The organism is Naasia sp. SYSU D00057 (assembly GCF_017916505.1).
Classification (GTDB): Bacteria; Actinomycetota; Actinomycetes; order Actinomycetales; family Microbacteriaceae; genus Naasia.
Genome location: NZ_JAFMSZ010000002.1, coordinates 499,898 through 557,568 on the forward strand (window position 1 = coordinate 499,898; position 57,671 = coordinate 557,568).

43 protein-coding genes (2 of these 43 running past the window's edge) are annotated in these 57,671 nt (G+C 71.8%); 12 read left to right on the forward strand and 31 right to left on the reverse strand.

The window, feature by feature from the left end:
- The 14 genes from pilM to J3P36_RS09830 all read right to left on the reverse strand — a co-directional run.
- Positions 1-931, reverse strand: the 5' portion of a protein-coding gene (gene pilM / locus J3P36_RS09765) for a type IV pilus assembly protein PilM (RefSeq protein WP_210507546.1). 134 nt of this gene lie to the left of the window's left edge; only the first 931 of its 1,065 coding nucleotides appear in the window; it begins with the start codon at positions 929-931; the stop codon falls past the left edge of the window.
- Position 932: 1 nt separating this feature from the next.
- The gene (locus tag J3P36_RS09770) at positions 933-1,739 is read right to left on the reverse strand and encodes an A24 family peptidase (RefSeq protein WP_210507548.1); all 807 of its coding nucleotides are present in this window, start codon (positions 1,737-1,739) and stop codon (positions 933-935) included.
- Complete coding sequence (locus J3P36_RS09775) at positions 1,739-3,601, reverse strand: hypothetical protein (protein ID WP_210507550.1); 1,863 nt, start codon at positions 3,599-3,601, stop codon at positions 1,739-1,741. Before J3P36_RS09775 ends, J3P36_RS09770 begins: the two co-directional genes overlap by 1 nt.
- Entirely contained in the window at positions 3,595-4,173 is a 579-nt protein-coding gene (locus J3P36_RS09780; RefSeq protein WP_210507552.1) for a prepilin-type N-terminal cleavage/methylation domain-containing protein, read from the reverse strand. Before J3P36_RS09780 ends, J3P36_RS09775 begins: the two co-directional genes overlap by 7 nt.
- A complete protein-coding gene (locus tag J3P36_RS09785; protein ID WP_210507554.1) occupies positions 4,170-4,580 on the reverse strand; it encodes a hypothetical protein in 411 nt (136 codons plus the stop codon). The genes J3P36_RS09780 and J3P36_RS09785 overlap by 4 nt, the downstream gene beginning before the upstream one ends.
- A gap of 92 nt (positions 4,581-4,672) precedes the next feature.
- Positions 4,673-5,116 carry a type II secretion system protein gene (locus tag J3P36_RS16595; protein WP_210507556.1) on the reverse strand — a complete coding sequence of 148 codons (444 nt, stop codon included), beginning with the start codon at positions 5,114-5,116 and terminating at the stop codon, positions 4,673-4,675.
- A 180-nt stretch (positions 5,117-5,296) separates the two neighbouring features.
- Positions 5,297-6,529 carry a type II secretion system F family protein gene (locus tag J3P36_RS09795; RefSeq protein ID WP_210507558.1) on the reverse strand — a complete coding sequence of 411 codons (1,233 nt, stop codon included), beginning with the start codon at positions 6,527-6,529 and terminating at the stop codon, positions 5,297-5,299.
- Entirely contained in the window at positions 6,526-7,836 is a 1,311-nt protein-coding gene (locus tag J3P36_RS09800; RefSeq protein ID WP_282595140.1) for a type IV pilus twitching motility protein PilT, read from the reverse strand. The genes J3P36_RS09795 and J3P36_RS09800 overlap by 4 nt, the downstream gene beginning before the upstream one ends.
- Before the next feature lie 34 nt (positions 7,837-7,870).
- Positions 7,871-9,529: an ATPase, T2SS/T4P/T4SS family gene (locus J3P36_RS09805; protein WP_307807031.1), complete on the reverse strand. Its 1,659-nt coding sequence runs from the start codon at positions 9,527-9,529 to the stop codon at positions 7,871-7,873.
- 425 nt (positions 9,530-9,954) lie between these two features.
- A complete protein-coding gene (locus tag J3P36_RS09810) occupies positions 9,955-10,524 on the reverse strand; it encodes a hypothetical protein (protein WP_210507562.1) in 570 nt (189 codons plus the stop codon).
- A 1,002-nt stretch (positions 10,525-11,526) separates the two neighbouring features.
- Positions 11,527-15,393 (reverse strand): DNA-directed RNA polymerase subunit beta', encoded by a 3,867-nt coding sequence (locus tag J3P36_RS09815; protein WP_210507564.1) that lies wholly within the window; start codon positions 15,391-15,393, stop codon positions 11,527-11,529.
- Between the two features lie 49 nt (positions 15,394-15,442).
- Positions 15,443-18,931 carry a DNA-directed RNA polymerase subunit beta gene (rpoB, locus tag J3P36_RS09820; RefSeq protein ID WP_210507566.1) on the reverse strand — a complete coding sequence of 1,163 codons (3,489 nt, stop codon included), beginning with the start codon at positions 18,929-18,931 and terminating at the stop codon, positions 15,443-15,445.
- A 393-nt stretch (positions 18,932-19,324) separates the two neighbouring features.
- Positions 19,325-20,632 (reverse strand): cellulase-like family protein, encoded by a 1,308-nt coding sequence (locus tag J3P36_RS09825; RefSeq protein ID WP_210507568.1) that lies wholly within the window; start codon positions 20,630-20,632, stop codon positions 19,325-19,327.
- Entirely contained in the window at positions 20,629-23,898 is a 3,270-nt protein-coding gene (locus J3P36_RS09830; RefSeq protein WP_210507570.1) for a DUF5107 domain-containing protein, read from the reverse strand. Before J3P36_RS09830 ends, J3P36_RS09825 begins: the two co-directional genes overlap by 4 nt.
- Positions 23,899-23,988: 90 nt before the next feature.
- On the opposite strand from J3P36_RS09830, the gene J3P36_RS09835 reads away from it, so the two are divergent.
- On the forward strand, positions 23,989-24,852 hold the full coding sequence (locus tag J3P36_RS09835; RefSeq protein WP_210507572.1) for an AraC family transcriptional regulator: 864 nt from the start codon (positions 23,989-23,991) through the stop codon (positions 24,850-24,852).
- Position 24,853: 1 nt separating this feature from the next.
- Here the strand turns inward: J3P36_RS09835 and J3P36_RS09840 are convergent, their stop codons facing one another.
- The 5 genes from J3P36_RS09840 to J3P36_RS09860 form a co-directional block, all read right to left on the reverse strand.
- Positions 24,854-25,711 (reverse strand): carbohydrate ABC transporter permease, encoded by an 858-nt coding sequence (locus J3P36_RS09840; RefSeq protein ID WP_210507574.1) that lies wholly within the window; start codon positions 25,709-25,711, stop codon positions 24,854-24,856.
- Positions 25,705-26,697, reverse strand: a complete 993-nt coding sequence (locus tag J3P36_RS09845; protein WP_210507576.1) for a carbohydrate ABC transporter permease — start codon at positions 26,695-26,697, stop codon at positions 25,705-25,707. The genes J3P36_RS09840 and J3P36_RS09845 overlap by 7 nt, the downstream gene beginning before the upstream one ends.
- 5 nt (positions 26,698-26,702) lie before the next feature.
- Positions 26,703-28,040: an ABC transporter substrate-binding protein gene (locus J3P36_RS09850; RefSeq protein ID WP_210507578.1), complete on the reverse strand. Its 1,338-nt coding sequence runs from the start codon at positions 28,038-28,040 to the stop codon at positions 26,703-26,705.
- Between the two features lie 303 nt (positions 28,041-28,343).
- Positions 28,344-30,086 carry an AarF/UbiB family protein gene (locus tag J3P36_RS09855; protein WP_307807032.1) on the reverse strand — a complete coding sequence of 581 codons (1,743 nt, stop codon included), beginning with the start codon at positions 30,084-30,086 and terminating at the stop codon, positions 28,344-28,346.
- Between the two features lie 5 nt (positions 30,087-30,091).
- The gene (locus J3P36_RS09860; protein WP_210507580.1) at positions 30,092-30,646 is read right to left on the reverse strand and encodes a PadR family transcriptional regulator; all 555 of its coding nucleotides are present in this window, start codon (positions 30,644-30,646) and stop codon (positions 30,092-30,094) included.
- 169 nt (positions 30,647-30,815) lie between these two features.
- Between J3P36_RS09860 and J3P36_RS09865 the strand changes: the two genes are divergently transcribed.
- From J3P36_RS09865 to J3P36_RS09875, 3 genes are all read left to right on the forward strand, one after another.
- Positions 30,816-31,637: a spermidine synthase gene (locus tag J3P36_RS09865; RefSeq protein WP_210507887.1), complete on the forward strand. Its 822-nt coding sequence runs from the start codon at positions 30,816-30,818 to the stop codon at positions 31,635-31,637.
- Positions 31,638-31,773: 136 nt separating this feature from the next.
- The gene (locus J3P36_RS09870) at positions 31,774-32,940 is read left to right on the forward strand and encodes a sorbosone dehydrogenase family protein (protein ID WP_210507582.1); all 1,167 of its coding nucleotides are present in this window, start codon (positions 31,774-31,776) and stop codon (positions 32,938-32,940) included.
- Positions 32,941-33,013: 73 nt separating this feature from the next.
- A complete protein-coding gene (locus tag J3P36_RS09875) occupies positions 33,014-33,523 on the forward strand; it encodes a SprT-like domain-containing protein (protein ID WP_210507589.1) in 510 nt (169 codons plus the stop codon).
- A 123-nt stretch (positions 33,524-33,646) separates the two neighbouring features.
- On the opposite strand, the gene J3P36_RS09880 is transcribed toward J3P36_RS09875, so the two are convergent.
- Positions 33,647-33,949 carry a DUF427 domain-containing protein gene (locus J3P36_RS09880; RefSeq protein ID WP_210507591.1) on the reverse strand — a complete coding sequence of 101 codons (303 nt, stop codon included), beginning with the start codon at positions 33,947-33,949 and terminating at the stop codon, positions 33,647-33,649.
- Positions 33,950-34,038: 89 nt separating this feature from the next.
- Between J3P36_RS09880 and J3P36_RS09885 the strand changes: the two genes are divergently transcribed.
- Together J3P36_RS09885 and J3P36_RS09890 are read left to right on the forward strand one after the other, a co-directional pair.
- Complete coding sequence (locus J3P36_RS09885) at positions 34,039-34,548, forward strand: hypothetical protein (protein WP_210507593.1); 510 nt, start codon at positions 34,039-34,041, stop codon at positions 34,546-34,548.
- A gap of 176 nt (positions 34,549-34,724) precedes the next feature.
- Positions 34,725-36,131 (forward strand): DEAD/DEAH box helicase, encoded by a 1,407-nt coding sequence (locus J3P36_RS09890; RefSeq protein WP_210507595.1) that lies wholly within the window; start codon positions 34,725-34,727, stop codon positions 36,129-36,131.
- Between the two features lie 33 nt (positions 36,132-36,164).
- On the opposite strand, the gene J3P36_RS09895 is transcribed toward J3P36_RS09890, so the two are convergent.
- Positions 36,165-36,707 carry an NUDIX hydrolase family protein gene (locus tag J3P36_RS09895; RefSeq protein WP_210507597.1) on the reverse strand — a complete coding sequence of 181 codons (543 nt, stop codon included), beginning with the start codon at positions 36,705-36,707 and terminating at the stop codon, positions 36,165-36,167.
- Between the two features lie 80 nt (positions 36,708-36,787).
- Between J3P36_RS09895 and J3P36_RS09900 the strand changes: the two genes are divergently transcribed.
- From J3P36_RS09900 to J3P36_RS09915, 4 genes are all read left to right on the forward strand, one after another.
- Entirely contained in the window at positions 36,788-37,432 is a 645-nt protein-coding gene (locus J3P36_RS09900) for an alpha/beta hydrolase (protein ID WP_210507599.1), read from the forward strand.
- Positions 37,433-37,478: 46 nt separating this feature from the next.
- Positions 37,479-42,020, forward strand: a complete 4,542-nt coding sequence (locus J3P36_RS09905; protein ID WP_210507601.1) for an ATP-dependent helicase — start codon at positions 37,479-37,481, stop codon at positions 42,018-42,020.
- On the forward strand, positions 42,013-42,807 hold the full coding sequence (locus tag J3P36_RS09910; protein ID WP_210507603.1) for an Fpg/Nei family DNA glycosylase: 795 nt from the start codon (positions 42,013-42,015) through the stop codon (positions 42,805-42,807). Before J3P36_RS09905 ends, J3P36_RS09910 begins: the two co-directional genes overlap by 8 nt.
- A 303-nt stretch (positions 42,808-43,110) precedes the next feature.
- The gene (locus J3P36_RS09915) at positions 43,111-43,344 is read left to right on the forward strand and encodes a hypothetical protein (protein WP_210507605.1); all 234 of its coding nucleotides are present in this window, start codon (positions 43,111-43,113) and stop codon (positions 43,342-43,344) included.
- Between the two features lie 12 nt (positions 43,345-43,356).
- Here the strand turns inward: J3P36_RS09915 and J3P36_RS09920 are convergent, their stop codons facing one another.
- Positions 43,357-43,581, reverse strand: coding sequence for a hypothetical protein (locus J3P36_RS09920; protein ID WP_210507607.1), 225 nt, complete (start codon positions 43,579-43,581; stop codon positions 43,357-43,359).
- Positions 43,582-43,693: 112 nt separating this feature from the next.
- On the opposite strand from J3P36_RS09920, the gene J3P36_RS09925 reads away from it, so the two are divergent.
- Complete coding sequence (locus J3P36_RS09925) at positions 43,694-46,561, forward strand: aminotransferase (RefSeq protein WP_210507609.1); 2,868 nt, start codon at positions 43,694-43,696, stop codon at positions 46,559-46,561.
- A 20-nt stretch (positions 46,562-46,581) separates the two neighbouring features.
- On the opposite strand, the gene J3P36_RS09930 is transcribed toward J3P36_RS09925, so the two are convergent.
- The 6 genes from J3P36_RS09930 to J3P36_RS09955 form a co-directional block, all read right to left on the reverse strand.
- Complete coding sequence (locus tag J3P36_RS09930) at positions 46,582-46,791, reverse strand: hypothetical protein (protein WP_210507611.1); 210 nt, start codon at positions 46,789-46,791, stop codon at positions 46,582-46,584.
- A 114-nt stretch (positions 46,792-46,905) separates the two neighbouring features.
- The gene (locus J3P36_RS09935) at positions 46,906-48,753 is read right to left on the reverse strand and encodes a beta-L-arabinofuranosidase domain-containing protein (protein ID WP_307807033.1); all 1,848 of its coding nucleotides are present in this window, start codon (positions 48,751-48,753) and stop codon (positions 46,906-46,908) included.
- A 107-nt stretch (positions 48,754-48,860) separates the two neighbouring features.
- A complete protein-coding gene (locus J3P36_RS09940; RefSeq protein ID WP_210507614.1) occupies positions 48,861-49,676 on the reverse strand; it encodes a carbohydrate ABC transporter permease in 816 nt (271 codons plus the stop codon).
- Entirely contained in the window at positions 49,673-50,626 is a 954-nt protein-coding gene (locus J3P36_RS09945; RefSeq protein WP_210507616.1) for a carbohydrate ABC transporter permease, read from the reverse strand. Before J3P36_RS09945 ends, J3P36_RS09940 begins: the two co-directional genes overlap by 4 nt.
- A 72-nt stretch (positions 50,627-50,698) precedes the next feature.
- Entirely contained in the window at positions 50,699-51,994 is a 1,296-nt protein-coding gene (locus J3P36_RS09950; RefSeq protein ID WP_210507618.1) for an ABC transporter substrate-binding protein, read from the reverse strand.
- A gap of 8 nt (positions 51,995-52,002) precedes the next feature.
- Positions 52,003-54,153: a hypothetical protein gene (locus J3P36_RS09955; RefSeq protein WP_210507620.1), complete on the reverse strand. Its 2,151-nt coding sequence runs from the start codon at positions 54,151-54,153 to the stop codon at positions 52,003-52,005.
- A 138-nt stretch (positions 54,154-54,291) separates the two neighbouring features.
- On the opposite strand from J3P36_RS09955, the gene J3P36_RS09960 reads away from it, so the two are divergent.
- Complete coding sequence (locus tag J3P36_RS09960) at positions 54,292-55,323, forward strand: LacI family DNA-binding transcriptional regulator (protein ID WP_210507622.1); 1,032 nt, start codon at positions 54,292-54,294, stop codon at positions 55,321-55,323.
- A gap of 9 nt (positions 55,324-55,332) precedes the next feature.
- Here the strand turns inward: J3P36_RS09960 and J3P36_RS09965 are convergent, their stop codons facing one another.
- The 3 genes in view from J3P36_RS09965 to J3P36_RS09975 are tightly spaced (at most 1 nt apart) and all read right to left on the reverse strand, a layout consistent with a single transcriptional unit that may run on beyond the window.
- Positions 55,333-55,734, reverse strand: coding sequence for an ATP-binding protein (locus J3P36_RS09965; RefSeq protein WP_210507625.1), 402 nt, complete (start codon positions 55,732-55,734; stop codon positions 55,333-55,335).
- A complete protein-coding gene (locus J3P36_RS09970; RefSeq protein WP_210507627.1) occupies positions 55,727-56,062 on the reverse strand; it encodes an STAS domain-containing protein in 336 nt (111 codons plus the stop codon). The genes J3P36_RS09965 and J3P36_RS09970 overlap by 8 nt, the downstream gene beginning before the upstream one ends.
- 1 nt (position 56,063) lies before the next feature.
- Positions 56,064-57,671: the 3' portion of a glycosyltransferase gene (locus J3P36_RS09975; protein WP_210507629.1), read on the reverse strand. The gene runs 315 nt beyond the window's last position; 1,608 of the gene's 1,923 nt are visible here — the last part of the coding sequence; its start codon lies off the right edge, out of view; it ends in the stop codon at positions 56,064-56,066.

Consider the following 57,671-nt stretch of genomic DNA (forward strand, 5'->3'; position numbering starts at 1 on the left):
TGAGCTCGGCGAGGGCGTCCGGGAAGCCGGGCAGGCGGCCGGCTCCGCCCGTGAGGAGGATGCGCTCCACCTGGTCGCCGTGGTTGGCGGCGTAGTAGGCGAGCGTGTTCCGCAGCCCGGACAGCAGCTCGGTGGTGACGGAGAAGACGATCTCGAGCACCGTCTCGTACGCGAGCGTCGAGAGCCCCTCGGGTGCCTTGGGCGCGGCGACGAGGCCGACGAGGCGCTTCAGCCGTTCGGCCTCGTCCATCGGCAGGTCGAGCCGGTCGGCGAGCGCGCGGGTGATGTCCTGGCCGCCGGCGGGGATGATGCGCACGAAGCTCGGCACTCCGTCGCGGGCGACGACGACGATCGTGGTGGTCTCCCCCACGTCGACGAGCCCGACCGACCCGGCGGCGCCCGACCCGGAAAGCAGCACGCGGCTGAGCGCGAACGGCACGAGGTCGACGCCGACCGGGTTGAGGCCGGCGAGGCGCGCGGCGGTCACCTTCGCCTCCACCGACTCCTTCACGGCCGCGATGAGCAGGCCGCGGATCATCGGACCGCTCTCCCCCTGCTCCTCGGCGACCGGGTAGAAGTCGAGCAGCGCGTCGGCGACGGGGACCGGCAGCAGGTCCTGCACCTGATAGGGCAGGCTCTCCCGGATCCGCTCGAGGGGCTGCTTCGCGACGACGAGGTCGCGCACGATCACCTTGTGGTTGCCGACGCCGAGCACGACGTCCTTGCTCTTGAAGCCGGCGCTCGACCAGAGCCGCCGCAGCGCGTCCGCCACGGTGTTCGGCTCGCGCACGTCGCCGTCGCGGACGGCGCCCTCCGGCAGGTCGATCTCCTCGTAGCGGTGCACGGCCGCCCCGGGCTTCGCCGGGTCGTGCACCTCCGCGGCGCGAACGGTGGCGCCGCCGATGTCGACGCCCACGATCCTCGATCCCATGTCAGTCCCCCAGTCCGAACAGTCGCAGATAGGCATCCGCGAGCGGCGCGCCCGCGAGGATGCCGAGCCAGGCGCCGCCGAGCAGCCACGGGCCGAAGGGCACCGCGGTGCCGCGCTTCGCCCGGCCGGTGAGCAGCAGCGCGGCGCCGAAGAGGCCGCCGAGCAGGAATCCGCCGATGGCGCCGACGGCGAGCTCGGCCCAGCCCAGCCAGCCGAGGAAGAGCCCCAGAACGCCCGCGAGCTTCACGTCGCCGCCGCCCATGCCGTGCGGCACGGCGAGCGCGAGGGCGAGGTAGACGCCGCCGAGGATCGCGACGCCGGCGCCGGCGCGCAGCAGGGCGCCCGGGTCCCCGGCGAGGAGGGCCGAGGGCACGAGCAGCGCGGCGCCGACCCCGTAGGCGGGCAGCACGATCGCGTTCGGCAGCCGCCGCACGTCGAGATCGATGAGCGCGAGGGCCACGGTGATCGCGGCCAGGTAGAGGAACGCGGCGAGCGCGAGCGCCCCGGCGAGCGTCCAGTCCAGGACGCCGGGCACGAACCGGACCGCGACCACCGCGAAGGCGACGGCGGTGCCGGCCTCGACGAGCGGGTAGCGGACCGGGATGCGCATCCGGCAGGCGCGGCACTTGCCGCCGAGCAGCAGCCACGACAGCACGGGCACGTTGTCCCACGGCGCGATCCGGGCCGAGCAGCCGGGGCAGGAGCTGGGCGGAGAGACGACGGAGAGGCCTCGGGGCACGCGATACACGACCACGTTGAGGAAGGAGCCGAGGAGCGAGCCGAACACCCCGAGCAGCACGGCGGCCATCAGCCCTCCCCGGTCACGTCGAGGCGCGACGTGATCTGCGCCGAGAAGCTGGGCGCGCTCGAGGACGACGAGGTGGCGCCCGGGACGGCGATGTTCGCCTTGGTGATCGCGCTGTTGTTCGGGTACGTCACGAAGCCGCCGTAGATCTGGCCCTTAAAGCCGTTGAGCTGGTTGTTGATCGTCACGGTGCAGGGCGAGTAGAGGAACCAGCGCGCGCCCGTGATCGTGGTCTGGTTGGTGATCGCGATGTTGCCGCCGGCCGCAGTGCACGACGGCGAGTACTGGATAGGGGTCGTGTTCGCGACCGCGCTCCAGGAGACGCCGGGCCCGTCGGAGGGCACGATCCACATGAGGTCGTGCGTGGTGGTCGAGGACGAGGCCACCTTGAAGTTGTTGCCCGCGAGGAACCCGGTGGTGCTGAGGATGGCGAGGTCGCCCTTCACGCTCAGCGTCTCGTTGTTCCACGAGATCGGGCCGGAGCATCCGGTGACGAGCAGCAGCTGCTTGCCGCTCCAGGCGCCCGAGAGGAACGACTTCGCCTGGGCGCACGAGTCGGCGCCGGAGAACGTGCGGACGGTCCAGCCGCTCCACTTCGCGAGCGCCGTCGCGCTGCTCTCGATGCGCGGCAGCTCCTCGCGCACCGGTGCGTTCACCACCGGGAGCGCCCCTGTCGAGGACGGATAGCCGAGCTCGGCGGGCAGGGACACCGCCGGGTTCGGGGCCGGGACGGCGGGCGCGGTGCCGCACGAGGCGAAGCCGTTGCCCGCGGTCCGCTGGCACGAGCCGGCCAGGTTCCCGACCCGCGCCTTGTCGATGCCGATGGCGCCCCACGCCCGGATGCTGCCGCCGACCGTGGTGCCGCTGAGGTTGCTGCCCGCGACGCCCCCGTTCACGACGACCACGTCGTGGCCCACCACCTGCGTGCTGTTGGCGGTGGTCGCCGTGAACCCCGACTGGGAGTAGGCGCTGCCGCCGATCGAGGCGCCGTTCTTGGAGCTGATCGACCCGCCGAGGGCGACTACCGAGCCGCAGACTCCCCACTGGCTCGTGGTGCCGGGGCACGCCTTCGCGCCGGGCGAGTTCTCGAGGACGACGCTGCCGTTGGTGACGAGCGAGCCTTCGATGTGCGACGAGTTCGCGAGTGTCATGGTGCCTCGGCCCGCGGTGAAGATGCTGCCCTTCACATTGACCGAGGAGCTGAACGAGGCGTTGCCGCCGACCCAGATGGTGCCGAGCCCCTCGCAGGTGTTCTCGAAGGAGAGGTCGCCCTGCGCGGTGATGTCGCCCTGGATGTCGAGCTGCGTCTTGCAGTAGATCGTGCCGTTGCTGTACAGATCCGCGTCCGTCTCGCCGGTGGCCGACTCCTCGATGGTCACGTTGTTGCTGAGCGTGAACGAGCCCTCGGAGAAGATCGCCTTGTCGAGGGCGAGCGAGCCGGCGCTGGAGCCCAGGGCGACGGTGGCGACGACGGTGCGCTCGTCGCCGTCCGTGCTGCCGGTGCCCGGGTTCGCGGCCGTGCCGGTCGAGCGGATCTCGGCGGAGACCGGCGTGCCGAGCACGACGGAGCCGCAGGGCATCTGGTTGCCGGCGGCGTTGAAGTAGGTGACGGTCGCGGTGAACGCGGGCGCAGTGGTGGCGCCCAGCGAGCAGACGTAGTTGCCGACCGACAGGTTGGCGTAGACGGCGTCGACGCCGCCGTCCGCCGCCGCGAGCGACTGCACGTTGGCGCGGGCCGACGTGCTGTAGGCGGCGCCGGTGGTGGCGGAGGTGAGCACGGCGAGCGAGACGACCGCGATGACGAGCATCAGCCCCACCACGCCGGCGAGCGCGCTGCCCTCCTCGCCGCGGATCCGCCTCAGCACGGCGTCCCCGCCGTGTTCGAGGGCCGGGATGCGGCCGTGGTGGAGACGCGCACCGGGCGCCCCTCGGTGCCGGCGACGAGGAGCTCGACGGCCAGCTGGCTCGACGCCGCGGTGAACGGCGCGGCGACGCCGGAGGGCAGGGTGGCGCCGCTCGCGAGCAGGGTCCAGCCCGCCGGCTTTGAGGCCGACGGGGCGGCGACGGGACCGGTCACGCTGGTGGCGGTGTAGACGGCGCGGTCGGCGGCGGACCAGAACCAGGCGGCGCAGTGCCAGGTGGTCGTGCCGGCCCCGTCGGTGGACCCCACCCGCGCCCGGAGCACCTGGCCGGCGGAGTCGCGGGTGCCCGCGGTGAAGGACGACGCGTTGCGGATGCCCTGCACGACCGAGCGGGACACGAGCTGCGCCTCGCCCGACGCCGAGGTGCTCGACGCGACGTCGCGCTGCGCGCCGAGGCCGGCGAGGAACACGCCGCCGAGGCCGCCGAGCACGAGCGCGAGCAGCGCCATGTAGACGATCAGCTCGATGAGGGTGAAGCCGCGGTCGTCGCCGCTCTCCCGGCTCGCGGCGCTCATGCGCTGCCCACGTAGACGAGGGTCGAGGCGGTCGCGAGCGTCGCGCCGTCGGCGGTGACCCGCACCGTCACGCGGGCGGTGCCCGGGTAGGTCGGCGGGCACACGACATCGCGGGCCGAGGTGAGGACGACGCCGCGCCCGGTGCGCGACGTCGGCACGGGCGACGCGGCGTAGGCGGTGAGCCCCGCGCAGGTGGCGGTCTGGCCGCGGGCCTCGGCGAGCTGGCGCTCGACCAGCTCGGTGGCGGTGGTGCGGTCGGCGTTGCCCGCCGCGAGGCGGAGCGTGCCGGCGAGCAGCGGAGCGAAGGACAGGGCGAGGAGCGCGAGCATGAACATCGCGACGACGATCTCGATCATGCCGATCCCCGCGTCGTCGGTTCCGGCCTCCGCCGGCAGTGTCTCGCTCACTCCCCCTGCACCTCCCCCGGTGGTGTCGCTGTGGTTCGAGTAGAAGAAGGGGTGGGACGCGGCCCCCTGCCGCATCCCACCCCTGCGTCGGATTACTCCGTGGTGGTCGTGCCGCCCGTGGTGCCGCAACCGACGTCGCGCACGCCCTCGTCGGCGGTGATGGACCACGCGTCCGAGCTGCCCGTGCGGGCACCCGAGATGCAGAAGTTGCTGCCACCCGTGGCGATGGTGATCGTGTTGTCGTCGCTCGCGTTGAAGCCGTACTCGTCCAGAACGGTGGCGGCGTTACCGGTCGCGGTGCCGCTCGGGTTGGCGACGAGGTAGCTGACGTAGGCGACCTTGGCATTGCCGAGGTCCGACTCCACGGCCGAGTCCTTCGCCTGGTCCTGCTGCGTGAGGAAGACCGGGATGGCGATGGCGGCGAGGATGCCGATGATGAGCACGACGACGAGCAGCTCGATGAGCGTGAAGCCCTTCTCGTCCTTGCCGAGCTCGGCCCGCTTGGCCGCGAGAGCGGCGGTGATGTTCTTGATCATGTGATTCCTGTTCTGATCCGGTTCGGATGGACAGGAGGCCCCCCAATCGGTCCCCCAGAACGATGGTGGAGGCTGCGCCCGGCTGGCACAGTCGGCGTAATGGGGGACATAGCACGATTTTCCGCCCCCAGTTGCAGGGACACGCCAGGATTTTGACCCCTACTTCGGGGTACAGAAGCGCTACTTGATGAGCGTGAAGATCTGGAAGATCGGCAGGTACAGCGCGACGATCATGCCGCCGATCACGACGCCGATGACGGCGATCATCAGGGGTTCGATGAGCGAGGTGAGCTGCTCGGTGGTCGTCTGCACCTCGTCGTCGTAGAAGTCGGCGATCTTGCCGAGCATCGTCTCGAGCGCGCCGCTGTCCTCACCGACGGAAATCATCTGGGTCACCATGGCGGGGAACACCGGCTCCTCGGCGAGCGGGCCGGCGAGCGACCGGCCGGAGCGCACCGACTCCTGCACCTTGCGCAGGGCGCGCTCGATCACCCAGTTGCCGGAGGTCTCCCCCACGATGCCGAGCGACTGCAGGATGGGCACGCCGGCGCCCATCATGGTCGACAGGTTGCGGCTGAAGCGCGCGATGGCGACCTTGCCGAACAGGGCGCCGAACACGGGGATCTTGAGCTTCAGCGGATCGACGAACGAGCGCACGCGCTCGGTGTGCTTGTTCCGGCCCCACCACCAGGCGAACGCGACGACGCCGACCGCGAGCACGGGCGCGACCCAGCGCATCGCCTCGGACAGCACGACGAGGATCTGCGTGGGCAGCGGCAGCTGGCCGCCGAGGTTCTCGAACATCGTCTTGAAGACGGGCACGATGAACAGGAGCATGCCGATCACGCCGAGGATCGCCATGATCAGCACGACCACGGGATAGGTGAGCGCCGACTTGATCGTCGCGCGCAGCTTCACCTCGGACTCGTAGTTGCCGGCGACCGACTCGAGCGCGTCCTCGAGGAACCCGCCGGTCTCACCCGCCCGGACGAGATTGATCAGCAGCGGCGGGAACACCTCCGGGTGCATCCCGAACGCCGCCGAGAGGGAGGCGCCCAGCTCGACCTCGTTGCGGACCTGCCCGAGCGTCTCGGCGAGCTTCTCGTTCTCGGTCTGGTCGGCGAGGATCGACAGCGTCCGCAGCAGGGAGAGCCCGGCGGCCACCATCGTCGCCATCTGGCGGCTCATCACCGCGAGGTCCTTGAGCGCCACGCGCTTGCCCATGCCGGGGAGCGTGATCTCCCGCTGCAGGCCCGTGCCGGCCGCGGCCTCCGCGATCGAGACGGGCGAGAGGCCCATGGTCCTCAGCCGCGCGACGACCGCCGACTCGCTCGGCGCATCCAGCTTGCCGCGGTGCACGCGGCCGCCGGCATCGCGCCCGCGGTAGGCGTAGGCCTTGACGGCGGCGCTCACCGCGCCGCCCGGCGTCCGCCGCCCTCGAGGGAGAAGTCGTCGAAGTCGAAGCCGCCCGCGTGCACGGGCTCGGCCCGGTGGATGAGGCGCTTGAGGTTCTCGAGGTCCTGGGCCTTCTCGAGCGCCGCGGCGTGCGTGATGGCGCCGGAGTCGACGAGCGCTGCGAGATTCTGGTCCATCGTGTGCATGCCGAGCTCGCGGCCCGCCTGCATAGCGGAGGGGATCTGGTACGTCTTGCCCTCGCGGATGAGGTTCGCGATGGCGGGCGACGCGAACATCACCTCGGTCGCGACCGCGCGGCCCTTGCCGCTCGCCCTCTTCACGAGCGTCTGGCAGACCACGCCCTGCAGGGTCGCCGCGAGCTGCGCCCGTACCTGGTCCTGCTGATGAGGCGGGAACACGTCGATGATGCGGTCGACGGTCTGGGCGGCACTCTGCGTGTGCAGGGTCGCGAAGACGAGGTGGCCGGTCTCGGCCGCGGTGAGCGCGACCGAGATGGTCTCGAGGTCGCGGAGCTCGCCGATGAGGATGACGTCGGGGTCCTGCCGCAGCACGTGCTTGAGCGCGGCACCGAAGCTGTGGGTGTCGCTGCCCACCTCGCGCTGGTTGACGATCGCCTGCTTATTGGTGTGCAGGAACTCGATCGGGTCCTCCACCGTGACGATGTGGTCGGCGCGCGTGCGGTTGACGAGGTCGATGAGAGCGGCGAGGGTCGTCGACTTGCCGGACCCGGTGGGGCCGGTGACGAGGACGAGCCCGCGCGGCAGGTTCGCGAACCGGCCGATCGTGTCGGGGACGCCGAGCTCCTTCAACTGCCGGATCTCGGTCGGGATGATGCGGAACGCGCCGCCGAGCGCGTCGCGCTGCTGGTAGAAGTTGACGCGGAACCGCGAGTCGGCGTCGAGCGAGTACGCGAAGTCGAGCTCCAGCTCGCGCTCGATCGTCTCCCGCTGGGCGGGCGACAGGATGCTCGTGAGGGCGGCGGTCACCTTCTCCCGGCTCCAGACCTGCGCGCCGGGCACGGGGCGCAGGGAGCCGTCGACGCGGATCATGGGCGCCGCGCCCGCGGTGACGTGCAGGTCGGAGGCGCCGGCGTCGACGACGGCATGCAGGGCCTCGAGCAGCTCGGGGTCGTGCCCGCTCCGCTCCGGCCGGGTGCGGAGGGCGGCGGGCGCCGTCGCGCCGTAGACGGGCGCGACCGCAGGCGCACCGTAGGCAGGCGCAGCAGCGGGCGCCGCGTCCCATGCCGGCTCGGTTGCGCCGGCTCCCGACAGGTCCCAGACCGGTCGCGTGAATCCCTCAGTCATGGCGATCCCCCAATCGCTTGAATCCCTCGGCTGGTCAGGCGACCACGCGGAGGATCTCCTCTACGCTCGTCAGCCCCATCCGGACCTTCGCCCAGCCGTCCTCGCGGAGCGTCGACATGCCCTGCTCGATCGCCGTCTTGCCGATCGTGAGGCTCGACACCCGCTCGACCGCGAGGCGCTCGATCTCCTCGGACACCGGCATCACCTCGTGGATGGCGATGCGGCCGCGGTAGCCGGTGCCCGAGCAGCTGGCGCAGCCGACCGGCCGGTACAGCGGCGGGATGGCCTGGCCCGGGAACAGCCCGAAGCGCAGCGGGACGAGCTTGCCCACGTCGTGGTCGTACGGCTCCTTGCAGCGGTCGCAGAGCCGGCGCGCGAGGCGCTGGGCGACGACGCAGTCGAGCGCGGAACCGACGAGGAACGGCTCGATGCCCATCTCGACGAGGCGGGTGACGGCGCTCGGCGCGTCGTTGGTGTGCAGGGTCGACAGCACGAGGTGACCGGTGAGCGACGCCTCGATCGCGATCTGCGCGGTCTCGTGATCGCGGATCTCGCCGAGCAGCACCACGTCCGGGTCGCTGCGCAGGATGGAGCGCAGCGCGCCGGCGAAGGTGAGGCCCGCCTTCGGGTTCACCTGCACCTGGTTGATGCCGGGCATGAGGTACTCGACCGGGTCCTCGACGGTGATGACGTTGATCTCGGGGCGGGCGACCGCGCGCAGCGTGGTGTAGAGCGTCGTCGACTTGCCCGATCCTGTCGGCCCGGTGACGAGGATCATCCCGTAGGGCTTGCTGTACGACTTCTCGTAGTTCTCGCGGTTGCGGCCGAGGATCTGCAGGTCCTCGATCGTCATGGCGGTGTTCGAGTCGTCGAGGATGCGCATGACGACCTTCTCGCCCCACACGGTGGGGAGCGTCGCGACGCGGAGATCGATCTGGCGGCCCGCGTGGGCGACCGAGATGCGACCGTCCTGCGGGCGGCGCCGCTCGGCGATGTCGATCTCGGCCATGATCTTGAGCCGCGACGTGATGCCGGCCTGGATCGCCTTCGGGGCGCTCTGCATCCGGTGCAGCACCCCGTCGATGCGGTAGCGCACCTGCACGTCGTGCTCGGCGGGCTCGATGTGGATGTCCGACGCGTGGTCCTGGATCGCCTGGCTGATGATCAGGTTGACGAACCGCACGATCGGGGCGTCGTCGTCGGCCTCGGCGACCGGCGCGACGACGACCTCCGGAGCGCTCTGCTCCTCGAGGGCGCTCGTGAGGTCGTTGAGCTCGCCGTCCGCGCGGAGGTGCCGGTCGATGGCGGCGAGCAGATCCTGGCGGACCGCGACGCGCACGTCGATGAGGCGGCCGGTGACGGCGCGCAGGTCGTCGAGAGCGATGAGGTTGCCGGGGTCGACCATGGCGACGGTGAGGCGATCGCCGGTGAGGGCGATGGGCAGGATCTCGTGCCGCCGGCACATGTTCGCCGGGACCAGCGAGACGGCGGCCGCCTCGATCGGGTAGTCGAGCAGGTCGACGGTCGGCAGGTTGGCCCGCATGGCGCGGGCGGTGGCCACCTGGGCCTCGGAGACGGCGCCGCGCGCGATGAGCGCTTCGACTGCTGCGTCCTCGTCGAGGCCCGCTGCGGACTCCAGCGCGTCCGGCGGCACGAGGCCCCGGATCACGAGGATCTCGGTGAGCGTGGCCACACGTCCTCCTGACATGCGGAAGAGGAAGGGTGCGGCGCCCCCCAGCGCCGAACCTTCCGGAGTCCCCCCGACTCCGCTGTCAACGATAGGCGTCGGCGTGTCGCCCGGTAATCCCGCCTTCGGGTGTCGGTACTTTGGGGGACCGGCGTCCGGGTCGGCGGCGTCCTCGTCGAGGGAGGCGGCGGTGCTCGGGTTCCCTTCCGAGGGCTCCTCCGGCTGCTCCTCCGCTCCGGCGGCGGCCGGAGCGGCCGGGACCTTCACGTCCTCCGTGGGCTCCGCAGGCTGCGCGGATGCGGGCGGAGCGGCGTCCGCCGTCGCGTCCGCGCTTCCGGGCACGCCGAGGACCGGCCGGAGCTTCCGCTTGCGCGGAGGCTTCCTGCCGGTCCCGGCGGCCCCCGGATCCTCCGGAAGGGCCGCCGCGGTGCTCATGCGCCGCAGACCTCGCTGACGAGCTCCTCGGCCATGCGCTGGATCTTCGGCTCGATGTAGGAGTCGACGGCGCGGATCACGACGGTGCGCTGCGAGCCGAGGCGGTTCACGGCCGCGTTGAAGAGGGCGTAGTACATGCGGACCAGCTCGATGCGGGCCTCGGCAGCCTTCGCCGGCGTGACGCCGCCGCGGAGAAGGGCGTCGAGCGGGGACTCCGGCTCGCTGTCGTCGAGCAGCTCATCCACCTCGCGGCCGTCGCTGGCCGTGATCCGGACGATGCCCCGGTCGAGCCACACCTTCCACTCGCCGTCGCGCTCGAGCTCCGGGAACCGGGCGGCGGCGTTGCGGAGGAAGTGCTCGATGAGCAGCGACTCGATCGACGTGACGAGGGCGTGCAGCGGGCCGTGCGGCAGCTGGTCGAGACCGAGCTCCTCGGCGTAACGCGGGCACACCGTACAGACGTCGCTGCGCCGGCGCAGGGTGCCGGGCTCCCAGCGGGGCAGCCAGGCGAGCCACTGGGCGACGGAGCGGTCGAGCTCGCGCTCGAAGCGGTAGGGACGCAGCATGTCAGCCCCCGATCCGGACGGAGCGGAGCGGGGCGGGGGAAGCCGAGAGCGCACGCAGGGCGCGGTCGACCACGTTCGGGGTGGTGGTCACGGTGGGTCCGTTGGGGTAAGCGGGGTCGGCGCGATGGGTGGTCACGTCGAGGCCCGGTCGGGTTCCCGGGCTGATCACAAGCTAGTCCCCGTGGGCGCGCCCCCACCAGGCCGCAAACGGGGGGCATGGCCGGCCGATCGCCCTTCCCCGCCCGGTTCAGCAGGCACCGGTTCAGCAGGCACCGGTTCAGCAGGCACCGGTTCAGCAGGCACCGGTTCGGCAGGCACCGGTTAAGCAGGCACCGGTTCAGCAGGCACGGAGCGGCTCCAGCAGGCACCGCAGGCCCTGTTCCTCCTGCTGAACCGGTTCTGCGCCTGCTGAACCGGCCGGCGGATGGCCGCACCTCACACCTCCGGTGATGGAGAGCGTCGGCTTCAGCAGGCACGGAGGGGCCTCAGCAGGCACAGCAGGCCCGGGTTTGCCTGCTGAACCGGGTCTGTGCCTGCTGAACGTCGTCGGCAGCGGCGACACCGGCCTCTCCGGAGACCCCGATGGTCAGGAGTCCGCGCGGCGACCGGCTCGGACTCACCCGCCCATCTCCCGGCACCCGGCGCGTCATCGCACCCCTTCAGCAGGCACGTAGCGACTTCAGCAGGCACCAAACGTCCTCGGCAGGCATGACAGGCCCGATTCTTCCTGCTGAGCTCCACCCGTGCCTGCTGGAGGGGACGCGGCCGGCTCCGGGACGCCGCGCGCTCCCTCGGGTCGGCCGCTGCAAGGCCTTCCCCTCAGCGAACGACCAGGCGGCCGCCGCACCCGACGTCCCCGTCAACGGCGAAGGCCCCCGCTCCAGAGGGGAGCGGGGGCCTTCGCGGTATGCCCTAGAGGGGCTGGGTTTTGAGACGCGGCGCAAGCATGCGCCGCCCTCAACCCGACCCGGCCGGGACCCATCGGGCCCCGGCGCGGATCGATCAGCTGTAGCTGCCCGGCGAGAAGTCGTCCGAGTTGAAGCTGTCGAAGTCCACGAACGACAGGTCCGACTCGGAGAACACCGACTCGTCCCCGAAGATGCGGTTCGGGTAGCGCTCGGCCTTCGCCTCCTCGGTCGGCTCGACCCGCACGTCGCGGTACTTGGCCAGGCCAGTACCGGCGGGGATGAGCTTTCCGATGATGACGTTCTCCTTGAGACCCATCAGGGAGTCGGACTTGCCCTCCATGGCGGCCTGGGTCAGGACCCGGGTCGTCTCCTGGAAGGACGCGGCCGACAGCCACGACTCGGTCGCGAGGGACGCCTTGGTGATGCCCATGACCTCCTGGCGAGCGGACGCCGGACGCTTGCCCTCGGCCACCGCGGCGCGGTTGACCTCCTGGTAGCGCGACCGGTCGACGAGCTCACCGGGGAGCAGGTCGGTGTCGGCGTGCTCGACGACGGTGACCTTGCGCAGCATCTGCCGCACGATGACCTCGATGTGCTTGTCGTGGATCGGCACACCCTGGGAGCGGTACACGCCCTGGACGCCGTCGACGAGGTGCTGCTGCACGGCGCGCACGCCCTTGACGCGCAGCACCTCCTTCGGGTCGACCGACCCGACGTGCAGCTGCTGGCCCAGCTCGACGTGCTGCCCGTCCTCGACGAGGAGGGTCGCACGCTTGAGGACCGGGTACACGTGGGCCTCGTCGCCGTTGTCCGGCGTGAGGATGATCCGGCGCTGACGGTCGGTGTCCTCGATCGTGATGCGGCCGGCGGCCTCCGCGATCGGGGACGCGCTCTTCGGGGTGCGGGCCTCGAACAGCTCCTGCACGCGGGGCAGACCCTGCGTGATGTCGTCGGCCGACGCCACACCACCGGTGTGGAAGGTGCGCATCGTCAGCTGCGTGCCGGGCTCACCGATCGACTGGGCGGCGATGATGCCGACCGCCTCGCCGATGTCGACGAGGTTGCCGGTCGCGAGGGAGCGGCCGTAGCAGCGGGCGCACACACCGACGGCCGACTCGCAGGTCAGCACCGAGCGCACCTTGATGCTCTCGACACCGGCCTCGAAGAGACGCGCGATGAGGACGTCGCCGACGTCGTCGCCCGCCTCGGCGAGCACCTCGCCGGCCTCGTTCACCACGTCGGTGGCGAGCGTGCGGGCGTAGACGGAGTTCTCGACGTTGGGGTCGAGGACGCCGTTCGCCGCGATCGGCAGCTCGAGGCCCTTGGTCGTGCCGCAGTCGTCCTCGCGGATGATGACATCCTGCGAGACGTCGACGAGACGACGGGTCAGGTAGCCGGAGTCGGCCGTGCGGAGCGCCGTGTCGGCCAGACCCTTGCGGGCACCGTGGGTCGAGATGAAGTACTCGGCCACGGTGAGGCCCTCGCGGTACGAGTGCACGATCGGACGCGGGATGATCTCACCACGCGGGTTCGACACGAGACCGCGCATACCGGCGATCTGACGGACCTGCATCCAGTTACCACGGGCACCGGAACTCACCATGCGGAAGATGTTGTTGTCCGCGGGGAAGTTCTTCTGCATCGCGTCGGCCACCTCGGCGGTCGCCTTGTTCCAGATCTCGATGAGCTCCTGGCGACGCTCGGCGTCGGTCGTGAGACCGCGCTCGTACTGGCCCTGGACCTTCTTCGCCTGCGCCTCGTAGCCCGCGACGATCTCGCCCTTGGTGGGCGGGGTCACGATGTCGGAGAGGGCGACGGTCACACCGGACCGCGTGGCCCAGTAGAAGCCGGCGTCCTTGATCCGGTCGAGGGTCGCGGCGACCTCCACCTTCGGGTAGCGCTCCGCCAGGTCGTTGACCAGCTGCGAGAGCCGGCCCTTGTCGGCGACGGCCTCCACGTAGGGGTAGTTCACCGGCAGCGCCTCGTTGAAGAGGGCGCGGCCGAGGGTCGTGGAGAGCAGGTACGGCTGGCCCTCGACGAAGCCCTCGGGCTCGGTGCCCTCGGCGAAGTGCAGCCCCTCGAGGCGGATCTTCACCTGGGCGTTGAGGTCGAGCGTGCCCTGGTCCTTCGCGAGGATCGCCTCGGCGACGGACGCGAACGCGCGGCCCTCACCGGCGACACCCTCCTTGACCGTGGTCAGGTGGTGCAGACCGATGATCATGTCCTGGCTGGGCAGGGTCACCGGACGGCCGTCCGACGGCTTGAGGATGTTGTTGCTCGCGAGCATCAGGATGCGCGCCTCGGCCTGGGCCTCGACGGACAGCGGCAGGTGGACGGCCATCTGGTCACCGTCGAAGTCCGCGTTGAACGCGGCGCAGACGAGCGGGTGCAGCTGGATCGCCTTGCCCTCGACGAGCTGCGGCTCGAACGCCTGGATGCCGAGACGGTGCAGGGTGGGCGCACGGTTCAGCAGCACGGGGCGCTCGCGGATGATCTCCTCGAGCACGTCCCAGACCTGCGGACGCGAACGCTCGACCATGCGCTTCGCGGCCTTGATGTTCTGCGCGTGGCTGAGGTCGATGAGGCGCTTGATGACGAACGGCTTGAACAGCTCCAGCGCCATCTGCTTGGGCAGACCGCACTGGTGCAGCTTCAGCTGCGGGCCGACGACGATGACCGAACGGCCGGAGTAGTCGACGCGCTTGCCGAGCAGGTTCTGGCGGAAGCGACCCTGCTTGCCCTTCAGCATGTCGCTGAGGGACTTGAGGGCGCGGTTGCCGGTGCCGGTGACGGGGCGACCGCGGCGGCCGTTGTCGAACAGGGCGTCGACGGCCTCCTGCAGCATCCGCTTCTCGTTGTTCACGATGATCTCGGGGGCACCGAGGTCGAGCAGACGGCGCAGACGGTTGTTGCGGTTGATCACGCGACGGTAGAGGTCGTTGAGGTCCGACGTCGCGAAGCGGCCGCCGTCGAGCTGCACCATCGGGCGCAGCTCCGGCGGGATCACCGGGACGACGTCGAGCACCATCGCGGCCGGCGAGTTGCCGGTGGCGAGGAAGGAGCTGACGACGCGGAGGCGCTTGATCGCGCGGATCTTCTTCTGGCCCTTGCCCTCGGAGATCTGCAGGCGCAGGTCCTCCGCCTCGGCGGCCAGGTCGAACGCCTCAAGGCGCTTCTTGATCGCCTCGGCGCCCATGAAGGCGTCGAAGTAGATGCCGAAGCGGTCCTGCAGCTCGTGGAAGACGGAGTCCTCGGGCTTGAGGTCGCCGACCTTGAGGTTCTTGAACTCGTCCCAGACGCGCTCGAGGTGGGTGATCTGGTCGTCGAACGACTTCCGGATCTGGCCCATCTCCTTCTCGGCGCCGTCCTTCGTGCGGCGCTTCTGGTCGCTCTTCGCGCCCTCCTCCTCGAGCGCGGCGAGGTCCGTCTCGAGGCGCTTGAGGCGCTCGTTGATGCGGGCGTCGCGCTGGTCGGACAGCGACTTGATCTCGAGGCGGAGCTCGTTCTCGAGGTCGGGCATGTCGGCGTGACGACCCTCGTCGTCGACGTCGATGATCATGTACGCCGCGAAGTAGATGACCTTCTCGAGGTCCTTCGGCGCCATGTCGAGGAGGTAGCCGAGCCGGCTCGGGACACCCTTGAAGTACCAGATGTGGGTGACCGGGGCGGCGAGCTCGATGTGGCCCATGCGCTCACGGCGCACGGACGACTTCGTGACCTCGACACCGCACCGCTCGCAGACGATGCCCTTGAAGCGGACGCGCTTGTACTTGCCACAGGCGCACTCCCAGTCCCGGCTGGGACCGAAGATCTGCTCGCCGAAGAGCCCGTCCTTCTCGGGCTTCAGCGTGCGGTAGTTGATGGTCTCGGGCTTCTTGACCTCACCGTGCGACCAGCGGCGGATGTCGTCGGCCGTGGCGAGGCCGATGCGCAGCTCATCGAAAGTGGTTACGTCGAGCAATTTCTCTTCTTTCCTGCTTGTCAGCTAAACCGTTGAGAGGCTGCGCGGATCAGATGTCGTCGATCGAGGACGACTCGAAGCGCGAGGAGATGTTGATGCCGAGCTCCTCGGCGGCACGGAAGACCTCGTCGTCCGTGTCGCGGAGGCTGACCGCGGTGCCGTCGGCCGAGAGGACCTCGACGTTCAGGCAGAGCGACTGCATCTCCTTGATGAGCACCTTGAAGCTCTCGGGGATTCCCGGCTCCTGGATGTTCTCGCCCTTGACGATGGCCTCGTACACCTTGACGCGACCGAGGATGTCGTCGGACTTGATCGTGAGGAGCTCCTGGAGGGCGTACGCGGCACCGTAGGCCTCGAGCGCCCACACCTCCATCTCACCGAAGCGCTGGCCGCCGAACTGCGCCTTACCACCGAGCGGCTGCTGGGTGATCATCGAGTACGGGCCGGTGCTGCGGGCGTGGATCTTGTCGTCCACCAGGTGGTGCAGCTTCAGGATGTACATGTAGCCGACCGAGACGGGGTCCGGGAACGGCTCGCCGGAGCGGCCGTCGAACAGACGCGTCTTGCCTGAGGAGCCGATCAGGCGCTCGCCGTCGCGGTTGAGCGTCGTCGAGTCGAGCAGACCCGCGATCTCCTCCTCGAAGGCGCCGTCGAACACCGGGGTCGCGACCTTCGTGCCGGGGGCTGCGCTGCGCGCGGCCTCGGGCAGGCGGTTCGCCCACTCGGGATTGCCCTCGACGTTCCAGCCCTGCTTGGCGGCCCACCCGAGGTGGGTCTCCAGCACCTGGCCGAAGTTCATGCGGCCCGGGATGCCCATCGGGTTGAGGATGATGTCGACCGGAGTGCCGTCCGCGAGGAACGGCATGTCCTCGACGGGCAGGATCTTCGCGATGACGCCCTTGTTGCCGTGACGGCCGGCGAGCTTGTCGCCCTCGGTGATCTTGCGCTTCTGGGCGATGTAGACCACGACGCGCTGGTTGACACCGGAGCCGAGCTCGTCGTCGTTCTCCGCGGAGAACTCCTTGACGGCGATGATCGTGCCCTCTTCACCGTGCGGAACCTTGAGCGAGGTGTCGCGCACCTCGCGGCTCTTCTCGTTGAAGATCGCGCGGAGCAGGCGCTCCTCGGCGGAGAGCTCGGTCTCGCCCTTCGGCGTGACCTTGCCGACGAGGATGTCGCCGGGGCGGACCTCGGCGCCGATGCGGATGATGCCGCGCTCGTCGAGGTCGGCGAGCAGCTCGGGGCTCACGTTGGGGAGGTCACGGGTGATCTCCTCCTTGCCGAGCTTGGTGTCGCGGGCGTCGACCTCGTACTCCTCGATGTGGATCGAGGAGAGGACGTCGTCCTTCACCAGGTTCTGGCTGAGGATGATCGCGTCCTCGAAGTTGTGGCCCTCCCACGGCATGAACGCCACGAGGAGGTTCTTGCCGAGCGCGAGCTCGCCGTTCTCCGTCGCGGGGCCGTCCGCCAGGACCTGGCCGACCTCCACGCGCTCGCCGGCGTCGACGATCACGCGGTGGTTGTACGAGGTGCCCTGGTTGGAGCGGTCGAACTTGCGCAGGTAGTAGCTCTGCGTGCCGCCCTCGTCGAGCTGGATGGTGACGACGTCGGCCGAGACCTCGGCGACCACACCGGCCTTCTCGGCGGTGACCACGTCACCGGCGTCGATGGCCGCGTAGCCCTCCATACCGGTGCCGACGACCGGCGACTCGGAGCGGAGCAGCGGAACGGCCTGGCGCTGCATGTTCGCACCCATGAGGGCGCGGTTCGCGTCGTCGTGCTCGAGGAACGGGATGAGCGAGGTCGCGACCGACACCATCTGGCGCGGGGAGACGTCCATGTAGTGGACGCGCTGCGCGTCGACGAGCTCGACCTCGCCGCCCTTCGGGCGGACCAGGACCTGCTCCTCGGCGAAGCTGCCGTCCGCGTTGAGCGGGGCGTTCGCCTGGGCGACGAGGAACTCGTCCTCCTCGCTCGCGGTGAGGTAGTCGATCTGGTCGGTGACCACACCGTTCACGACCTTGCGGTACGGCGTCTCGATGAAGCCGAAGGAGTTGATCCGCGCGAACGAGGCGAGCGAGCCGATCAGGCCGATGTTCGGGCCTTCCGGGGTCTCGATCGGGCACATGCGGCCGTAGTGGCTCGGGTGCACGTCGCGGACCTCGACGCCGGCGCGCTCACGGGACAGACCACCGGGGCCGAGCGCCGACAGGCGGCGCTTGTGGGTGAGGCCCGCGAGCGGGTTGTTCTGGTCCATGAACTGCGACAGCTGCGAGGTGCCGAAGAACTCCTTGATCGCGGCGACGACGGGTCGCACGTTGATCAGGGTCTGCGGCGTGATCGCCTCGATGTCCTGCGTGGTCATGCGCTCGCGGACGACGCGCTCCATGCGGGAGAGACCGGTGCGGACCTGGTTCTGGATGAGCTCGCCGACCGCGCGGATGCGGCGGTTGCCGAAGTGGTCGATGTCGTCCACGTCGAGACGCAGCTCGACCGGCTCGCCGTCGCGCACGCCGTTCAGCGTGCTGCGGTTGTCGTGCAGCGCGACGAGGTACTTGATCGTCGCGATGATGTCGTCGAGCGTCAGGACCGAGTCGGACAGCGGCTTGTCGAGGCCGAGCTTCCGGTTGATCTTGTAGCGGCCGACCTTCGCGAGGTCGTAGCGCTTCGAGTTGAAGTAGAAGTTGTCGAGGAGCGCGCGAGCGGCCTCCGCGGCGACCTGCTCACCCGGGCGGAGCTTCCGGTAGATGTCCTTGAGCGCCTCCTCCTTGGTGAGGATGTTGTCCTTCTCGAGCGTCGCCTCGATGGAGGCGTAGCCCGCGAAGTGCTCGAGGATCTCCTCGCTCGTCAGGCCGAGGGCCTTGAGGAAGACGGTGACCGACTGCTTGCGCTTGCGGTCGATGCGGACGCCGACCTGGTCGCGCTTGTCGATCTCGAACTCGAGCCAGGCGCCGCGGCTCGGGATGACGCGCGCCGAGTAGACGTCCTTGTCGGAGGTCTTCTCCTGCTGGCGCTCGAAGTACACGCCGGGCGAGCGGACGAGCTGGGACACGACGACACGCTCGGTGCCGTTGATGATGAAGGTGCCCTTCTCGGTCATGAGCGGGAAGTCGCCCATGAAGACCGTCTGGGTCTTGATCTCACCGGTCTGGTGGTTCATGAACTCGGCCTCGACGTACAGCGGGGCGGCGTACGTCTTGCCGCGCTCCTTGCACTCCTCGAGCGAGTACTTCTTCTCCTCCAGGAACGGGTTCGTGAAGGACAGCTGCATCGTCTCGGCGAGGTCCTCGATGGGCGAGATCTCCTCGAAGATCTCCTCGAGTCCGCTGCGGCCGTTGAGGTCGGTGCGTCCCTCGGCCTGGGCCGCGGCGACGCGCTCCTTCCACACGTCCGAGCCGACCAGCCAGTCGAAGCTCTCGGTCTGCAGCGCGAGCAGGTCCGGGACGGTCAGGGTGTCGGTGATCTTCGCGAACGAGAGCCGCGATGCGGCGCGGCCGTTCTTGGGAGTGGTGGACGATGCGTTGTGCGCAGCAGCCAAGGAAATAACCTCCGGAGCCCCGAGGCGGGGCCGTGTCACTGTCGGTGTGCCGAGTTGGGGATGGAACGATGGGGACTGGGCTCCCCGAATGGGGTCACTCGGTAGAGTGGGGCCAGAACGCGCGACGAGACACCGGGGCGAACTGCACGGGGCATACACCGTCCGGGGTGAGGTCGAGGGTTCTGAGCGCGCGACCGCCGACCGCAATATGAAGGCGTGATTCGTCCAAGAAGGATGAGTGGGAGCGCAAGGGTCTACTATATGTCGGCCGCGTCGGCGTGTAAAGCCGAATCTTGACCTTCACTGTCATCGCGGGGTATAACCCCCGGCCACGCCGCCGCATTCCCGCGGAATCCCGCGGATCCGGGCCGTCCGAGAGGCTCCGGGGCGGGGTCAGGACGACAGGATGAGGGCGTTCATCCGCGCCTGCCACGCCCGGTCCGCCCACATCGGGTGATGGGGGGCGGCGTTCGAGCAGAGCACCATCCCCCAGACGCCCGATTCGAGTGCCGTGCGGATGCCGTGCTCGGCGAGGGCGCGGCCGACCGGCCCCTCCTCGAAGGTCCCGTGCAGCGGCGTGTAGCCGATCCAGCCCTCGCCGACGACCGCCGGCACCGCCTTCCAGCGCGCCCACTCGGCGATGGCGACGACGCGCGACTCGATCTCGCGGAGCATGACCTCGCGGTAGGCGCCGTACTCGCTGTAGAGCCAGGTGTCCCACGCGTCCGCGTCGAGCCAGTCGTACCCGTAGATCATCTGGTCGGTGACGACGGTCGCCCGATGCTTCCAGTCCGCGGCGCGCCCGTACTCCTCGAAGGACGGCGCATCCGGCAGGAGCAGGCTCCGCAGCATCGCGTTGGGGAAGTCATCGCTGCCCTCGGACCGGATGTCGACGAGCTTCTGCAGGGCGTCGAGCACCCCGTAGCTGTAGACGTGGAACTGCGCGGCCCCGAGGCCATCCGGCACGCGCTGCATGGCGAGGTGCGGCGGCTTGCCGTAGCTCGCCGTGACGAGCAGGTCGGGGTGCCGCTCGCGCAGCCGGACGACCTCGGCCGCTCCGCCCTCGTGCAGCGCGGGCAGGATCGAGAAGTCGACCTCGTTGTGCAGCTCGACGAGAGCGATCCGGGAGCGGTGCCCGGCGTCGGTGAGCCAGTCGAGAAGCCGGTTCCAGGCGGCGCCGAGGACGGCGTACCGCTCCTGCAGCGGAACGGCGTCGATGGCCTCGAACCAGTCAGGCGTCGCGGCGAACGCCGTCGACTGCTGGTACTCCCAGCTCGCAAGGACGACGACGAGGCCGTGCCGCTCGGCGGCGGCGAAGAGCTCGAGCAGCCGGGCGCGCACGTCGACGACGCTGTCCACCTGGACGTCGTACCAGCGGGTGCGCTGTCCGTAGCGGCCGCCGCCGGGTGCGGCACCCAGTCCCTCGACGGGCAGCGCCTCGGCGAGCGCGTCGAGGCCGAGGCCGCCGAAGAGGAGGAGCGGAGCCGCGCAGATGCGGATGGCGTTGTAGCCGAGCTCGGCCGCCTCGGCGCAGGCCGCGTCGAGGTCGGCGAACGGCTCGCCCTCGCTCGCCCTCGTGTACCAGGAGAAGTCCCAGAGCGTGATGGTGAGCCTCGGCGGCAGGTGCCCGGGCACCGGGCCGGTCAGGCCGCTCACGGCGGTCTCCTGCGTGCCGGAACCGAGGTAGCGCTCCTCGCTCATGCCGCGGCCTCTTTCCGGCTCCTCGTCCGCCCCTGCTCCGCCAAGTCTCTCAGCAGCCGCGCGGCCCTCGCCCGCGCTCCCGCGGTGTCGGTGTCGAAGAGGAGCAGCTCGGGCAGCGAGGTCGCGAAGTAGTCGGGAGCGGAGGAGGCGAGCTGCAGCTCGCCGGCACGCGCCTCCAGCGAGTCCCAGACGGCCGCGGCCTCGTCGATCTCGCCCAGACGGACATGGGCGATCCCGCGCCAGAAGTCGTCCGGCTCGACGGGACGGGGAGCGACCGCCAGCGCGCCGGGCCCGGAGCGCGCGGCCTCCCAAACCCGGCGGGCTCCCTCCCGATCGCCGTCCGCGGCGAGCGCGTCGCCGAGGAGCGTGAGGCGCTCTGCCATCGGCACCGCCGGGTGACGGCCCTCGCCGAGGTTCGCCGGGGCGACGATGCCGTCGCGGAGCAGGCGAGCCGCCGCGGCGGGCGCCGTCGGCAGGAGCTCCGCCGCGCGAGCGAGGGTGGCACGGTCGTAGGCGGCGATGGCCTGCCCCTCGCCGCCCTCGAACGGCTGGAAGCGCCGGGTGGTGAGGATCGCCAGCGCGTCGTCGACGCGATCCAGGTCGAGGAGGAGATTGACGAGCCGCAGCGTGAGGTCGTCCCGGCCGAGGGCACGTGAGCCGATCCCCTCGATCCGCGCCAGGCGCTCGGCGGCCGGGACCCCACGGAGCTCGGCGAGGACGTCCCGCTCGAAGACGAGCCGCGCATCGGCGGGGGCCAGCTCGAGGGCCCGCCGGAATGCGCCGTCTGCGGCGTCCAGGTCGCCTCCCGTGTTGACGACGGCCACGGCGAGGTTGCGGTGCACGACCGGGTCGCTCGAGCCGAGGTCGGCCGCCGATTGCAGCTGCTTGCGCGCGTCGCCCAGACGTCCCGCGTCGAGCAGCCAGGTGCCGAGCAGCCCGCGCACCACGGCGTCGCGGGGGTCCGCGGCGAGCGCCGCGACCAGGGCGTCGTGGTCGTCGAGCCCGTACGGGAAGGCGAGGGTGGTGTCGCTCGCGGCGACGGCGGCGCGCTCGCGGTCCGCCTCGTCGGGCCGGCCGAGCGCGGCGAGCCATCCGGCGCGGAGGAGGAGGCGCATCGGCTCGGGATTGCCGAACGCGCCGCGTGGGCCGGTCGGCCGGTCGGTGAGGGCGAGAGCGAGCTCCAGCTCGCCGGCGCGCGCGAGGTCCGCCGCCACGGCGAGGGGCGTCTTGGGATCGGCGGTCTCGAGTCGGCCGGAGAGTGCAAGCGCCACCGGATCGAGCGCGTCGCGACGCAGCAGCTCCGCGAGAGCGTCGTCCGCCTCCCGGTGGCGGCCGAGGCGCCGCAGCGCGAGCACGGTGAGGTGGTCGGCCTCGGGACCCGCTCCCGCCCGGCGCGCGGCCGGCAGCCGGTCGAGCGCGGAGGTGGCATCGCCGGTGCGGAGGAGCACCCGGGCGAGCGCGACCAGGGCGGGCCCAGCCCATCTGCCGTCCCACGCGGCCTTGCCGAAGCGCTCGGCGGCCCCCGCCGGGTCGCCGAGACGCTCGAGGACGAGCCCGAGGCGGTAGGACGCCTCGCCGCTCTCGGGGTTCAGGTTGCGTGCCGTCAGGCGCCGCAGCGCCCGCTCGAAGCGCGCTCGGGCCTCGACGTAGAGGCCGCGCCGGTAGAGCGCCGCGCCGATGGCCAGGTTCGCGCGGGAGTCGGCGGGGTCGCGCCGGAGCAGCTCCTCGAAGTAGGGCAGGGGCGAGCGCGTCGGGTGGCGGTACTGCGTCAGGTGGACGCCGGTGAGGTACAGCTCGTCCGCCGAGGCGATCGACTCGGGGGCGTCCGGCTCGGTCGCGACCCAGGGCTCAGGAGCCACCTCATCATCGGGATGCCATGACAGCAGCTCGCGCCCTCCGGCCGTGACCGTGACGCTCAGCGTCCCGGCTCGGTCCGGCACGTCCGCCTCGCCGACGAACGGCGCGGCAGGCGACAGCGGGGCGGTCCACTCCTGCAGGACGCTGCCGCCGGCGGAGAGGACGATGCTCGCCTCGACGTGCTCGCCCGGGGCGGACACCCCGACCTGCGCGCGCCCGTCGCGCCGGACCAGGCTCACGGCGGCGTCGAGGGTCGCCTGGTGGGCTGGCCCCATCTCGCGAATCGGGTACCAGTACTGACTGAACTCGCGGACCTCGCCGGGGGCGAGGTAGCTGAAGTCCGGCTGGTTGTCGGTGTAGACGCCGGCCATCAGCTCGACGTACGGGCCGTCGGTGTCGGTGAGGTGGGCGTCCCACGCGTGCCCCACCGCGCCGTCGCCCCACGTCCACTGCTTCTTGCCGGGTGCGATCGACCGGTCCGCCCAGTGCACGAAGCCGGCTCGCGCGTCGTGGTCGTAGCCGCCGAAGAAGCTGTCGCGGGTGTCGGTGACCATGTAGGAGGTGGGCACCGGGATGCTGCTGTAGATGTCGAGCCGGTCGGCGCCGGGCCGCTCCTCGGCGAGCGCCGGGTAGTCGACGCCGTAGTAGGGCCGGTCCGCCTGCGGGAACGCGGTGATCGCCCGGCGCGCGTGGTCGGCGACCCAGCGGACGTCCGTGGGGAAGAAGGACTGGTAGCGCTCATGCGACCGGGCGGCGACGTTGGCCCACCAGAGGAACGTCTGCGGCTCATCAGTGCGGTTGTGGAGCCGCACCTCCGCCTCGATGAGCGACGAGCCCGGGCGCAGCCGGATCCCGTGGGTGCCGCGCATCCGCTGCAGCGGGTCGAGGTCGCTCATGCGAACGACGACCGAGCCGTCGTCGTCCCGCTCCACGGCGGCCTCGACGGGCAGGAACGTGGCCGGCCGGTGGTGCTGGGGCCAGTTGAACTCGACGCCGCCCGACACCCACGGGCCGGCGAGCCCGACGAGCGCGGGCTTGATCACGTTGTTGCGGTAGAAGAAGTCGTAGCCGGTGGTCTTGTCGAGCCCGATGTGGATGCGCCCGCCGATCTCGGGGAGCAGCATCAGGCGGACGTACGCGTTCTCCAGGTGCACCGCGGTCCACGCCCGGGGCGCCTTCTCTCCGGAGATGCTGTCGGTGAAGGGGATCGGGTACACCCGCCCGCTCGACCCCTGGTAGACCCGGCGGTCGAGGAAGAGCGGGTACCTATCCGGCTCCCCCGGCTCGTACGTGTCGATCGTCACCGGCGCGATCCAGCAGGCGACGCCACCGTCGTCGAGGATGGCCTGCTGGTCGGCGGGCGCGTCGGGGAGGCGGATGGCGCTGGGAACGGCGTCGGCGTCGGTCACGTCGGACCACGCTAGAGATCCGCCGGCCTTCCCTCCATGGCAGATGATCGCCCGGGCATGGAGAATCCGCTTGCGTGGCAGAATCGCGAGATGGAACGCGCCGAGGGGTTCGAGGATCAGCGGCTGTGCGTGGTGCCGCGGCCGCTCGTGGCGGCGGCGCTCGCCCGACCAGCCACCCGCCGTCTGATCGTGACCGACGCCGGCTGGTTCCCGCGAGCGTCAGGTCATGGCCGTCACCGTCCGGGCGGCGCGGAGGAGACGATCGTCATCGTCTGCGTCGCGGGCTCCGGCTGGTTCTCGACGGGCGGCGTGCGCACGCGCGTCGGCTCGTCGACGGCGATCGTGATCCCCGGCGGCGCCCCGCACTCCTACGGCGCCAGCGAGACGGATCCATGGACGATCTGGTGGTGCCACGTCACCGGGTCCGACGTGCCGGACCTCCTCGAGGCAGCCGAGATCGATCCGGCGCGCCTCACCGTGTCGCTGCGGGCTGTCGACCGGGTGACGTCGATGCTCGACGAGATCATCGCCTCCCTCGAGCGCGACCAGTCCCCCGCCCGGCTCCTCGCGACTGCAGGCATGGCCTGGCGCATGCTCACCCAGCTCGCGGTCGACCGTCGCCTGCCCGAGCAGGGCGAGCCGCTCGAGAGGGCGATGCGCTACCTGGAGGAGCGCATCGAGGGCACCATCCGGGTTCCCGAGCTGGCCGCCCTCGTCGGTGTCTCCCCGTCGCACCTTTCCGCTCTCTTCCGCGAGGCGACCGGGGGCGGCGTGCTGGCCCACCACACCGCGCTGAAGATGGCGCGGGCACGCCGCCTCCTCGACACCACGACGCTGCCGATCGGTGAGATCGGCCGCGAGGTGGGGATGAGCGATCAGTTCTACTTCTCCCGCCAGTTCCGGAAGATGCACGGCGTGAGTCCGAGCGCCTACCGCCTCCAGCGGAAGGGCTGACTCACCCCTTCGTCGCGCCGGCCGTCAGGTCGGCCTTCCAGAACCGCTGCAGGGACACCATCAGCGCCACGAGCAGGATGGCCGACACGGCGGACCCCGTGACCACGAGCTGGTAGAACATCGGATCGCGCTGGGTCTGTGAGTTCCAGAGCGTGAGTCCCAGCGTGATGGGGAACGTCTTCGTGTCGTTCAGCATCACGAGCGGCAGCAGGTAGTTGTTCCAGATCGTCACGAACTGGAACAGGAAGATGGTGACGAGAGCCGGCACCATCATCCGGGTCGCGATCGAGCCGAAGATGCGCAGGTCGCCCGCACCGTCGATGCGGGCGGCCTCGATCACCTCGTCCGGAACCGCGGCGTTCGCTTGGATGCGGGCGAGGTAGACGCCGAACGGGCTGACCATGCTCGGGAGCAGGACCGCCCAGTAGGTGCCGGTCAGGCCCGCCGCGTTCAGCAGGAAGTAGAGCGGCAGGGCGATGACGGTGGCGGGCACGAGCACTCCGCCGAGGATCACCGAGAACAGCGTCTCGCGTCCCCGGAACACGTACTTGGCGATCGCGTAGCCGCACGCCGCCGACAGGACCATCGCGACGAACGCGCCGACCGCCGAGTAGAGCACGCTGTTGAGCACCCAGGTGCCGAAGATGCCGCCGTCCTGCGTGAACAGTCGGGACAGGTTCTCGAGGGCCTGCGGCGAGTCGGAGAACCAGAGCCCGAAGCTCGCGAACAGGTCGCCGGGCGACTTCGTGGCCGCGATGACGACCCACAGCAGCGGGAGCAGGAAGTAGGCCGCCGCGAGGACGAGGACCGCGTTGACCGCGATCACGCTGCCGAGCGGCTGCCGGCGGGATCTCACCATGCGCGGTTCCCCTTGCGATTGACGAGGCGGAGGAAGCCGAACGAGAAGACGAAGCCCACGAGGGCGACGATCACGGCCATGGCGGCCGCCAGGTTCGGGTTCCCCTGCGCGAACGACTGGTTGTACGCGGCGAGGTTGGGCGTGAAGTCGGAGCTGATCGCCGTCGTGAGCGGTCGCAGCACGAGCGGCTCGACGAACAGCTGCAGCGTCCCGATGATCGTGAAGACGGTCACGAGGATGATCGACGGCCGGACGAGGGGCAGCTTGATGTTCCACGTGACCGACCACTCCGAGGCGCCGTCGATGCGGGCGGCCTCGTAGAGCTCGGAGGGGATCGCGTTCAGCGCGGCGATCAGGATGAACATGTTGTAGCCCGCGAAGCCCCAGAGCGCGATGTTCGCGATGGCGAAGAGCACGCCGCCGCTCGACAGCGGGCTGAGTGAGAGGCCGATCGCGTCGAGGCCCTGCAGCACCGGGCTCGTCGCGGGGATGTAGAGGAAGCCCCAGAGCAGCGCCGCGATGACGCCGGGAACGCCGTAGGGCGCGAAGTAGAGCACGCGGAAGAAGCGCGGGAAGCGGGCCCGGCCCGACTCCAGCAGCAGCGCGAGGGCGAGGGAGGTGACGACCATGAGCGGCACCTCGATGAGGGAGAAGAGCAGCAGGCGGCCGAGGCTCGCCACGAAGGACGCGGAGCCGAGCGCCGTCGCGTAGTTCTCGAGGAACACGAAGGCCGTCTCGGGGGGCCCGAAGCCGAGCCCGCTGGAGCGGACGGTGAAGAGGCTCTGCACGAGGGCGAACACGATCGGGGCCACGAAGAACGCGGCGAACATGACCGTGAACGGCAGGATGAGGATCCAGAGCGCGGCGCGGGACTGGCGCCTGGTGCGGCCCCGTCGCCCTGCGGCGGGAGCCGACGGGCCGGAGGGGCCGGGGAGCGGCGGGGCGCTTGCGCGCCCCGCCGCCGTCCGGTCGCTGGTGGTGGACATGGCGCTCAGTTGACCGAGATGCCCTTGTCCTCGAGGGCGGCGACCATGTCGTCCTGCGTCTTGGTGAACGCATCGGCGAGAGGCGTGCCGCCGTCCACCGCGCTCTTCACGTTGTCCGTGAGCGAGGAGAACAGAGTGGAGGAGAGGGGCGGCCACTTCCAGGAGGTGTCGACGCTCTTGTCGGACTCGGCGAAGACGTCCCAGATGTCCTGGCCGCCGTAGAACTCGAACACCTCGGGGGCGTCCTGCAGCGCGGTGATCTCGCTCGTGTCCGCGACGGCCGGCCAGCCGGCGCCGACGTTCGTCAGGATGTTGACGCTCTCCGGGTCGGAGTTGAGCCAGAGCGCGAACTCCGCGGCCTCGGCCGGGTGGTCGGAGCCCTTCAGCACGGCGCTCGCCGAGCCGCCCGCCCAGGTGGCGGAGACGCTGTCGCCGGCGTTCCACTGGGGCATCGGGCCGACCGCCCACTTGCCGGCGGTGTCCGGCGCGGTGCCGCGGAGGATCGCGTCGGCCCAGGAGCCGGAGATCCAGGTCGCGACGTTGCCGTTCTGGATGTCGGCGTTCCACTCGCTCGAGAAGTCGGCCTCGATCTTCACGAGGCCCTCGTCGATGAGCTTCTGCCAGAACTGCGCGGTCTTCAGCGTGGCCTCGTCGTCGATGGAGACGGTCCACGCGTCGTCCTCGGCGGTGAACCAGCTGGCGCCCGCCTGCTGCGAGAGGCCGATGAGCCAAGGAGCCTGGTTGAACGCGAAGGCGGTGATGTACTTGTTCGGGTCGGAGGCGTGGATCACCTTCGCCGCCTCGTAGTACTCGTCCCAGGTGGTCGGGTAGGCGAGGCCGAGGGAGTCGAAGATGTCCTTGCGGTAGAACTGGCCGAGCGGGCCGCTCGCCTGGGGCACCGCGTAGACCTTGTCGTTGAAGACGCCGGTCTGCCACTGCCACGGCACGAAGTCGTCCTCGGCGTCGCCCACGTGCTCGGTGATGTCCTCGAGCGCGTCGTTGATGAGGAAGTCGGGGATGGCGTCGTAGCCGAGCTGCACGACGTCCGCCGGGTTGCCGGCCTGCACGGCCGAGAGCATCTTGGCGTAGCCGCCGTCCGGGCCCGCGGTGATCGTCTCGAGCTTGACCTCGATGTCGTCGTGGGAGGCGTTGAACGCGTCGACGGCCTGGTCGATGTTCGGCACCCAGGACTGGAAGGTGATCTCGACCGGCTCACCGCCGGTGGAGGATCCGCCGGAGGCGCTGCTGCCGCCGCTGCTGCATGCGGCGAGCGCGGCTACGAGGCCGACGGTGACGGTTCCGGCGAGGGCGAGCCGGGGAATGCGGGTTCGTTGGCCGAACATCATGCTCCTTTGCAAGGGGGTGCGGGGGATCCGCGGAGAGGTGGCGCGAACCGAGGCTAGGTCCGCCGGACGGCGCGGAGACATGGTGAAAGCTCCTCGATGCATGGACGTTCCTACGATGCCTCTCGGCGACGGTCCCCCGGGCGGAACGAAGGCGGAGGTCCCTCCCAGTCTCCCTCAGGACGCGAGAGCGTTGCGCGAGGCGCCTGTCCGGACGAAGTCGCGAAGCCACCGGCGAGGGCGCGCGAGGCGGGCGCATGGACTATCCGGACAGCGCGCTCGGTCGACCGTCCGCCGCAGCCGTCACCGCCGCCGGTTCGCCAGCAGGCCCCCGAAGACAGCGTGGACGAGCGGCAGGACGGAGACCGCGATGAGCGCCGTCCCGGGAACCTCATCCGTGCCGCGCAGCAGCACGCCGGCGATCAGGAACCCGGCGAAGAGGACGGCGGACACCACCCGCCCCACGGCGCGCTCGACCCGCCGCACACTCCGGTCGACGCGCGGGACCTCCACCTCGAGCTCGCCGTCGTCGATCCGGGTGAGGAGGTCGTCGACTCGGCGCGGGAGCCGCGCGGCGAGCTGCACGGTCGACACGGCCTCGCTCGCGACCGTGCCGAGGAGGCCGCCCCGCTCCTCGCGGAGGAGCCGATCCGCGTAGGGCTCGACGGCGTCCCAGATGTTGAAATCCGGGTCGAGGGTGCTGCTGAGTCCGGAGATCAGCGAGACGGCGCGGATGACGAGGAGGAAGTTCTCGGGCAGCTGGAACGGGAGCGCCCGGATGGTGTCGCCGAACTCGATCGCGAACTCCCGCAGCTCCCGCGGATCGATCGCCTGGAGGTCTCGCACGGCGATCCCGCCGAAGCGGGCGAACAGCGCCGACATCGTGCGCTCGAGCTCGCGCGTGTCGGCCGAGGGCAGCAGCACGCCCAGCTCGCGCATCGTGGCGACGATGCGCCGCCCGTCCCGAGCCGCCACCGCGATGATGTACTGCCGCAGGCCCTCGCGGAGGCGGTCCGGGATGGCGCCCATCATGCCGAAGTCGACGAACGTGAGCGTCCACTCGGGCCCGCCCGCAGGGGCGCCGTCGCCGCCGCGCGGCGCGTCGAGCGGGGTGACGAACAGGTTCCCGGGGTGTGCGTCCCCGTGGAAGAACCCCGCGACGAAGAGCTGGTCGAACATGACCGACGCGAAGACCTGCGCGACCTCGGACGGGTCGATTCCCGCCGATCTCAGCCCGTCGAGGTCGTTGATCTTGATGGCGCTGACGTCCTCGAGGGTGAGGATCCGCCGGGTCGTCCGCTCCCAGGCGATGCCCGGCACGCGCACCCGCGGGTCGCCGTCAAACTGGCGCGCGAACCGCTCCGCGTTCCGGGCCTCGTGCAGATAGTCGATCTCGTCGAGGCTCGTCTCCGCGAACTCCTCGGCGAGCGCCGGCAGGTCGACCCGGCGCGAGACGAGCTTCACGCGGCTCAGCCAGCCCGCCACCCGGCGCAGGGCGGCGAGGTCGACGTCGACGATCATCCCGATGTCGGGACGCTGCACCTTCAGGACGACGTCGGCGAAGCCGGTGTCCGCCGCGTCCTCGGGCCGGAGGCGCGCCCGATGGGCCTGGCCCAGCGACGCGGCCGCCATGGGGGTCGCGTCGAAGGCGGCGAACGCCTGCTCGAGGGGCGTCCCCAGCTCCGCTTCGGCGAGCGCGCGGATCGCCGCGAAGTCCTCCGGCCGGACCTCGTCCTGGAGCCCCTCGAGCTCCCGCGTCACCTCGGGAGGCAGCACGTCGAGCCGGGAGGAGAGGAACTGCCCCACCTTGATCATCAGTCCGCCGAGGCTCGTCGCCAGCGCGAAGTAGTGGCGGGCCATCCGCTGCCATCGGCGGGTGCGGCCGCGGGCGCCGAGCCGGGCGAGCCCGAATCGCGGCAGGACGAGCTCGAACCACCAGTTCTCGACCATGTACCGGGCGGCGAAGCGGAGGATGCGGCGGTAGCGCGCGCGGCCGCGCCGGTCGAACGCCACCGGGGCGTCCCGGCGTCGCTCAGCGTCCGGCACGCCGGTCAGTCTCGGGCGAGGATCGAGTAGAGCTTGCGCCGCGCCTCGTCGAGCGCCTCGACGGCTTCCGCGATCTGCTCCGCGGACCCGTTCTGGGCGACCTGAGCGGCGGCCTGGGCCAGCTTGGCGCCCGCCCTCGGCAGCGATCCCCGACGGCCGGGCTCGGACTCGAAAGCGCTCGAGCCGCTCGCCGCTGCCTGCGCCTCCGCGCGCCCGAGGTCGGTGAGGGAGTAGACCTTCCTGCCGCCCGCGTCCTGCGCGACGACGAGCCCCTCGTCGGCGAGCAGCTGCAGCGTCGGGTACACCTCGCCCGGCGTCGGCGACCACGCACCGGCGCTGCGCTCCTCGATCGCGCGGAGAACGGCGTAACCGTGTCCCGGCGCGGCGGCCAGCACCTCGAGGATCGCGCTCCGCAGGTCGCGCCCGCCTCCGCGACCGGCGACGCGCTCCTCGACGCTCTCGCGCAGCTGCTCGAGACGGTCCCACCATGCGGCGTTCGTCCGTGGCGAGCCGGGCCGACGCCCGGCGCCGAAGGGCCTGCTCGTGTACGACCCGCTCATGGCGTCCTCCTGGGGTGCTGTCCGGGTGCACCCTACCGACCGCAGCTTCGGGGAAGGTGGGGCGTCCGCTGTGGCCGGGACGAGGCGGGGCGCCACCGCAGCCGCAGCCGCGTGACAGGATGCCGGAGTGAAGCCGGAGCCCGAACCCGAAGCAACGCTGTCCAACGGCATGCGGGCCGTCCTGGAACCCGACCGGTGGCGCCCCGGGTTCGTCAACCTCGTCGTCGACGGCACACCGCAGTCCCAGGTGAACCCGGACGATCCGCGCGAGCTCGGCTTCGAGTACATCCAGCGGATCGCCCACGTCATCGACCTGCTGCGGGAGCCGGGCGAGCCCCTCACCGCCGTGCACCTCGGCGCCGGCGCGCTGACGCTGCCGCGGTATGTGCTCGCGACACGTCCGGGGTCCCGGCAGCAGGTGCTCGAGCTCGAGCCCGCGCTCGTCGACCTCGTCCGTGAGCATCTCCCGCTGCCCTCCGACTCGGGCATCCGCGTCCGGTACGGAGACGCGCGCGCCGGGCTCGGCAAGCTGCCGCGGGCCCTGACCGGCACGGTCGACCTCGTCGTCGTCGACATCTTCAGCGGCTCGCAGATCCCGGCGCACGTGACGAGCGTCGAGTTCTACCGGGAGGTCGCGGCCCTCCTCGCGCCGGGCGGCGTCATCGCGGTGAACCTCGCCGACGGGCCGGGCCTCGCCTTCGCCCGCGGGCAGGCCGCGACCCTGGGCGCGGCGGTCGCCGAGGTGGCGGCGCTCGCCGAGACCCAGATCCTCAAGGGGCGGCGCTTCGGCAACATCGTGCTGGTCGGGTCCAACGCCCCGCTCCCCCTCGAGTGGCTGCCGCGGCTGCTCGCCGCGGGCCCGCACCCCTCGAAGGCGGTCGCCGGCCGGGAGTTGCGGGACTTCATCGCGGGCGCCCCGGTCGTCACGGATGCGGCGGCCAAGCCCTCTCCCCCGCCGGCGCGCACGTTCCTCGCGGTGGACCGCGACTGACCCCTCCCGCGCAGGCCAGCGCTGGTGGTGACGAATCAAGGAGATACCGGCCTTCGAGCCGCGATCCATGCGGATCGGGACCGGTTCGCGACCGGATCTCCTTGATTTGGTGCGGGGTGGGTGGAACGGTACCCCCATGGGTTCGCGACGGAGCGGCGCGGGGACGGCGCTCCTCGGCGCGCTCCTCGCGGTCGGGCTCGCGGGCTGCACCTCGAGCGGAGGCGGGAGCGTCGGCACGCCCGTTCCCCTGCCGTCGGCGTCGTCGCCCCCGGCATCGCCGTCCGCAACACCGACCCCTGCGGGGCCGACCGGACCCGTCCAGCCGGCGGGCGAACCGAGCGACGTGGTGACCGGACTCGACGCGCCATGGTCGGTGGTGCCGGTCGACGGCTCGATCCTCATCAGCCAGCGGGATGCCGCGAACATCCTCGAGGTGACGGCCGACGGGCAGACGCGGGAGGCGGGCCGGGTGGACGGCGTCGTGCCGAGCGGCGAGGGCGGACTGCTGGGCCTCACCCTGCTCGAGGAGGACGGCGAGCGCTGGCTGTACGCCTACTTCACCGCCCAGGACGACAACCGCATCGTGCGGATGCCGCTCACCGGCGGCGCCGGGTCACTGGCGCTCGGCGCGCCGACGGTCGTCCTCTCCGGGCTGCTGAAGGCGGTCAACCACGATGGCGGGCGCATCGCGTTCGGCCCCGACGGCATGCTGTACGCGACCGTGGGCGACGCCGGGGTGCGCGACTCGGCGCAGGACCCCGCGTCCCTCAACGGCAAGATCCTCCGGATGACGCCGGAGGGCGGGGTGCCGGACGGCAACCCCTTCGGCGACTCCCTCGTCTGGTCGATGGGTCACCGCAACCCGCAGGGGATCGCGTGGACGGCGGACGGCGTGCTGTTCGCCGCGGAGTTCGGGCAGAACACGTGGGACGAGCTGAACCGCATCGAGCCGGGGGCGAACTACGGGTGGCCGGTCGTCGAGGGGACCGGCGACGACGGGCGCTTCGTGAACCCGGTGTACCAGTGGGGGACGGACGAGGCGAGCCCGAGCGGCCTCGCCGTCGCGGGCGACACCCTGTTCCTCGCGGGGCTCGGCGGTGAGCGGCTCTGGATGATCCAGGGGGCGGCGACCGGCGGCGAGGCGGTCGCCACCGAGTACTTCGGGGGCGCCTACGGGCGGATCCGGGACGTGCTGCTGGCGCCCGACGACTCGCTCTGGTTCCTCACCAATAACACCGACGGGCGCGGCTCGCCGCGGGAGGGAGACGATCGGCTGGTGCGGATCGCGCTGACCCCGGCGTGATCGGCGCGTGCTCCACCCGCCGTCGGAGGCGGGGGTTAGCCTCGGCAGGCGTGCCGGAGTAAGGGAGGAACCGATGGCGGAACTCGCTCTGGTCCGCGCGCGCGCCGAGGCGCTGCTCGCCGCCCACCTCGGCAGGGGCTGGACCTTCGGCTTCGACGACGCGAAGAGGCGCGCGGGGCTGTGCAACTACTCGGATCGGAAGATCACGGTGTCGCGCTACCTGGCGGCCCGGTGGACCCTCGCCGAGGTCGACCAGGTGCTGCTGCACGAGGTGGCGCACGGGCTCGCCGGGCACCGCGCCGGCCATGGGCCGCGCTGGCTGAGCACGGCCCGGAAGCTCGGCTACACCGGCGCCCGCGTGCACGACGGGGAGACGGCGCACGAGCTCGCCCCCTGGGTGGGTACGTGCCCGGGCGGGCACACGCACTACCGCTACAAGGCGCCGCAGGCGCCGCTGTCCTGCCGGCTCTGCGGGCGCGGATTCGACCAGAGCCGCGTCATCACGTGGGCGCGCCGCGAGGTCACGCCGGCGCAGCGCCGGGCCGCGATGCGCGCCGCGGCGGACTCCCCGCCCGCCACCTAGAGGCGCCCCGGGGCCAGCGCCGAGTGCGCCCTGGAACACCGAGCGCGCCCTGGGCACGGGGTGCACTCGGTGCCACCGGGTGCACTCGGCGCAGGGCGCGCTCGACGAAGAGGGATGCGGCCGTTACTCGACGACCTGCACTTCCTTCCAGAAGGCGACGTAGCCGGAGAAGTCGGTGCCGACGCGGTCGAACGCGGTCGGAAGGGGCGTCGGGTAGCTCCAGGCGCGGTCCTGCAGCAGGCCGTCGCCGTCCTTGACGCTGAAGTACTGGCACTCGCCCTTCCAGGGGCAGAAGTACGGGGTCTTGCTCTCCTCGAGCAGCTCGGAGTTCACGCTCTTCGGCGGGAAGTACCAGTTGCCCTCGATGCGGACGAGCTCGTCCTCGTGGGCCTCGGCGAGCACGGTGTCGTTCAGCACAGCCTTCACGGCGTCTCCTTCGATGGTTGCTTGTCATACCCAACCGACGGAGGGCCACCGGGATTCCCCCTCCCAGGGTCGCGTGCGAGACTGCCGCCATGCGGGTACTGCTCAAGCTGGTCCTCGACTGCGAGCCCGAGGCCGCCTGGCGCGCGATCCAGTCGCCGGCGGTCCTGCGCGAGGTCTACACGCCCCTCATCAGCGTGCGCTCCCTCGAGCCGAAGGGCTTCCCGAACCGCTGGGAGGGCGGCGACCACCCGGTCGCGATGAAGGCGGCCGGCATCATCCCGCTCGGCGAGCAGGTCATCTCGCTCGAGTTCCCCGAGCGGCGCCACGAAGGCGTGCAGATCATGCGCGACGCCGGCGCGGGGGTCACCGGCCTCAACCGGCTCTTCACCGAGTGGGACCACCGGATCGCCATCGCGCGCGATCCGAAGGACCCGGGCAAGACCCTGTACCGGGAGCAGCTGCGCTTCTCCGCCGGCCCGTTCACCGCGGCGGTCTGGCCGGGCCTCTGGGCGCTCTGGCAGTGGCGGTCGGCGCGGCTCAAGCAGCTCGCCCCGACCTGGTCCTCCCGGCTCGGCGAGCCGGAATACGACGCCGCCTGATACGGTTGCCCCACACGGCGCCCATCTGCGTGCGCCTGCGTCGAAAGAACGCCACTCTCTCCGCAGCCTGAACAGGCCGCGTCGAGGATCACATTCTGCCGGCGAACGGATGCGCCTCCCGGCGCACTCGCCAACTGCGGCCGCTCCCGGCCGATGCATGCCTGAAAGGCACTGATTTGACCTCCTCCTTCGCTGCGCTCGGCGTCCCCGAGCGCCTCGTCTCCACACTCGCCGAGCAGGGCGTGACCGAGCCGTTCCCCATCCAGGCCGACACCCTCCGCGACACGCTCGCGGGCCGGGACGTCCTCGGCCGCGGCAAGACCGGCAGCGGCAAGACGCTCGCGTTCTCCATCCCGCTCGTCGCCCGCCTCGCCGGCTCTCTCGCCGGCGGCAAGCGCCGCCCGGGCCGTCCGACCGGCCTCGTGCTCGCCCCGACCCGCGAGCTGGCCACCCAGATCGCGAACGTCCTCGAGCCGCTCGCCCAGCCGTACGGCCTCACGGTGACGACCATCTTCGGCGGCGTCTCCCAGAACCGCCAGGTGTCCGCGCTCAAGGCCGGCGTCGACATCGTCGTCGCCTGCCCGGGCCGCCTCGAGGACCTCATGAAGCAGCGCTTCCTCACCCTCGACGCCGTCGAGATCACGGTCATCGACGAGGCGGACCACATGGCCGACCTCGGCTTCCTGCCCGGCGTCACCCGCATCCTGGCGGCGACCCCGGCCGGCGGTCAGCGGCTGCTGTTCTCCGCGACGCTCGACAACGGCGTGGACAAGCTCGTGAACCGGTTCCTGCACGACCAGGTGCTGCACTCCGTCGACGAGGCGAACTCGCCCGTCGCCGCGATGACGCACCACGTGCTCGAGGTGGACGGCGCCGAGGCCAAGCGCGACCTCGTCCGCACCCTCGCCTCCGGCAGCGAGCGCCGCGTCCTCTTCCTGCGCACCAAGCACGCCGCGAAGAAGCTCGCGAAGCAGCTGACCGAGTCGGGCATCCCGGCGGTCGACCTGCACGGCAACCTGTCCCAGGCGGCTCGCGACCGCAACCTCGCCGAGTTCGGCGCGGGCGACGTGAAGGTGCTCGTCGCGACCGACGTCGCCGCGCGCGGCGTCCACGTCGACGACGTCGATCTCGTCGTGCACGTCGACCCGCCCACCGAGCACAAGGCGTACCTGCACCGCTCCGGCCGCACCGCGCGCGCCGGCAAGGAGGGCAGCGTCGTCACCGTCGTCCTGCCCGAGCAGCGCCGCGACGTGAAGGCCCTGCTGCGCAAGGCCGACATCACCGTCGCCGCGTCGTCGGCGACCGACACTATCGCCGAGCTCGTCGGCGTGGTCGCGCCGCACGTCCGCTACGTGCCGAAGCAGCACGTGCAGCAGCCCGGCACCTCCACCGGTGCGAACGCGCAGCGCAAGCGCGCCGCCCGCGCCGGCGGCTCGGGCCGTCCCGCCGCCGGCGGCGGCGATCGCCGTCCCGCTCGCGGCGAGTCCGGCCGTCCCGGCCGCACCGAGTCGGGCCGTCCGACGACGGGCATGGCCGTGTCGCGAGGCAACGGCGGCGGCGGTCGCCGCCGCGGCGGCCGCTGAGCCGGCGCCCCGACTGAGCAGTCGGGTCGGCCGCTACGGCAGCCGGCCCACCGAGGCGAGTGCGGCGCGCACCAGCGCGCCGCGCCCGCCCTCCATCTCCGCGGACACCGAGGGGCTCGCCGCCTCCTCCGGAGTCATCCAGGTGAGCTCGAGCGCGTCCTGCCGCGGATCGCACGTGCCCGTCACGGGCACGACGTAGGCGAGCGCCACCGCGTGCTGCCGCCCGTCGCTGTACTGCCCGAGCGTGGGCGGCGGGAAGTACTCCGGCACCGAGAACGGCGTCGGGCTCGCCGGCAGCTGCGGGAACGCCATCGGCCCGAGGTCCTTCTCGAGGTGGCGGAAGAGCGCGTCGCGCAGGCTCTCGCCGTACATCACGCGGCCCGACACGATCGTGCGGCTGATCTGGCCGTCCGGGTTGACCCGCAGCAGCAGACCCACCTCGGTCACCTGGCCCATCCCGTCGACCCGCACCGGGACCGCCTCGACGTAGAGCAGCGGCAGGCGCTGGCGGATGACCGCGAGCTCCTCATCGCTCAGCCAGCCGGGGGTCGGGTCGGGCGTGCGGACGAAGCTCATACCCCCCATTCTTACCAGCCGCTCCGGTGCTCCCCGGCAACCCCTGAGCGCCCACAGCGTGCCGATGCGAGGATCGACGGATGGAGCAGCTGCCCGACCCCGTCGTCGACCCGGCCGCCGTGCTGTGGTCGGCGCGCATTGAGGAGCTCGCCGAGCGGCCGCTCCTCGTCCTCCTGCACGGCGTCGGCGCGGACGAGGGCGACCTCTTCGGGATGTCGCCCCAGCTGCCCCTGCACCCCGTGATCGCGTCCCTGCGCGCCCCCACCCGCTACGGTCCGGGCTGGTCCTGGTACGACCTCGGCACTCCCGGCGACCCGAACAGCGAGGGCGTCGACGCGGCGGCCCGCGCGGTGCTCGCCTGGCTCGACGCGCTGCCGGTGCAGCCGCCGTCCATCGGCATCCTCGGCTTCTCGCAGGGAGCGGCGGTGGCCGCCCAGGCGATGCGGCACGCGCCCGCCCGCTTCGATCACGCCGTGCTGCTCTCCGGCTACGTCACCTCGGGCGACGTGGAGGGCGACGAGGAGCTCGCCCGGCTCCGCCCGCCGGTGTTCTGGGGCCGCGGCACTGCGGACGACGTCATCCCGCGCGTCGCGGTGCAGCACACCGCGCAGTGGCTCCCCGATCACGTCACGCTCGACGCCCGCATCTACGAGGGACTCGGCCACTCGGTGTCCCAGCAGGAGCTCACCGACATCGTCGGCTTCCTCCGCGACCGGCGCCGCTGATCGATGGCGCTGAGGCGATGTCGGTGGTCGCGCGGAGAATGAGGTCATGACCTCATCCGCCGAGCACGACGGGCTCGGCCGCTTCTCGCCCGCCACCCGGGAGTGGTTCGCGGGCGCCTTCCCCGAGCCCACCGGAGCGCAGCTCGGCGCGTGGGAGGCCATCTCGAAGGGCGCCAACGCCCTCGTCGTCGCGCCGACCGGATCCGGCAAGACCCTCGCCGCCTTCCTCTGGTCGATCGACCGGCTCGCCGCCGCCGGCACCCCGGATCCGGAGGTGCCGCGCACGCGAATCCTCTACCTCTCCCCCATCAAGGCCCTCGGCGTCGACGTGGAGCGCAACCTGCGCAGCCCGCTCGTCGGCATCACCCAGACGGCGAAGCGACTCGGCGGCACGGCGCCCGACATCCGGGTCGGCGTCCGCTCCGGCGACACCCCCTCGTCAGACCGCCAGAAGCTGCTGCGCGATCCGCCGGACATCCTCATCACGACGCCGGAGTCGCTGTACCTGATGCTCACCTCGAACGCGCGAGAGACCCTCCGCGGCGTCGAGACGGTCATCGTCGACGAGGTGCACGCCGTGGCCGGCACCAAGCGGGGCTCGCATCTCGCGCTCTCCCTCGAGCGCCTCGACGCCCTCCTGTCCCAGCCCGCGCAGCGCATCGGCCTGTCCGCCACCGTGCGACCCCTCGACGAGGTGGCGCGCTTCCTCGGCGGGCGGGCGCCGGTCACCATCGTCGCGCCGAGCGCCAGCAAGCGCTTCGACCTCCGCGTCGTGGTGCCGGTCGACGACATGAGCGACCTCGGCGCCCCGCCGGCGCCCGAGACCGGCACCGGGGCTCCGGCGCACGGCTCGATCTGGCCGCACGTGGAGGAGGCGATCGTCGACCTCGTGGCCCAGCAGCGCTCGACGATCGTGTTCGCGAACTCGAGGCGGCTCGCCGAGCGCCTCACCGCCCGCCTCAACGAGGTGTGGTCGGAGCGGCTCGAGCTGGAGCTCGCGCCCGCCGGTGTGCCCGCGGCGCTCGCGCCGGGACAGAGCGGCAGCACCCGCGGCGCCGACCCGGTCCTCGCGCGCGCCCACCACGGGTCCGTCAGCAAGGAGCAGCGCGCCACCATCGAGGACGACCTCAAGAGCGGACGCCTCCGCTGCGTCGTCGCCACGTCGAGCCTCGAGCTCGGCATCGACATGGGCGCCGTCGACCTCGTCGTCCAGGTCGGCGCTCCGCCCGCCGTCGCCAGCGGCCTGCAGCGGCTCGGCCGCGCCGGCCACCAGGTGGGCGAGGTCTCCCGCGGCGTCCTCTATCCGACGCACCGCGCCGACCTCGTGTCGTCGGCCGTGGTCGCGGGCCGCATGGTGGCGGGCGAGATCGAGGCTCTCGCGGTGCCCGCCAACCCTCTCGACATCCTCGCCCAGCAGACCGTCGCGGCGTCCGCGATGGACGACCTCGACGTCGAGGAGTGGTTCGACCTCGTCCGGCGCAGCGCGCCGTTCGGCTCGCTGCCCCGCTCCGCGTATGAGGCGACCCTCGACCTCCTCGCCGGCCGCTATCCGTCCGACGAGTTCGCGGAGCTGCGCCCGCGCCTCGTCTGGGATCGCGACGCCGGCACCCTCTCGGGCCGGCCCGGCGCCCAGCGGCTCGCGGTCACCTCCGGCGGAACGATCCCCGACCGCGGGCTCTTCGGCGTGTTCATGGTCGGGGACGCCGGCGGCTCGTCCCGTGTCGGCGAGCTCGACGAGGAGATGGTGTACGAGTCGCGGGTCGGCGACGTCTTCGCGCTCGGCGCGACCAGCTGGCGCATCCAGGAGATCACCCACGACCGCGTCCTCGTCACGCCCGCCTTCGGCGAGCCCGGCCGAGTGCCGTTCTGGAAGGGCGACGGCATCGGCCGCCCCGCCGAGCTGGGCCGCGCCATCGGCGCATTCGTCCGCGAGATCGGCGGGCTCGACGAGGGGCCTGCGACGGAGCGCGTGACGGCGCTCGGGCTGGACGAGCGCGCCGCGGGCAACCTGCTCGCCTACCTCGCCGACCAGCGCAGCGCGACCGGCACCCTGCCGAGCGACCGCACCCTGGTCGTCGAGCGCTTCCACGACGAGCTCGGCGACTGGCGGGTCGTGCTGCATTCCCCGTTCGGCATGCAGGTGCACGCGCCCTGGGCGCTCGCCGTCGGCGCGCGCGTCGAGGAGCGGTACGGCATCGACGGCAACACGATCGCGAGCGACGACGGCATCGTCGTGCGCATCCCGGATACCGACGCGGAACCGCCTGGCGCCGAGCTGTTCGTCTTCGATCCCGACGAGCTCGACGCCGTCGTGACAGCCGAGGTCGCCGGATCCGCCCTCTTCGCGTCCCGCTTCCGCGAGTGCGCGGCCCGCGCCCTGCTGCTGCCCCGCTACAACCCGGCCCGCCGCTCGCCGCTGTGGCAGCAGCGGCAGCGGGCGTCCCAGCTGCTCGACGTCGCCCGCAAGTTCCCGTCGTTCCCGATCATCCTCGAGACGATCCGCGAGGTGCTGCAGGACGTCTACGATCTGCCCTCACTCGACGCCATCGCGCGGGAGATCGCCTCGCGCCGCATCCGCCTCGTCGAGACGACCACGGAGGCGGCGTCGCCGTTCGCGAGCTCCATCCTGTTCGGCTACGTCGGCGCCTTCATGTACGAGGGCGACAGCCCGCTCGCGGAGCGCCGCGCGGCGGCCCTGTCGCTCGACGCGTCACTGCTGTCCGAGCTGCTCGGCCGCACGGAGCTGCGCGAGCTGCTCGACCCCGCCGTGATCGAGCGCACGGAGCGCGAGCTGCAGCGCCTCGCGGACGACCGCAAGGTGCGCGATCTCGAAGGCGTCGCGGATCTGCTGCGCCTGCTCGGCCCGCTCACCACCGAGGAGGTCGCCGCCCGGGTCCAGCCCGAGGGCGCCGGCGCCGCCGCCTCGTGGCTCGACGAACTGGTCGCCACCCGCCGGGCGCTGCACGTCAGCTTCGCCGGCGCCGAGTGGTGGGCGGCGATCGAGGACGCCAGCAGGCTGCGCGACGCGATCGGCGTCCCCCTCCCGATCGGCACCCCCACCGCCTTCGTCGAGCCCGTCGATGACCCGCTCGGCGACCTCGTCGGCCGCTACGCCCGCACCCACGGTCCCTTCACCGCCCACCAGGCGGCGGCTCGCCTGGGCCTCGGCATCGCCGTCGTCACCGACACGCTCCGCCGGCTCGCCGCCCAGCGCCGCGTCGTCGACGGCGAGTTCCGCCCCGGCGGCCAGGGCACCGAGTGGTGCGACGCCGAGGTGCTGCGCCGGCTGCGCAGCCGCTCCCTCGCGGCACTCCGCAAGGAGGTCGAGCCGGTCGACCACGCCGCCTACGCGCGCTTTCTCCCCGCCTGGCAGCAGGTGGGCGGCCGGCTGCGCGGGGTCGACGGGGTGGCCGCCGTCATCGACCAGCTCGCGGGCGTGCCGGTCCCCGCGTCGGCGTGGGAGAGCCTCGTGCTGCCCGCGCGGGTCCGCGACTACTCCCCGGCGATGCTCGACGAGCTGACCGCGACGGGCGAGGTGCTGTGGAGCGGCTCCGGCGCCCTGCCCGGCAACGACGGCTGGGTCAGTCTGCACCTCGCGGACACCGTGGCCGTCACCCTTCCCGACGCCGTCGAGCCCGAGCTGAGCCCGCTCGAGCGTGAGATCCTCGCCGCCCTCGGCAGCGGCGGTGCCTACTTCTTCCGTCAGCTGTCCGACTCCGTCGGCAGCCTCGACGACGAGGCCATGACGACCGCGCTCTGGAACCTCGTCTGGGCGGGGCTCGTCACGAACGACACGTTCGCCCCTCTGCGCGCCCTCGTCGGCTCGGGCGGATCCGCGCACCGGCAGCCGCGGCGACCCACCCGCGCCCGCTCGTTCCGGGGCCACAGCCTGCCGCGACCGGCGATGCCCAGCCGGTCCGGCGCCCCGATCGTCGGCGGGCGCTGGTCGATCGTGCCTCTGCCGGAGACGGAGCCGACCGTGCGCGCGGCCGCGACCGCCGAGCTGCTGCTCGACCGGCACGGCGTCGTCACGCGCGGAGCGGTGGCCAGCGAGCGGGTGCCGGGCGGCTTCGCCCTCGTCTACAAGACCCTCAGCGCCTTCGAGGAGAGCGGCAAGGCCCGCCGCGGCTACTTCATCTCCTCCCTCGGCGCCGCCCAGTTCGCCACCTCGGGTGCCGTCGACCGGCTGCGCTCGTTCAGCCGAGACCCGGGCGACGAGCGCGGCGAGACCACCGCGCTGGCTCTCGCCGCGACCGACCCCGCGAACCCCTACGGCGCAGCGCTGCCCTGGCCGCCGATGGAGGGGCATCGGCCCGGCCGGAAGGCGGGCGGCCTCGTCGTCCTGCTCGACGGGGAGCTCGGACTCTACCTGGAGCGCGGCGGCAAGACCCTCCTCACCTTCACGCAGGACCCCGGCGACCTCACCCAGGCGACGGCCGCCCTCGCCGACCTCGTGCGCCGCGGCGCCGTCGACAAGCTCGCCATCGAGAAGGCGGACGGCGAGTTCGTGCTCGGCACCGACGTCGGCCGCGCGCTGGAGGCGGCGGGCTTCAGCGCCACTCCACGAGGGCTGCGGCTCCGTGCCTGAGGGCGACACCGTCTATCAGGCTGCCCGCCGCCTCGACGCGGCGCTGCGCGGCAAGGTCCTCACCGGCTGCGACGTCCGCGTCCCGCGCTTCGCGACCGTCGACCTGACAGGCCAGACCGTGCATGAGGTGGTGTCGCGCGGCAAGCACCTGCTGATGCGCGTCGGCGAGAGCACCATCCACTCCCACCTCAAGATGGAGGGCGTCTGGCAGGTCTACCCGACCGGCGGGCGCTGGCGGCGGCCCGCGCACGAGGCGCGCATCGTGCTCGACACCGCCGACGTGCAGGCGGTCGGGTTCGCGCTCGGCGTGCTCGAGATCCTGCCCACCGCCGACGAGGACGACGCGGTCGGCTATCTGGGACCGGACCTCCTCGGTCCCGACTGGGATGCGGCGGAGGCGGAGCGCCGTCTCCGCGCTGAGGGCAGCCGGCCGATCGGCATCGCCATCCTCGACCAGCGGGTGATGGCGGGACTCGGCAACGTCTACCGCAGCGAGATCTGCTTTCTCCGCGGAGTCCTGCCCACTCGGCCGGTCGATGCGACGCCCGACCTCCCCGCCTGGATCGACCTCAGCCGCCGCGTGATCGTCGCCAATCGGGACCGTCCCGAGCGCATCTTCACCGGCAACACCCGCCGGGGGCAGGGCACCTGGGTCTACGGCAGGGCCGGCAAGCCGTGCCGCCGGTGCGGCACGCCGATCCGCATGGAGTGGCTGGGTGATCCGGTCGTCGAGGGCCGCGGAAGCACCGACCGGCAGGCGTTCTGGTGCCCTCGATGCCAGAACTGAGGGACACGGCTGGTGCCCGCGCTGCCAGCCGGAATGACCGGTTCGGAACGAATACGGGAACAATCCGATAACGGTCCCCGCGTGGCGCGCGGGCGGGGATACTCTGCTCGCACCGGGAGGACACCCCGCTCGGCGGACGAGGACGAGCGCACGGAGCGCGAGCGCGGTCGCCGGCGCCTTCCGGTTGAGGACGGGGCCGGCTGAGCCCCGAGACAAGCGGTCACCCGAATGGCCACTTACACATCCGATGCAGCGCGCGCGGTCACGCGTGACGTCGCGCTGCCAGACCCGTCAGAGACCGCCGTGCCTCGGACGACGACCGGTGAGATCGCCCTGCCCATGACGTCCGAGGTCATGCTCGGACGGCTGGCTCAGGCGACACCGACCCTGCCCGCGCCGGTGCGTCCGGCCTCCGGGACCCATCGCCGGGAGACCTTCCGGCCCCTGCGTCGCGAGACCGCCCTGCTGTGGACGGCGACCGGCGCACTGGCCTTCGCGAGCACGGCCTTCGTCGCCGGAGTCCTGCTCGTCGGTTGACGCCTCCCGGCGTCAGAGCGGCTGGCCGTGCCGGTCGTGGAAGCACTTCGCGCAGTGCTCCAGGTACCGGTCGGCCAGCCGGTCGATCTCCTCGTGGGTGATCACCCCGGGCAGCGGCTGCTGCAGTCGCGTCCTGCAGGCGAAGCACCACTGGGCCAGGCCCTCCTCGGTGAAGCTGAGGACCCCGGCAAGGATGAGGCGGTCGAATCGCTCGGCCGCAGTCTCGAGAACCTCCATGCGCGATGGTCGGACGCCCGCGGTACCCACCACTCGCGCCGCGCCGCCTGTTGCATGCCCGTAACATCCGGGCTCCTGCGGCACGGGCGCGGCGGGGCGACAGAATGAGCACGTGACCTCCGGAACCACGTCCTTCCGCGCGCCCTCCGCCCGTCCCGCCGTCTCGCCTGCCGACGCCGCAGAGGTCGGCAGGTCGCTATTCGGCCTCGAGGGCGAGGTCGTGGAGCTCGGCAGCCAGGAGGACCGGAACTTCCGGATCGACACGGGCGACGCCCGCTTCGTCCTGAAGTTCGCGAACCCGGCCGACAGCGCCGCCGAGCTGGAGGCGCAGACGCAGGCCGGCGAGCGCCTCGCCGCCGCCGGCATCCCCGCGCCCCGCGCCGTGCCCGCCCTCGACGGACGGCTGCTGTCCGAGACCGAGGTTGGCGGGGTGAGTCTTCGGGTCCGTCTGCTGACCTATGTCGAGGGCTTCCCGCTCTCGGACGGCGGCCCCTTCTCACCTGCGGCGGCCGCTGCGCTCGGCGGAATCGCGGGCCGCGTCGCGGCCGCCCTGACCGGCTTCACGCACCGCGGTCTGGAGCGGCGCACCCAGTGGGACCTCCGCTCCGGCCGCGAGGTCGTGCACGCGCTGCTGCCGACGGTGGCGGACGGCGCCCTGCGCACCCGCCTGCGGTCCGCCGTCGCCTGGTCCTCGTCCGCCGTCGACGCCGTGCGGGACGGTCTGCGGGTGTCGCCCATCCACGGCGACGTGACGGACGACAACGTCGTGTCCTCGTCGGGGGATGCCGCGGCGATCGATGGGGTGATCGACCTCGGTGACGTCGCCGACGGCTGGCTCGTCGCCGAGCTCGCCGTCGCCTGCGTGGCCGTGCTGCACCACAACCCCGACCAGCCCCTCCTCGTGCTCGACGCCGCGGCCGCCTTCGCCGAGCGGATGCCGCTGCAGGAGGACGAGGTGCGCGCCCTGTGGCCCCTCGTGGTGCTGCGGACCGCGGTGCTCGTCGCGAGCGCCGACGCCTCGCTGGCTCTCGACGAGGGCAACGAGTACGCCGCCGCGAACCGCGCCCATGAGCTGCTGGCCTTCGACGTGGCGACGGCCCTCGACCCCCGGCTCATGGAGGCCCTCCTGCGCGAGCGGCTCTTCCCGAGCACGCTGCCCGCGATGGGGCGGCTGCTGCCCGTCTCGGACCCGAGCGTCGTCGACCTCTCGGTGACGAGTCCGCTGCTCGACGCGGGCCGCTGGCTCGAGGACGGCATCGAGCATCGACTCGCGGCGAGCGCCGCCGGAACCGCGGTGTTCCGGTACGGCGAGTACCGGCTGACGCGGGCCCGGCTGCACGCCCGGCAGACGCCGACCCTCGCGCTCGGCGTCGAGGTGTTCCCGTCGGTCGGCACGGCGCTCACCGCGCCGTTCGCGGGCGAGGTCACCGGCACCGGCGACGGGCTGGTGCTGCGCGGTCAGGGTGCCGAGCTGTGGCTCGACGGGGTCGCGCCGGACAATGGGACGCGGGCGGTCGCGGCAGGCGACGTCCTCGGCGCGACCACGGGCGGACCGCTGCGGGTGCAGCTCTCGCGGCTGTCGGGCGCCCGCCCGCCGTTCTTCGTCGCGCCCGGCGACCAGGCTGCATGGCGGCGGACGTGCCCCGATCCGTCGGCCCTGCTCGGCCTGCCGGCCGGCCTGCCGGAGCCCGACGTCGACGAGGTCCTCTCGGCCCGCGACGCCGCGTTCGCGCGGGTGCAGGAGCACTACTACGCCCGTCCGCCCCGCATCGAACGCGGCTGGCGGGAGCATCTCGTCGACGTCCGGGCTCAGGTGCACGTCGACCTCGTCAACAACGTGGCCGCGGTCGGCCACGCGCATCCGCGGCTCGTCGAGGCGGTGCACCGCCAGTGGTCGCTGCTCAACACGAACTCCCGGTTCCACTACGCGGCGCTCGCCCGGTTCTCGGAGCGCCTGGCCGCGCTCGCCCCCGACGGGCTCGACACCGTGTTCCTCGTCAACAGCGGCAGCGAGGCCGTGGACCTCGCCATCCGCCTCGCCCAGACCGCGACCGGGCGCTCCACCGTGCTCGCGGTGAAGGAGGCCTACCACGGCTGGACGATCGGCTCGGATGCGGTCTCGAGCTCGATCGGCGACAACCCCCGGGCGCTGGAGACACGGCCGGACTGGGTGCGGCTGGTGGACGCGCCGAACGCGTTCCGGGGACGGCACCGCGGCCCGAACTCGGCCCCCGCCTACCTCGCCGACCTCGACGGAATGCTCGCCGACCTCGACGCGGCGGGCACCGGGGTCGCGGCGTTCCTCGCGGAGCCGGTGTTCGGCAATGCGGGCGGCGTGCTGCTGCCGGACGGCTACCTCGCCGGGGTCTACAAGCGGATCCGAGCGCGCGGCGGCCTCTGCATCGCGGACGAGGTGCAGGTCGGCTACGGGCGGCTCGGCACCTGGTTCTGGGGCAGCGAGCAGCAGGGCGTGGTGCCGGACATCGTCACCGTCGCCAAGGCGATGGGGAACGGACATCCGCTCGGCGCCGTCATCACCACACGGGAGATCGCGGAGCGCTTCGCCGCGGAGGGGAGCCTCTTCTCGTCCGCGGGCGGCAGCCCGGTCAGCTGCGTCGTCGGCGAGACGGTGCTCGACATCCTCGAGGACGAGCACCTGCAGCGGAACGCCGAGGTCGTCGGCGGACGCCTGAAGGCCGGGATCGAGGCGCTCGCGCCGCGGTTCCCTGTTCTCGGCGCGGTGCACGGGGCCGGCCTCTACCTCGGCGTCGAGCTGGTCCGCCATGCGGCCACCCTGGAGCCGGCGACGGCGGAGGCGGCCGCGATCTGCGAGGCGCTGCTCCGGGAGGGCTGCATCGTCCAGCCGACCGGCGACTACAAGAACATCCTGAAGATCAAGCCGCCGATGGTGCTCACGGATGCGAGCGTTGACTTCTTCCTGGGGGCGCTCGAGCGCGTGCTCGCGGGCACGGCCCGCTGATCAGCCGCCGCCCCGCGCGCTCAGGCGGGGCAGCAGACGGCGGCCTCCGGGGCAGTCGGGCGACGGCTCGTCGAGGCCCGCCCGGGAAGAGAGCGCCGCAGCGACTCCGGCACACCTGGTGAGCGCGGCGCGCGCTCCAGGGCCACCCGACGGCGCTCGAGCTCGACGGCGAGACGCGCCTCCTCCGCCTGCTGCAGGTGCGGGAACCAGGACAGTGCGGCCGAGAGCATCAGGACCTCCTCGTATCGATGGATGTCGATACTCTGCTCCTGAAGCCCATCGACCACCGTCGATGTACGGCCAATCCCCGTGCATCCCGCGCCACCCTTCGGGGGGCGCCGCTCCTAGGCGGGCAGCCGGGGCAGCCACACCCGCATCTCCGAGGGACCGCGCTCGGCCCACCGGTGATACGGGATCAGCGGGATCCGGATCTCGCGATCGGGCTCTGCGGCCTCCGCGGGCCCGTAGGGCCACGGGTCCTCCCCCTCGTGCACGTGCACCCCGGCGAGCTCGGCCCCGTCCGCCATCGCCGCCGGCGCGGCGTCGGCCGGCACCGCGACCGATCGGAGGGAGGTGCCGGCCGGCAGGTCGACGGACTCGGCGCACAGGACGAGCGGCCCGGCCTCCACCGCGACGGAGGAGCGCAGCGAGTCGATGCGCGGATCCGGCAGGGTGAGCCGCGGCTCGAGCGGCAGCTCCAGCCGCACCGTGGCGAGCTCGCCCGCGGACATCGGCACCTCCGCCAACGCCTCCTCGACGACCCGCTCGGCGCCGGTCGCGTCTGCGATCCGAGCACGGCCCCGCGCCCACGCCGGAACGCGGAGGGCCAGCGTCCAGTCCTCGCCGGGCGCCTCCTCGACGGCCACGGTCACCGTGCCCGACCAGGGGTAGTCCGTCTCGACCCGGATCCGCACCCGGTCGCCGGAGGCCAGCCGCGTGTCGATGGTCCCCTCCGCGTACTGCTGCAGCTGGAGGCCGCGGTCGCTCGTGGTGGCGACGTACCCGGAGAGGCTCGCGAGAGTGCGCGCCACGTTCGTGGGGCAGCAGGAGACGTCGAACCAGTGCGCGCGCTGGCTGGAAGCGGCGCGCGGGCTCGGCCGGTCCGTCTCCGCCTCGGTGCCGGGCGCGTTCCGCTGGAGCGGGTTGACGTAGAAGAACGAGGTGCCGGCCGCATCCGGGCTGGTCGCGACGACATTGAAGAGCGTCCGCTCGATGAGGTCGGCGTACTCGGGCCGTCCCTCGGCGAGGAGGAGCCGGTGGCTCAGCATGACGCTCGCGACGCCGGCGCAGGTCTCCGAGTAGGCGCGGTCGGAGGGCAGCTCGAAGTCGTCGCCGAACGACTCCCCCTCGTGCCGCGAGCCCATGCCGCCGGTCAGGTAGGTGCGGCGGGCGACGGTGTTGCGCCACTGCCGGGTCACGGCGCCGAGCAGCTCGGCGTCCCGATCCTCGACCGCGACGTCGACGGCTCCCATCGACAGGTAGAGCGCGCGCACGGCGTGGCCGCGCAGCACGTCGGCGTCGCGGACGGGCACGTCGTCCTGGAAGTACTCGGGCCCGATCTCGCCGTGGTCGAGCGTGCCGGTGCCGCGCCGCTGCAGGAACAGGCGGGCCTGCTCGAGGTAGCGCCGGTCCCCCGTCACCCGGTACAGCTCGGCGAGCGCCGGCTCGATCTCGGGGTGGCCGTCGACGCGCTCGATGCGCCCGGGCCCGAACGCCTCGCAGATGTGGTCGGCGAGGCGGATCGCGGCCTCGACGAACTCGTCGCGCCCCGCCGTGCGCGCCCGGGCGACCGCGGCCTGGATCAGGTGACCGGCGCAGTAGAGCTCGTGCCCCCACTCGAGATCGGAGTACCGGGGCTCCTGGCCCGGCCCGCCGAAGCGCGTGTTGAGATAGCCGTCGGGCTGCTGCGCCGCGACGACGCGGGCCGACAGGGAGCGGAAGGTCTCCTCCACCCAGGCGTCGCCGGAGCGCGCGGACTCCCACGCCAGCGCCTCCAGGAGCTTGTAGATCTCGGAGTCCGCGAACTCGCGCCCGGCGCTCGGGGCCTCCTCGCCGCGGGCGACCCGGTCGAAGTTGGCGGTCCAGCCGAGGCGCTCCATCCAGGAGAGGCAGTGCCGCAGGCTGGCGGTGGCGTTCACCTCCTGGCGCTGGGCCCAGAAGCCGCCGGTGATCCGGACGTCGGCGGCGCTCACGGGGCGGAGCGTACCCGAGCTCGGGAGGACTGCCGCGGGCGGCTGCGGGTCGGTCAGGGTCATGCTGATGTCGCTTTCTCGGTGGGAGCGGGCGGTGCCGGCGGGGGTCACTTGAGGCTCCCCGCCGTCATGGCGGCGACGATCCGGTCGCTGAGGATGATGTAGATGACGACCGTCGGAGCGATGCCGATGACGGTCGCGGCGAAGGCGAGCGGGTAGTTCGCGGAGTAGGTGGTGAGGAAGTACCGGACGCCGACCTGCACGGTCTGGGCGTCGGTGTCCTTCGTCAGCACCGCCGCGAAGAGCAGCTCGTTGAAGGCCGTGATCATGAGGAAGATCGCCGCGGTGATGGCGCCGGGGGAGGTCAGGGGTGCGGCGATCCGCAGGAAGATCGAGTGGAATCCCGCGCCGTCGATGCGCGCCGCCTCGAAGATCTCGGCCGGCGTCGTGTCCATGTACGTCTTCACGATGAGGAAGCCGAGCGGGAAGAACAGGCCCGCGTAGACGAGCCCGAGGCCGACCACCGTGTTGTAGACGCCCATCATGTTGACGATGAAGAAGATCGGCGTCATCAGGGCGTTGACGGGCAGGAGGATGCCGAACAGCAGGAAGCCGAACGTGGCCCGGCTCAGGCGGAAGCGGTGGAGCAGGGCGTAGGACGCCATGAGCGACGCGACCACGATGAGCACCGTCGCGAGGAGGGCGGCGCCGAGGCTGTTGCGCAGGTAGAGGTGCAGCGGATGCGCCGCGAGGGCCGCCCCGTAGTTGTCGAAGCGCCACTCGCTCGGCAGGCCGAACGGGTTCGCGAAGATGTCCGCCTGCGTCTTGAACGAGGACATCACGAGCCACAGCAGCGGCAGCAGCGTGATGGCGGTGAAGATGCCGAGCACCGCCCAGCGGAAGCTCTTGCCGGCGATGGTCATCGCTCGGTCCTCCTCAGCACCCAGAAGGTCGCCGCCGTGAGGACGATGCCGATGACGAGGGTGACCACGCCGGCGGCCATCGCGAGCCCGTACTGGTTGGCGGTGAGCATCTGGCGGTAGATGTACAGCGACAGGGTGATCGACGAGTCGGCGGGCCCGCCGCTCGTCATGATGAACGGGTACTCGAAGCTGCGGAGCGCGTAGCCGACGACGAAGAGCACCTGCAGGGCGATGGCGCGGCGGATGAGCGGGATGGTGATCGACCAGTCCTGCCGCAGGGTCGAGGCGCCGTCGAGCTGCGCGGCCTCGTAGTACTCCTGCGGGATGGTCGAGATCTGGGTGAGGAACAGGACCATGCCGAAGCCGATGTAGACGACCCAGGGGGTCATCGTGACCCCGAGCGCGGTGGTCGGGTCGAACAGCCAGTTGCGGGTGAGCGACTCGAGGCCGACGAGCTTGAGGGCGGAGTTGAGCAGCCCGAGGCTGACGTGGAAGACGAAGTACCAGAGCAGCGCGAGCGAGGTCGCGGAGATGATGTTCGGCAGGAAGAGGACCGTGCGGAACACCTTCCAGCCGCGCGGGCGGCGGGCGATGACGAGCGCGACGAGGATGCACAGCGGAGTGTGGATCACCACGCCGACGAGTACCCAGAGCAGGGTGTTGCCGATCGCCTTGAGGAACGCGGGGTCGCCGAACAGCCGCGTGTAGTTGTCGAGCCCGATCCACTGGGGGACGCCGATGCCCGCCCACTCGGTTCCGCTGAGGCCGATCACGACGAGCGTGGGCACCGCGAGGAAGAGGGTGACGAGCGCGAGCGCGGGCAGCAGGTAGAGGAGTATCCCGAGCCGCTGCCCGGTCCTCCTCGCCGGTCGGCGGGGCGCGAGCGCTGTCGCGGCGGGTTCGGCGACCACCGCGACGGAGGGCGGGATGCCGGGGGTGGTGGTCGTCATGACGCCTTCTGATCGAGTCGAGGAGGAGAGGCGGGGGTGGCCGGCCCGGACGGGGGCCGGCCACCCATCGCGCTACTGGGAGTTCGCGGTCTGCAGCGAGGTGGCGAACTGCTCGGGCGTCGTCTGGCCGAGCGCCAGCGACTCGAGCAGGCTCGGCAGCTGCGCCTGCGCATCGGTCGTGATGCCGCGGGCCATCTGCACGATCGAGGCGGGGGCGGCGTTCGCGAGCTCGATGACCTGGGCCATCTGGCAGGACGCGTTCTCCTTGTCGGCGTCCGACAGCTCGGTCTGAACGGCCATCGGGTACTCACCCTCGACCGCCATGCGCACCGCGCTCTCGTTCGAGGTGAAGAACTTCATCCAGGCGACGACCGCCTCCTCCTTCTCCTCGTCGGACTGCTTCGCGGCACCCCAGACGTTGAGCGAGTCGGTGACGGTGTAGCCGGGCTCGATGGCGCCGTTGTCGAACGTCGGCGCGGCCGCCACGGCGATCTTGCAGGCGTCGTCGCCGAGTGTCGACTGGATCGAGCTGATCAGCCAGGGGCCGTCGATGATCGAGGCCGACTGGCCGTTCAGGAAGTTGCTCGAGCTGGCGGCGTAGTTGCCGCCGACCGCGTCCGGGGTCGACAGCGCGAGCAGCCGCTTCGTGTAGTCGGCCGCCTTGGTGATCGCCGGGCTGTCGAGGTCCGTGCCGGGGGCGTACGCCTCCGGGCCGCCCTCCGCCGTGGCGAGGTAGCTGAACGCGTTCATCGTGTGCCACGAGTCGTCCGCGGTCATCAGCGAGATGGCGGCGACCCCCGAGTCCTTGATCTTCTGGCCTGCGGCGAGGTACTCGTCCCACGTCGCCGGGAACTCGGTGATGCCCGCCTGCTCGAACAGCTCGGTGTTGTAGTAGAAGAGCGTCGGCGACTGGTCGCCGGGGATCCCGGCGAGCTGGCCGTCGATGGTGAGCGCGTCGAGGTTGTCCTGCTTGAAGCGCGCCTTCCACTCGGGGTCGTCGTCGAGGTGGCTCGACCAGTCCATGAGCTGGCCCGACTCCTCGCGGGACAGGTCCGTCGGGTTGTAGTTGTAGAGGAACACATCGGGGGCATCGCCGGCGCTGATCGACGACCGGATCTGCTGCTGCAGCGTCGGCCAGTCGGGCTGCGCCTTCGAGACGACCGTGTATTTGCCGGCGTTCTCCTCGTTGAACTGGGCGATGAGGTCGTCGAGGACTTTGCCCCGGCTGACGTCCGAGGTGAAGTTCGACAGGATCTCGATCTCGGTGCCGGATCCGCCAGACCCACCGGAGGGCACGGCGCTGTTGCAGCCGGCCAGCAGTGCGACGGCGGCGGTGAGACCGGCGGCCGCGAGGATCTTTCTCTTCATGATTCCCTTCATTGGGCTGTGCGATTGAGGACGGGGACGGGGAGGTCGGTGGCGACCGCGGCGAGGTACTCGCCGAGGCCGAAGGTTCCGGCGGTGTAGGGCCAGCCGAGGCCGCCCCAGGTGTCGCCCTTGCCGATGAGGCCCTCGTCCACGCCCTGCGGGCAGAAGGAGATCCCCTCCGGCTGCATGCCGGCGTCGGCGAAGCCGTGCAGGGCGCCCGGCACGGCGAGCATCTGGAGCGACGAGGCCGCGATGAGCGAGGCGATGCGCTGGAAGCGCTCGATGCCGAGTCGCGTGCCGAGGCGGTGCAGGTCGGCGACGAAGAACAGCGAGTAGATGTCGGTGACGCCGACGCCCCACACGCTGTTGATGCCGCCCCAGCCGACGGAGCGAGCGCCGGCACGGCCGAGCGGCGTGCCGGGGATGTTCGGGACCGCCTGGATCGAGTGCCACGTGATCGCGACCTCCGCCGCCTGACGGGCTCCCTCGATCAGCTCGTCGGCGCGCGCAGGGTCGGCGTCGGCGACGGCCAGGAGGGCGCGCATCGCGACGAAGGCTGCCTCCTTGTCGACGAGGTTGGGGTTGTCGAGGGTGCCGCCCCGATACTCGGCGGGACCGACATGGTGATCGAGGATGAACCGGGTGGCGGCGCGGGCCGCGTCGAGGAACGGCATCGCCTCGTCGCCCGCCTCCTCGGCGAGCGCGACGAGGAACGGGACGACGGTTCCGGTGGCGCTCTTGCCCGAGAGGACGCGGTCGCCGAACCAGTCGGTGCCGGCGATGGCCTCCCCGTCCGGGGTGTAGGCGCGGAACCACGAGCCGTCCGGCTCCTGGGCACGGACGAAGAACGACCCGAGGCGCAGCGCGGCCTCCCGCCACTCGCTGACGTCGGCCCCGAGCTCGCGGTGCAGCCCGATGTTGAGCAGGAGGTCGTTGCCGGCCTCGGCCATCATGCGCGTGTAGGTGCCCTGCAGCTCCGACCGGCCCAGGTAGTGCATGACCGGCCCGCTCGTGTCGCCGACCGCGAAGAGCGGCCGCCCCTCGCGGAGGTTCCAGAGCGTGTGCACGAACCCCGACTCGGTCGCCATGTGCTCGACGAAGGAGTCGACGACCGCGCGGGAGCGCTCCAGCCAGTCGCCGTCCCGGCGGGCGAGCAGGTAGGCGAGATTGAGCTGGCGCCCGGTGAACCCGTACTCGATTACATCGCGGGCGCCCGTCATCGCGTGGTCGGCGAACGAGGCGCCGAACGCCTTCGCGGTCGAGGGGTAGCCGCGCTCGGGGTCGAAGTTGAGCACGAAGGCGGCGAAGCCGGAGGGGTCCTTGACCCAAGTGCGCGACGCCGAGTCGAGGCGCAGGTCGATCGACTCCTCGTACGGGACGGGCAGGTCGGTGGGCTGCGGGTCGGCCGCGTCGAGGACGTCCGAGAAGACGGCGGTGACCGCGTCGACGTAGGAGTCGGCCGCGGCGGCGGCGATCCGGTACACGGCGCGGAGGACGGTGCCGCCCGGAGCGACGGGGGCGAAGGCGGCGGCGGGGGTGCCCGCCGCATCGAGCATGGCGCTCGCGGCGCCCTCCCGGTAGGGCAGGGACGCGACGAGGCGGTCGGCGCCGGGCACGAACCCGACGGAGCCGATGTCCGTGCGGTGCAGGAAGTCGCTCTGCCCGGGCTGCCGGTCCGCGCCCAGGTCCTCGGTCGCGAGGCTCTGCCGCGCCAGCCACAGCACGGCCCGGTCCGCCGGCGTCCAGCGCGCGACCACCGGATAGGCGAGCCGCGAGTCGGCGAAGGAGCGCTCGACGCCGGCCGTCCACTGCTGGGGCGAGTAGACCATGCCGGGCGCGAGGTATCGGGCGGCCGGGTCCGCGTCGAGCAGGACCGCCGACTCGAGGCGGGCGCCCTCGCCGGCGGGTCCGCTGACCGTCACGGTGCGCTCCAGGGTTCCCGCATCCGGGGACCAGACGTCCCGTCCGGTGGCGCGCACGCCGCCCAGCTCGAGCTCCCACTCGGCCGAGGCCTCCCCGGCGCCGATCAGGCGCAGCTCCCCCGCCGCGCCCGAGAGCAGCGCGACGCGGGGTGCCGAAACCTCCGCCGAAACGGTGACGCCGGGGAAGGAGAGCCGGAAACTCCCGCGATCAGCGGAAGCGTGAACGGATAGCGTCATGAAGCAGGAGCTCCTTTGCTCGTTTCCCGAAACAGACCGAAAAGCTTTTCGTCACTGTAGAGTGACCGCACTGCCGCCGTCAATCCCGGGTTCCGGGACGCGTGCGGCGAGACGTGCGAGGATCAGCCGAGGGGGACCGTGAGCACCGACGAGACGCAGGCGAGAGGCAGGTCCGCCACGCTCAGCGACGTGGCGAAGGCCGCCGGCGTCTCGATCGCGACCGCGTCCAAGGCGCTCAACGGCCGCGACCAGGTGCGCGCCGAGACCCGTGATCGCGTCCTGCGTGCGGCGGAGCGGCTCGCCTTCTCCCCGAACGCGCTCGCGAAGGGGCTGCTCGCGGGACGGACCGGCACGGTCGGCCTGCTGACCTCCGACCTGGAGGGGCGATTCTCGATCCCCATCCTGATGGGCGCTGAGGACGCGTTCGGCGCCGGCAAGGTGTCGGTGTTCCTCTGCGACGCCCGCGGCGACGCGATCCGGGAGCAGCACCACGTTCAGGCGCTGCTGTCCCGGCGCGTGGACGGGCTCATCGTCGTGGGGTCGAGCACCGACGCGCGCAGCTCGCTCGGGCGCGATCTGCCGGTGCCCGTCGTCTACGTCTACGGGCCGTCGGAGGATCCCGAGGACCTCTCGATCGTCACGGACAACGTCGACGCCGGCAGGCAGGCCGTCGAGCACCTCGTCGCCACGGGACGGCAACGCATCGCGCACATCACGGGTGACGCCTCCTACGCGGCGGCGAAGGATCGCGCGGCGGGAGTCACGGCCGCGCTCGCCGACCTGGGCCTGCCCCTCGTCGGCGACCGGGTCATGTTCGGCTCCTGGAACGAGGCGTGGGGCCGCGGGGCGACCCGTCTGCTGCTCGAGCGGGCGCCGGAGGTCGACGCGATCGTGGCGGGCAGCGACCAGATCGCCCGCGGCGTGCTGGACGCCCTGCACGAGCTGGGCCGCGAGATCCCGCGCGACATCGCCGTGATCGGCTTCGACAACTGGGCGATCCTCGCCACGAATTCGCGACCGCAGCTCACGAGCGTGGACCTGCGGCTCGAGGAGCTCGGCCGGCTCGCGGCGCAGCGGCTGTTCGAGGCGATGGACGGCGACGTGCGCCACGGCGTCGAGTCGCTGCAGTCGCGCGTCGTCACCCGCGGCACGACGACTCCGTCGAACTGAGCGGCACGGTCAGGCGGGGACGTCGAGCTCGAGCCGCCACACGTTCCGGCCGTTCCGCCGCTCGTAGCCTCCGCGGTCCACCACCGCCGAGACGATCGCCCGGCCCCGGCCGCTCTCGGCCTCGGGGTCCGTCATCGTCCCGTCCCCCGCCGGCACCTCGCCGCCGTCGTCCTCGATGAGCGCGGTGATCAGCACGGGCGTGACCTCCACCGCGAGGGACACCTCCGTCGCCTCCTCGCCGTGCTGGAGGATGTTGGACAGCACCTCGCTGATGGCGAGGTCCGCCCGGCCCGCGATGCTCACCGGGACCGGCGGCGCCCCTGCGAGAGCCTCGGCGAGGACGGCCTGCGCCTGCGCGAGGATGTCCGGCGCGACCGGGCCGCGGAACGAGGCCCGGCCTCCGTCACTCACCGCGGAACGCCGTCGCGGCGTCCGGGTAGACCGGGAGGATCCGGTCCACCTTCGTCAGCCTCAGGACGAGGAGCACGGGTTCGGGAGCCCGGGCCAGGCGGACGTCCCCTCCCGCCTCGCGCGCCGTCTTCAGCGCCCCGATGATGGCGCCGAGCCCGGAGGAGTCGAGGAACTGCACCTCGGCGAGGTCGAGGGCGATGCGCCTGCGTCCCGCCGCCACACGATCCCGGATCAGGCTGCGCAGGGCGGGCGCGGCGACGAGGTTGAGCCGCCCCTTCGGCGCGATGGCGAGGACGTCGCCCTCCAGGTCCTGCTCGTCGAACTCCATGTCATTCCTCCTTCGGCTCGGGTCCCCGGTAGCGGGCGGCCCGGAAGACGATGCTGAGCACAGCCAGGTCGTAGGCGACCCAGACGACGTTGACGAGGACGCCCGTTCCGTCCGCGTCGCCGAACGCGAAGCGCGCGAGGCCGACCACGAGGGCGACGGAGAGCACCACGATCGCCGTGAGCTGCGGCCAGACGAGCCGCCAGGGCGTGCGCGCCACGCCGGTCCGCTCCTTCGGCGTCACGACGAAGGCGAGGGGCCGCCCGAAGAACACGTTGGCGGCCGCCGACCAGCAGGCTCGGATCCAGACCGGGAACAGCGTGAGGGCGTACTGCTGCCCGCGCCAGCTCTTGATGCCGCGGCTCGCGAGCAGGAACATCAGCTGGTTCGCGGCGAAGTAGGGCAGGAACCGGACGAAGAACTCGAAGCTCCACGCCTCGACGGGCAGCACCCCGAAGCAGAGGTAGATCACCGGCGCGGCGAGGTACACGAGCGCGACGAACCCGGAGAGGTAGCTCCACATGGTGGAGAAGTACATGAAGCGCTGACCGGCGGAGAGACCCCGCTTCGTGAGGGGGTTGTCGCGGAGCAGCACCTGCAGGGTGCCCTGCGCCCAGCGGAGCCGCTGCTGGATCATCGTGCCGAGGTCCTCAGGGGCGAGCCCGGTGGCGAGGATCTCGTGGTGGTACGCGGACTTCCAGCCGTGCGAGTGCAGCTGCATCGCGGTCGCCATGTCCTCGGTCACCGAGATCGTCGCGAGAGGGGACAGCGGCTCCGCCTCCTCCGACCGGATGACGTCGAGGGAGCGCGCGAGGGACCGCACCGACTCGATGGCGCCGATCGGGGACAGGTCGGACGACGCGAGCAGGTCGAGCTGATCGTCATCGAGGGGAGCGTCGTCCTCGACGACCACCTGCCCTGATGCCCCCAGCGAGGCGAGCGCCGCCTGCATCTCCTGCACGTCCGCTGCGACGAGGAGCCGGGAGGCCTTCGCCACGCCCTGCTGGAAGCGCCAGGTGACGTCGGCGAGGGGGGCGTCGGCACGCAGCGCCGCCTCCGCGTCGCGGACCCCCTCGGCCACCGCGGCGAGCGCGCGTCGCTCGGGCAGGTTGCGCGCCCGGCGCCGCGCCTTGGCCACCACGGTCCCCGCCGTGCGCAGGGTCGAGCGCACCGAGCGCTCGACCGCGTCGACGTAGCCGGCGATACCGAGCTGCATGAGCGCCTCGCGGCGGAGCACGGCGTTCGAGCCGCAGAAGAAGGCGGCGTTCCACCCGTCCTTGCCCTGCTGGATCGGGCCGTAGAAGAGCGGGGCCTGCGACCCGAGCACGTCGGCGGCATCGACGTTGCCGAAGTACTGCGGCGTCTGAACGAGCGCGACCTTGTCGTCGCGGAAGTAGCCGAGCGTGCGAGTGAGGATCTCGGGGTCGGGGACCTGGTCGGCGTCGAGGATCAGGAGGAACTCGCCCTCGGTGGCGAAGAGGGCGTTGTTGACGTTGCCGGCTTTCGCGTGCCGTGGCCGGTCCGCCCAGTTCGCGGACCGGGTGAGGTAGCCGATCCCGGCGGCCTCCGCCGCCTCCCGGAGCTCCGGGCGGTTCCCGTCGTCGAGCACCCA

Excerpts from the sequence above, each read along its gene's own strand:
- J3P36_RS09920 (WP_210507607.1), bottom strand. The coding sequence starts at position 43,581 with ATGGAGGTTCTCGAGACTGCGGCCGAGCGATTCGACCGCCTCATCCTT.
- J3P36_RS09885 (WP_210507593.1), top strand. The coding sequence starts at position 34,039 with ATGCGGGTACTGCTCAAGCTGGTCCTCGACTGCGAGCCCGAGGCCGCC.
- J3P36_RS09930 (WP_210507611.1), bottom strand. The coding sequence starts at position 46,791 with ATGCTCTCGGCCGCACTGTCCTGGTTCCCGCACCTGCAGCAGGCGGAG.
- J3P36_RS09945 (WP_210507616.1), bottom strand. The coding sequence starts at position 50,626 with ATGACGACCACCACCCCCGGCATCCCGCCCTCCGTCGCGGTGGTCGCC.
- J3P36_RS09780 (WP_210507552.1), bottom strand. The coding sequence starts at position 4,173 with ATGAGCGCCGCGAGCCGGGAGAGCGGCGACGACCGCGGCTTCACCCTC.
- J3P36_RS16595 (WP_210507556.1), bottom strand. The coding sequence starts at position 5,116 with ATGATCAAGAACATCACCGCCGCTCTCGCGGCCAAGCGGGCCGAGCTC.
- J3P36_RS09900 (WP_210507599.1), top strand. The coding sequence starts at position 36,788 with ATGGAGCAGCTGCCCGACCCCGTCGTCGACCCGGCCGCCGTGCTGTGG.
- J3P36_RS09810 (WP_210507562.1), bottom strand. The coding sequence starts at position 10,524 with ATGCTGCGTCCCTACCGCTTCGAGCGCGAGCTCGACCGCTCCGTCGCC.
- J3P36_RS09840 (WP_210507574.1), bottom strand. The coding sequence starts at position 25,711 with ATGGTGAGATCCCGCCGGCAGCCGCTCGGCAGCGTGATCGCGGTCAAC.
- J3P36_RS09895 (WP_210507597.1), bottom strand. The coding sequence starts at position 36,707 with ATGAGCTTCGTCCGCACGCCCGACCCGACCCCCGGCTGGCTGAGCGAT.
- J3P36_RS09940 (WP_210507614.1), bottom strand. The coding sequence starts at position 49,676 with ATGACCATCGCCGGCAAGAGCTTCCGCTGGGCGGTGCTCGGCATCTTC.
- J3P36_RS09835 (WP_210507572.1), top strand. The coding sequence starts at position 23,989 with ATGGAACGCGCCGAGGGGTTCGAGGATCAGCGGCTGTGCGTGGTGCCG.
- J3P36_RS09825 (WP_210507568.1), bottom strand. The coding sequence starts at position 20,632 with ATGAGCGAGGAGCGCTACCTCGGTTCCGGCACGCAGGAGACCGCCGTG.
- J3P36_RS09970 (WP_210507627.1), bottom strand. The coding sequence starts at position 56,062 with ATGGAGTTCGACGAGCAGGACCTGGAGGGCGACGTCCTCGCCATCGCG.
- J3P36_RS09870 (WP_210507582.1), top strand. The coding sequence starts at position 31,774 with ATGGGTTCGCGACGGAGCGGCGCGGGGACGGCGCTCCTCGGCGCGCTC.
- J3P36_RS09850 (WP_210507578.1), bottom strand. The coding sequence starts at position 28,040 with ATGTTCGGCCAACGAACCCGCATTCCCCGGCTCGCCCTCGCCGGAACC.
- J3P36_RS09875 (WP_210507589.1), top strand. The coding sequence starts at position 33,014 with ATGGCGGAACTCGCTCTGGTCCGCGCGCGCGCCGAGGCGCTGCTCGCC.
- J3P36_RS09770 (WP_210507548.1), bottom strand. The coding sequence starts at position 1,739 with ATGGCCGCCGTGCTGCTCGGGGTGTTCGGCTCGCTCCTCGGCTCCTTC.
- J3P36_RS09860 (WP_210507580.1), bottom strand. The coding sequence starts at position 30,646 with ATGAGCGGGTCGTACACGAGCAGGCCCTTCGGCGCCGGGCGTCGGCCC.
- J3P36_RS09955 (WP_210507620.1), bottom strand. The coding sequence starts at position 54,153 with ATGACGCTATCCGTTCACGCTTCCGCTGATCGCGGGAGTTTCCGGCTC.
- J3P36_RS09845 (WP_210507576.1), bottom strand. The coding sequence starts at position 26,697 with ATGTCCACCACCAGCGACCGGACGGCGGCGGGGCGCGCAAGCGCCCCG.
- J3P36_RS09950 (WP_210507618.1), bottom strand. The coding sequence starts at position 51,994 with ATGAAGAGAAAGATCCTCGCGGCCGCCGGTCTCACCGCCGCCGTCGCA.
- J3P36_RS09865 (WP_210507887.1), top strand. The coding sequence starts at position 30,816 with ATGCGGGCCGTCCTGGAACCCGACCGGTGGCGCCCCGGGTTCGTCAAC.
- J3P36_RS09800 (WP_282595140.1), bottom strand. The coding sequence starts at position 7,836 with ATGACTGAGGGATTCACGCGACCGGTCTGGGACCTGTCGGGAGCCGGC.
- J3P36_RS09905 (WP_210507601.1), top strand. The coding sequence starts at position 37,479 with ATGACCTCATCCGCCGAGCACGACGGGCTCGGCCGCTTCTCGCCCGCC.